Below are 57,671 nucleotides of genomic sequence, written 5' to 3'. Positions count from 1 at the left end.
AAAACATGAGTTTTATGCGCTTCAGGCACAAACGATAGTTCAATCTCTTGAATACCGAACAAGCTACGGCTATTTGGTTTATATTCCAGCTCTTGATAACAACCTGAGACAGAGTTAAACGTACTAGCGCGTAAGAAGCCCTTTTCAACATCCGCTTTTACCAAGCTAAAACCCAGTTTATCCATCGCTTGCATAAAAGTAGTTACGGCATCATTTGGATAAATATGAAGATGATCTTTATCCGTAGGATCAAGTGCTAAATCAATATCTAAACCTGTTTCAAGCCAAACATGTGATTGGTTATAACCGGCGTTGATTTCGGTGATCGGTGTTTCTGAATGTAAGCGCGCTTCAAACGGAATGTGTTTTTGCTGACCCGGTTCAATTGTACCAATATCGGTTATACGCCACTTATCAATAATATGATTGGTAAAATAAGCACCGTCTTCACCTTCCACTTTTACGCGCGTCATTAATGCTAAATCAAGACCTGTTATTGCTTGGCTAACATCCCCTGCGGTGATCACTATTTGGGCATTAAATAATTGCCCAGGTTGTAAATGCTCAGTTTCAAGCACGGTATCTACTGTTGCTGCACCAATACCGACTGATGCAAGAATTTTTTTAAACATCTATTTCTCCTTAAGCTTAATTCACCTAAACCTGAATCACGCTTAAATTCCTTTGTTACTGCATCTTAACCATATTTAAAAGCTGCTGTCAGTGAAAAAATAACTATTTTTTGAGTTTTTAGCAGAATAATTAACTAAACGAGTGTTTTTCATACACAGGTATATCTCTATGCGCGCAATTTATATGCATAATATACACGAATGATTTTCAAAAATGCTGATATTTCGCTACACTAGGTAACCAAATGAAGTGATATTAAGAATTATGGAACTATTATATTTTGCTGTCGCATTTGTGTGTGGCTTTGCCGTGTACCAACTTAAACTTCCTCCGCTAATCGGTTTTTTGATTGCTGGCTTTGTACTGAACTTATCTGGCTTTAAAACCACTGAGCTACTTAATACGATTGCTAATTTAGGGATCACGTTATTACTATTTAGTATTGGTCTGAAACTAAAAGTTAGCCATCTTATTAAGCCACAAGTTTGGGCCCCTGCCTCTTTACATATTATTATTAGTAGCGCTATTTTTTGCAGTTTGATGCTGTTCTTAGGCGCACTTTCGTTGCCATTATTTGCAGACCTAAGTTGGCAAAGTGCGTTGCTTGTTGGTTTTGCTTTTAGCTTTTCTAGCACAGTTTTTGCTGTAAAAGTACTTGAAGAACGTGGCGAAATGGCCAGCCTTCACGGCAAAATAGCCATTGGTATTTTGGTTATGCAAGATATCTTTGCAGTGATATTTTTAGCCATCAGCACAGGTAAAATCCCCAACGGTTGGGCTTTTGCGCTATTAGTTGCCTTGCCATTATTACGCCCAGTCATGTTTTGGGTGTTAAATCGTTCTAAACATGGTGAGCTATTACCTTTGTTTGGCTTTTTCTTTGCACTTGTCGTTGGCTATCATGCATTTGAATTTGCAGGCTTGAAAGGTGATTTAGGCGCGTTGATCATCGGTATGATCTTTGCTCCTCATAAAAAAGCCAGTGAGCTTGCAAAATCACTACTTAATTTAAAAGAAATTTTATTAGTTGGGTTTTTCTTAACAATTGGTTTAGGTGCTGATCTGACGCTCAACTCATTACTTATAGCGCTTATTATTGTATTGGTGCTACCAGTCAAAGTTGCCCTGTATTATGTACTAACGAATGCCTTTAAGTTACGCGCTCGTACTTCTTTATTAAGTGCTTTTAGTCTAGCTAACTACAGCGAATTTGGCTTGATAGTCTGTATGGTTGCTGCCAGTAGCGGGTTAATCACCTCTGAGTGGTTGGCTGTTATGGCTATTGCAGTATCAATGACCTTTATCATTGCATCCCCACTAAATAAACGTTCAAACGAAATTTATGTAAAGATCGAAGCTTGGCTCATGCGTTTTGAAAGCCCTACTCGCTTAGCAGAAGAACTTCCTGTGAACTTAAATGACACCAAGATTGTTATTTTTGGTATGGGTCGTATTGGCACCGGTGCATATGAAACAATTAACATCACCCATCCTGGCGTTGTAGCGGGTATAGATATCAAACCTGAAGTGGTCGAAAAGCATGTTACACGAGGTCGTAAGGCACTCTTGGCAGATGCAACCGATCCAGACTTTTGGCAACGGGTAAATCACTCCCATGTAGAGATGATCATGCTCGCGATGCCGAAACATATGCAGAACATTTTTGCTTTAGAGCAATTGCGTGCTTCGGGTTACCAAGGTCAAGTTACTGCCATTGCTAACTATCCAGATCAGCAAAAAGAATTAGAAGATATGGGCGTTGACTCTACTTATAACTTCTATTTAGAGGCCGGTAGCGGCTTCGCTGAGCATGTAAAACAAAAATTATTTCCATAATATAGAAAGGTTCTCAGTACCACAAAAGGTACTGAGAACTATTTTCATTTAATTTTCATATCCTTATATATAGCCGCCTGAAACAATCCCGCAGAAGTCCCCAAATAAGAGTCAAGCGCATTTACAAAGCTTTACATCCAGATTGGCATTTACCCATGAAAAAAGAGTAAACTGCACTTGTTGAGTAATACGTAAGTATCTATTTTTAGCACAAAAAAAGCCTTCTCATGTTTGTGTATACGTATTTATCGGCATTTTGTCTTTTACTATTAAATAAGGTTTTTAGATGAAAAATAAGTTTGCTACACAGTTTCAGACAGTGGCGGATGATGTAAATAACCCAAAACTGGTTGAACTTCAAAATCGCCTTGATGAAATACAAAGAAATGGAATGACAGCGTTAACAATGCGCGCAGTGCTATTTCAAAAAATGCTCGATATATATCAAGTGCCGGAAAATCATTTCTTGCGTGATAGCGAAACACCAAGCCGCATCGATGATCCGTCAATTATAAACAAACTTAAACAACTTGGATTTACCAAAAAGCATCAATACCAGATCCATTAGTAATTATGAGGGCCCTACTCTCCCTCATTAAATAGGCTGTTTCTTGCCCGTCACAGCCTATTTTCTCTCTCTCTTTTGTAATACACTTCACGCATAACCTAGCAAACTAAGTTAACCATGGATCCAGAGCTTTTAAAAATAGCGATTAATACAAAAATGCCATTTGGTAAATATGCAGGCCGCCCTTTGCTGTTATTACCAGAACCATACTTAGTCTGGTTTAAGCAGCAAGGATTTCCTCACGGCACACTCGGTGCTCAATTAGCAATGATGTATGAAGTTAAACTCAATGGCTTGGAGCAGATGCTCATGCCGCTTTTAAAAACACATAAATAAATTAAAAGTAATAAATAATGGAACTTACTTAGCAAAGTGAAGTCTACTCTTTTGCTACTTGTTGATTTTGGTTTTAACCGCAGAAAAGCGCCTATTAGGCGCTTTTTTTTTGAGTATCAATTTAGCCACAGATATAGCAATAGAAAAGGAGTTACTTACCCTGAACTCTGGTTACTTAGGCAAATAGATTGTAAATTTGGCGCCACCTAATTCTGAATTCGATATCGAACAGCTGCCTTGGTGCCAAGACACTATTTTTGCCACAATGGCTAAACCAAGCCCAAAGCCTCCAGTCTTTTTATCGCGACTTTTATCAAGTCGGGCAAAAGGTTTAAACACTGCATCCCATTGTGATTGTTCAATGCCAGGGCCATCGTCTTCGACCGATAAAATTAACTGCCCAGTATTTTCAACTAAGCTAATTCGCACTTCGTGACGAGCATATTTCAACGCATTGCCTACTAAGTTTTGGATACTGCGGGCGATAAAGTGACTGTCACAAGTGTAACTGCATAAAGCTGGTAATTGCATATTGAGTTTTATTTGCGTAGCAAAATCAAGTTTAGTGACAACACTTTCTACTAGCTGCACTAAGTTACATGTTTGCACCGTAAGATTAGGTTGTTGGCTATCAAGGCGAGCATAATCAAGCATTTCTTTAACTAACGACTCTAACTCCACAATATCTAATTGCATGTTATCGATATATTCAAAGGCTTTTTCGTCAGCTACTTTATCCTCAAGCATTGCCAACGCAAATTTTAAACGTGCCAGTGGCGTTCTAAACTCATGCGATACCGACGATGTAAGTTCTTGTTGAGCGGTTAATAAATGCTGAATACGCTGCTGCATAGCACTTAAGGTGTCGGTAATTGGTAAAAAGAATGATTTCGAGGTGGCGCTCAGCTCAAAGTCTTGTGATCCACCAACGGCTTCACAGGCCAGTCGCAACTTAGCAAAATCACGCCACAGTAAAAAACTCCATAAGCCAACAGGGATCCCAACGACACACAATAATAATAGATAAGGCCAAACGGATGAGAATACTGGCGCAGAAACGGTAATTGGACCCACTTGCAATAATTGCTCATTATCAACAACGATATACCAGATAGCTCGCTGTTGTTGATCAAATAGATAAATATAATTATGTAGGTTAAGTTCTTGTTGTTGTTGTGCGGGCAACATTAGGTCTTGTTTTTGTACTATTTCACTTTGAAAGCGAGTGGCTATTTTAGTAAGTCCTTGCGGGGTTTGCGCTAATAGCCATAGGGATTGACCAAACTCATCATCGAGCGCAATTTGTTGTTGACTGTCTTCATAGGGCCAAAGTTGTTCAATTACCCCACTGACTAAAAACAGGGAAACTATAATATACACATATAAACTTGCAAATAGCTTCCCCATTAATAGTTACATACCCCATGCATCGGAGACAAATAAGTAGCCTTGTCCCCAAACGGTTTTAATACGGTATGGTTTATCGCTGTTATCACCTAATTTTTTACGGATCCGAGATACACGTACATCTACGGTGCGGTCTAATCCATCATATTGGCGACCAATCATGTGTTGATGAACATGTTCACGACTTAGTACTTCACCGGAATTTGAAGCTAATAACCACAGTAATTCAAATTCATGGGAAGTGAGGGTGATTTCGTTATTCTTTAAGCGAACAATACGGCTGGTTTTATCAATACATAAATCGCCAAATTGTAATTCCTCTGGCGCTTTTACTGATGCTTGGCCACGGCGTAATAGCGCATTAATACGGGCAAGCAATACTCTTGGCTCAGCTGGCTTAATAACATAATCATCGGCACCAAGTTCCAAACCAATGACTTGATCAAAGTCTTCACCTTTGGCGGTCAACATTAATATTGGTAAGCTAAATTTATCTCTCACTTGACGACAAACACTAAAGCCATCTTTACCTGGCAGCATTACATCGAGGATCATCAAATCAACCGGATTGTTTTCAAGGTAACTAAACACTTCATCGCCACGGTCTAGCACCGCCACTTCAAGGCCATTATTTTCAAGATAGTCACGGGTTAATTGCTGTAACCCTAAATCATCTTCTACAAGTAAGATCTTTGCCATTTGCAGCTCCAAGATTAAAAAAAGCTCCACGGAGAACGTAATCGGCGCCGAGTTGTTTTAGCGCGAGTGCTCTGTACTTCAATGCGTGTTGTCGCCAGTAATTCATCCGTGTGAGGATTGACTAGGGAGTATATGGTTTCAACCTGAACACGCGCTTTATGATTGAATTCTTCTAAGGTAACCTGTTGCCAACATTGCAGTTGTTGATCTTCGCTGTATAAACAAACGTCCATTTTATGGGGCATATTTAAAGCAAATTTTACATCAACATCGCAAAAGTCTTGTTGTTCGGAAACCACACAGACTTTTGGAGTAACTGTTAATATATCTTTTTTTGCGGCAGCTAACTTTGGCCATACCAACAAAAAAATGACGCACGCACCAAGTTGTAAATACTTCATATTAAAAAATATGATCAAACCCTATAAAGGCAGTCAGAGAATACGTTTGTTCAAACAGCGGACTGTCGTCAGCTAAGGCGGAATAATCATAATAAGCCAGATGAAAACGCAATGAGTTGGCTCCATTTAAGGGCCAGCGGGCATCTATTTTAGCATAAGGCTGCCAACTACTGCCAACCTCAATTGCACGAACTGGAGACTCTTTTTCTGTTACGCCATAAAAATATGTATTCAGTGCTGCCGATTTATACCAGATGCCAATAGTCGGCTTAATCTGTAACTCACCAATGTTCTTGTGCATTTGCCACTGCAGTGCACTTCGCCACCCGTCATACACTCCGGATACATCAGCTAATGCCTGCACGGAAAATACATGCTGCTGATAGCTATAATGGTAACTCAGGCCAGCATCGAGTGCCCATTTACGTTTATTAAGCTCACGGATATCTAGACTAGGTTGTTGGATTTGAAGTTCATTTTCACTGTTCGTAAATGAACTTTCTGATCTTAATGCAAAAATGTTACTTGGATGCCAATCAACAAAAAAACGAGTTTCCGAATTAAACTCAGTGACTAGATTAAAGGTATGTGGGGAGTCTTGTATCAGGCTATAGCCTAAGCGACCATTATCAAAAAAGAACTGTTCACCGTAATAAGCTATATCTGGGATCAACACTAATGGTAAATCACCTCCACCAGCTAATGGATTTGTTATGACTCCTAATCCCGTGTTAAGGCTCAAGTGCCACTGCCCTGTTGTTATATCCTGCACAGGCTCAATTTCTGATGGCTGTGCAAAACAAGGTACTGTAAGCCATACAGAGATGCAAAGCGCAGTAAGAATATTAACTATCGACTTCATTGTTGTTATTTATGCCAAAAGAGACAACCCAATATCGTTATCATAGCAAGGTATTAATAACTAATCCCTAGACGATTACAATCATTCACACTTTTGATACATATGGAACGATTCAAGGTAAATAAACTTTACATCTGCGTATTTAGACTCGGCTAAGGAGCTAAGCTATTAACGTTTTTCAGTGATTGAGCAATCTCCCATAATGCATTTAACGCGGCATCTGGTAACTCTTTACGTAATACTGCCAAACCAATCTCAAACCCGGCAGGGGCCTCTTTTTGATCACTGATCACCTGAACGCGATCTTTTAATGGGCTATTATCTAAAACAATTTTTGGCACCATGGCAATGCCTAGCCCTAAACTCACCATTGACACCATAGCTTCATGCCCCGCTACTTGCGCATAGATCTTTGCATTAATACCGTGCTTACGCCACCACAGCTCTAACCTTTGACGAGTAAAACCTTGCTCTGGCACTATAAACTCAAGCTCAGACCAATCTATCTTATCGCCAAACTGGGCCAGTTTTTCAGTGAGCAACGACGGAATACGTGGCGCGATAAATACCAAGGATGAATAACCAATACTGGCAAATGCAATTTGCGTCGGTAATTTATCAGGCTTTGCGGCAATTGCCATGGCTTCGTGTCCGTCAAGCACACGGTTTATTGCCACTGCGGGATCGCCAGTATTAAGCTTTATTTCTATATGTTGATGTTGCAAACGCAGTTGCTCTAATAGTTGATGCAAAAAACTATAAGAGGCAGTTACTGAACAGTAAATGCTTACTTTACCGTAAATAGTTTGCTCAGGATTTTGTACATTTGCTCGAAAACGCTGCCAATTAGCTAACGTAGCCGTTGCATAGTCGATAAACGATTCTCCTTCAGCTGTTAACTTTACACTGCGATTATCGCGACTGAATAATGCGACTCCAACTTCATCCTCTAACTGTTTGATATTGCGACTTAAGGTGGGAGCACTTATGTGGCATAACTCGCTGGCACGGGCAAAATGTAAGGTTTTGGCAAGTGCCAGAAAGTAATGTAATCGTTTATGGTCCATAGTGATCCCAATAGTTAGCGGTTATTAATTAAAGTATTTCATTTTTTGAAATACTTTAATGCAAATATATCATTTTACGCAAGGGTAAAAATTCCTTATGGTGACTTTAAGCAAAGCAGCAAGCGCTTGCATCTAACAAATACGAAATTTATAGGATACTAACAATGGCGAATTATTTTAATACTCTTCCCTTACGCGAGCAGTTAGCACAACTAGCACAATGTGAATTTATGGATCCGGCTGAATTTGCCGATGGTGTTGAAGCACTTAAAGGCAAAAAACTTGTTATTGTTGGGTGTGGTGCACAAGGTTTAAACCAAGGACTGAACTTACGAGATTCAGGTTTAGATGTTGCCTACACATTGCGTGATTCTGCAATCAGCGAACGTCGTCAATCATTTCTTAATGCGTCAGAAAATGGTTTTACTGTAGGTACTTACGAAGAATTGATCCCTACTGCTGATGTTGTGTTAAACCTAACACCTGATAAACAGCATACTGCGGTTGTAAACGCAATCATGCCGATGATGAAACAAGGCTCTACGCTTGCTTATTCTCATGGCTTCAACATTGTTGAAGAAGGTATGCAAGTACGTGATGATATCACTGTAATCATGGTTGCACCTAAGTGCCCAGGCTCTGAGGTTCGTGAAGAGTATAAACGCGGTTTTGGTGTCCCAACTCTTATTGCTGTTCACCCAGAAAATGATCCTCAGGGACATGGCTTAGCACAAGCAAAAGCGTATGCAGCGGGTACTGGTGGCCACCGTGCAGGTGTATTGAAATCATCATTTATAGCTGAAGTTAAGTCTGACTTAATGGGCGAACAAACGATTCTTTGCGGCATGTTACAAACCGGTTCAATCTTATGTTTTGATAAGATGATCGAAAAAGGTATAGATGCCGGTTACGCATCAAAACTAATTCAATACGGTTGGGAAGTTGTTACTGAAGCACTTAAATACGGCGGCGTTACAAATATGCTTGACCGTTTATCAAACCCAGCGAAAGTAAAAGCGTTTGAATTAAGTGAAGAATTAAAAGTAATCATGCGCCCGCTTTACAATAAACACCAAGACGACATCATCGATGGCACGTTCTCTCGTGTAATGATGGAAGATTGGGCGAATGATGATGCAAACCTTTTGAAATGGCGTGCAGAAACAGCTGAAACAAATTTTGAAAAAACCCCTGCCGGTGATGTTGAAATCACCGAACAAGAGTTTTTTGATAACGGTATATTGATGGTTGCAATGGTGAAAGCCGGTGTAGAATTAGCGTTTGAGACCATGACTGCAGCGGGTATTATAGCTGAGTCAGCATATTATGAATCGCTACATGAAACGCCATTAATTGCCAATACCATTGCACGTAAAAAATTATTCGAAATGAACCGCACAATCTCTGATACAGCAGAGTATGGTTGTTACTTATACAATCACGCATGTTTGCCACTGTTACAAGACTTTATGCAAAACATCGATACTGATGTGATTGGTAGAGGCTTAGGCGAGCGCTGTAATCATGTTGATAACCAAACACTAATTGCAATCAACAAGTCGTTGCGTGAGCACCCTGTTGAAATCATTGGTACCAAATTGCGTGGCTACATGTCAGCAATGAAGAAAATTGTTTAACCCTGGAAAGTAACAATTTCGCTTGTTAGAAACCAAGCCCACATGCTAAACGCAGTGGGCTTTTTCATTTTATTAATTTGTCTAAAGACGCCTTAGCGTAAATTATAAACTGAGTACTTACTCTATTAGATGATGAACTGTATGAAAAAAACATGCTAAAATACCCTCATAATTTGTAAAGTCAGTACCCACAATGCCGTATAAAAGTCTTAGTATCACACGTAAGATCACTATTTTAGGGATCGCTATTGCCTTGTCAGTCGCCAGCTTAATTGGCATTACGGCGCTGTTATCCGCCAAAACCATTATCGAACAACGGATGATACAATCTGAGTTGCCCAGTAAACTACACGCAATAAATAACTATATAAGCTTAGAGATCAATGAATTACTCAGTGCGGCCGAACAAGTATCAAGTAATCATTTTATACTCGCGTGGGCAAATAGTCGTGATAACAATGATGACGTTTTAATCAAAGAATTAAATCGTCTGGTAAAACAATACGGCTTAGCAACCGCATCATGGGCAAATCGCGATACCGCGCAGTACTGGAATCAAGATGGCTTTTTAAGAGTATTAGATCGGCAGCAAGATGGCTGGTTTTTTGATTTTAAAAACGCCAACCAAGCTTACTCTATTAGCTTATATCAAGAGCCTAATGGCGACACAAAAATGTTTGTTAATCATCAACAGATCAATGGCATCGGCTTAACCGGACTGGCAAAAAGTATTGATGATATGCAGGCACTACTGAATAAATTTACTATCGAGCAGACTGGCTTTGTATTTATTACTGACGATAAAGGCGTAATTAAACTCCATCAAGACGTTAATAAAGTAGAAAAAACAAATCTAGATAGCTTGTATGGTCATCAAGTAAGTGGTCAATTATTAACAAGCAATGAATTTAACTTGCAAGAAGTCGAACTCAATGGCGACACTTTTTTCCTTGCGGCGAGTCCAATTAAAAACACTCAACTCTATGTGGTTGCACAAGTACCAAAAGCAGAAGTGTTTGCCGGGATCACCACTTTACAATGGCAAATTTTAAGTTTTGCTATCGCAATTGCGCTGTTGGCATGTATCGTTAGTTTTTTACTGGCTCGTTCGTTAGCTTCACCGCTATCAAAAATGGCAGAGTTATTTACTCGTTTAGGGTCTGGTGATGCCAATCTAGCTTATCGTTTACCTCACAGTGACCAGCCTGAGCTATCAGCATTAACGAATGGTTTTAACCAATTCATTGATAAAATTGAAACCGCTATTGCGCAAGTCTCCCACGAAAGTTTAGAAATTCGTCAAAGCTCAGATCAGGTATTTACTCAAGCCAAGCGTAACTCACAGGCAATGGACAACCAAAAAGAGCAGACTATCTCTGTTGCAGCAGCAATCAACGAAATGGGCGCGACAGTGCAAGAAATTGCCCACAGCGCCGCAACTGCCGCAAAACTGACCGAAGATAGTAAAGCGAATACATTACAGAGCCACCAGCAAGTAGTGCAAAGCCAACAGAGTATTACCGCATTAGCCAGTGATATTGACACAATTGCGGGACAAGTGACTGAGCTTGCCAATAAAACTCAGACTATTGCCAGTATTGTTGACTCTATTCGTGGTATTTCAGAGCAAACCAATTTATTAGCACTAAATGCAGCAATTGAATCAGCACGTGCTGGTGAACATGGCCGCGGCTTTGCCGTAGTTGCGGATGAAGTACGAGCCTTAGCCAACCGTACGTCACAATCAACGACTGAAATTCAATCAATGATTGAAGAGCTCGCGAAAACAGCTACCAATGTGGTTGAACATATTGCCCAGTCCAAAGATAAAGCTCAGTACAGCGTAGCAACAATGCAAAGCTCTGTGCAGTTGCTTGATGCCATTACCAATACCGCTAATGAAATTAATGATATGGCAACCTTGATTGCAACAGCTACTGAAGAGCAAAGTAGTGTGGTTGCTGACGTCGGCCGCAATATTGAACAAATTAGTGAGATCAGCGATATGGCAATGCGAGAACAAATTGATACCGAGCAGGCGATCAAAGGACTTGCAACCAGCGCACAAACCTTAGCAAGTTTAGTCGCCACCTTTGAAAAGCGCTGACACAGTTTGTAACATTTAACATCTACCCCGACTAAAAAACAGACTAAACTTAATAAGTCAGTAATTAGTTGGGGTATGATTATGACAATATTAACGCGGCTTTATAAGCTAGCAGTCATTGTGCTGCTTTTTAGTATCTCTGCCTGTACCAGTGTGAGTAATCAACCAATACTCATCCCGCCACCAGTGACTGAAAACCAATCTTTCACGCTTTACCCAGTAGAAAGTAGTGAACAGATTTTTACCTTAAGCGATACAATAACACAACAACTCGATGCAGCCTTTCCAAGTACTAAACGCAATTTAAACACAACTCGAAAGTTACTAAACTTTTTGTTAGAAAATGGCGATGCATCCTTACTATATCAAGCAGGGGCTACCCTAACCGCCAATCAAGCCTACCGAGATTTAAATGCTAACTGTTTATCATTATCGATTTTGGCCTATAGTATCGCGGAATATTTAGGCATGCAGGGGCAATTTCAAACGGTTCATATTCCTGAGTATTGGGCGCTAAATAAAGGCTATAACTTATTGACTGGGCATATTAATTTGATCGTCACACAGCGTCGTAATAACCACACTAATGTGACTTATGTGTATGACGCAAAAACCTCATTAGTGATTGATTTTGATCCGAACTCGCGAGGTGAGAAATTTCAGACGACCCCCATCAGCAAACAACGAATTACCGCGATGTTTTATAACAATAAAGGGGCAGCGGCAATGCTCAATCAAAATTATGATTTAGCCTATAGCTACTTTTTAGCGGCAACAAAAGCAGATAAATATTACTCTGCTGCATGGGGTAACTTAGCCGTATTACTTCGCCTTGATTCTCAGTATGATAACGCCGAATTAGCCTATAATTATGCTTTGCTGCTTAATAACGACAACAATACAGCACTGGGCAACTTAGCTTTACTGTATCAACTCACCGACCGTCCTGAGCTGGCAGACAAGATTTTATATAAACTTGATTTGAAGCGCCAAAGTAATCCGTATTATCATGTGTCATTAGGAAATAACGCATACCTTGGACAAAACTATCAAGATGCCATCAAGCATTTCAATAAAGCAAAAAGAATTGATGATGATATTCATGATAGCTACTTTGGTCTTGCCCGCACTTATTATCAGTTAGGTGATTTTAAGCAAGCATATCGCCAATTACGTTTGGCTAATAAACATGCCGATTTTGACCATGATAAGCAACGTTATCAAAATAAATTACAGGCACTAAGTGACATGACTGCGCGAGTAATTAATCATTAACTATTTTATTTTGCTATTGAGCCTCAGCTTTTCAACATTGTGCCAAAGTAATAGCAGCGCGCAGCAACAGCTGATCGATGATCTGAGGCATCTAAGCTCTACGGCTCTAAGCGGTAGAAAAACCAATACCGACGGCGCGCATACCAGTGCCCAATACATTAGTACGCGACTGCAAACGCTCGGTTACAATACACAATTACAGCCGTTTAGTTACAGCCATGGCTGGTCTTCAAAAGCAACGGGGCAAAATGTAGTTGCGACTTTAAAACCACCGCACTTAGTCAAGACTCATTTGGTAATTACCGCTCATTATGATCACTTAGGTATGCGTGGTAACACTTTATATGCAGGCGCAAACGATAATGCCAGTGGCGTCAGTGCCTTGTTATTCCTAGCGCAACGCTTCGCACACACAAATCTGCCTTTCCAACTTAGTTTTGTTGCTACTGACGCAGAGGAAAATGGTTTACATGGAGCTGAATATTTTGTTAGTCAATTGCAAATCGACGACAGCGTAAACGTGCTAAATATTAATTTGGATATGTTAGCAGTAAAGCCGCCAAAAAAAATCTTATATGCCTTTGTCTCACATGCACAACGCAGTGCTTTACAAGCACAACTACAGCAGGTGCCTGAGCATAATTTAAAGATAAAAGTAGCTAGTTCATCAACCACAATGAACAGAATGACCCTCGGAGATAGTATTGATTGGCGCCGAGCAAGCGACCATTATGCGTTTGCTAAAGCCGGAATTGCTTATATTTACTTTGGCATGGGTCATGACCCCCACCATCATAAAAGTTCCGACCTACTAAATAATATTGACCAAGCGCTTTATATTGATGCAGTTAATTATATTGCCGCATTTATTAGCCAACTTGATATAAACGATATCAACGATATAAACGATATAAACGATATAAACACTCTTTGAGCTAAATTGTAGATAGTAAATATATTTTAAACTGAATTCAGGTTAGCAAAATCCCAGAGCTAACAAACGCTCGCTTTTGTGCCTTACTTAAGCGTTTAATTTTTATCTCAAGCTTGCTGGCTTCACTGCGAGAACCGACTTCACATTGATATATTAAAGTCAGTGGCCCCTTCCCCTTTAAGTTTTTAGCCCCTTTGCCCGCTTGATGTGCTGCAAATCGTTTTGCCACATCCGTGCTGATCCCAGTGTACCAATGCCCTAAACGTGTTTGTACAATATAAAGTGACCACGTGGAGATCTTAGTTGTCATAGTATTTTCAGTAGTAGTTAAACTTTTTGCGGACTCAGAGGTCAAAATTACGCTCCAAACATCGATAGTAAAAATTAAGTCACAAACAATTACTCAAAAGGGTTTTACCTTAGGTGACTAATCGGTATCATGCAGTTTATAAAAAATAAGGATCCAAACAAACAATGCAGTCGTTAAAAACTTTTTCTCTTTGGTTTATCGTTGCTCTGACCTTAAGCGCAACCGCCGGTTGTTCTAGCTGGGTTTATCGTATCAACATCCCACAAGGTAACTTTTTAGAACAAACCGATGTTGACAAGCTTCGTATCAATATGACCCGTGAGCAAGTTCTTTATGTATTAGGTAAACCTGTTGCAGAAGACGCTTTCGATAAAAACACGTGGCATTACTTATATTCTTTTAATCTTGGCCGTGATAACGAACAACGTAAATCACTGACTATTAATTTTGAAAATGAAAAATTGGTATCGCTCAGTGGTGACTATGAACAACCCGCAGAGTTTAATACACCGCTTGAGCAATAACGCTCCAGTTCAGTAAATTACGAAAAGGTTAGCAACAGCTAACCTTTTTTGTTTGAGCTATTATTTAGCTTTATCAAGCGGTCGCCCACCTGTAATTTTATTAGCACGACCTTCGTCTTTAGCTTTTTCTGCACGTTTTCGTCGTGCGTCTTTAGGATCAGCAATTAAAGGACGGTAAATTTCAATTCTATCGCCATCCTCAAGCACTTGCGTAAGCTTGCAGGTACGGTTCCATATTCCTAAGGTTAATGCTAAGCCATCAATTTCAGGGCACTTAGCGAGGATACCTGATTGCATCACGGCATTTTCTGCCGTTGTACCAACTGGTACTTCAACAAGCAAACACGTTGCCGTGGTAGGTAATGCATACACAACTTCAACTTTTATCATCATCGCAGTCCATATACCTGTTTAGCGCGTTGAGTAAATGCATTCACCATGTTTTTTGCAACATCGTTAAATACGCGCCCAAACGCAAGTTCAATTAATTTACTCGCAAATTCAAACTCAAGCTGTAGCTGAACTTTACATGCATTGTCATCCAACACTTGAAAATGCCAACGCCCTTGCAAGGCTTTAAATGGCCCATCAACTAAGCGCAATGTTACTGTATTATCATCTACAAAGGTGTTTTCAGTAGTAAACCATTTTTTTATACCCGCTTTGGAAATTTCCAAACTTGCCGTCATGGTATTACCTTGCTGTGCAATAATTTTTGCATCCGAACAATGGGGTAAAAATTCAGGATAAGCATCCACATCATTGACTAAATCAAACATTTCTTTGCTGCTATACATTACTAGCGCACTTTTTTCTATTTGTGGCATACTCACTCCCAACTGTGTGGGCGAATTTTAGCAAGCTTTGCGTTTTTCCCCAAACTTTCATGGCGCTTTATTTACAAACACTTTTTTATTAGCAAAAATAAAAAATCGATGTAAAAAGCAGAGCTTTACGTATAATATGGGCCACTATGGCTAAGAAAAATTCATCTAAATCGACAAGTAATACTATCGCGCTAAATAAAAAGGCGCGTCATGAGTATTTTTTACACGACAAGTTTGAGGCTGGTGTTGAACTACAAGGCTGGGAAGTAAAAAGTATCCGAGCTGGTAAAGTAAACATCTCTGAAACATACATTCACCTTAAAAATGGCGAAGCGTTTTTGCTTGGCAGTCAAATACAGCCTCTCAATAGTGCTTCAACCCATGTTATTTGCGATCCATTACGTTATCGCAAGTTATTATTAAGCAGACGCGAGCTAGATCGCTTAGTCGGTGCGACTGAGCGCGATGGCTATTCATTAATCGCCACTGCCATGTATTGGAAAAAATGCTGGGTGAAACTTGAGTTCCACCTTGGTAAAGGTAAAAAAATGCATGACAAACGTGAAGACGGTAAAAACAAAGACTGGTCTCGCGAAAAAGAACGGTTAATGAAGCACAAAGTTTAATCTATCTAAACAACCTCAAAAACGCCTAACCCAGTTAGGCGTTTTTATTTATATCCCTTAAATCCTTCTAACTGTATCAAATATAGTACACCTCTTTACAATTCAATTTGATAACAAACCCGTTACATGGTATTGATGTGTGTGGTTCATTTGACCAGATAAAATTAACATTATAACAAGGATTTAAGGATGAAGAACATACTCCCATTTAAACCTAAGCTAATCGCTTGTGTAACACTTGCACTTTCAACAGCGGGTTATACTTCTCAATCATTTGCTGCGGACGAAGCAAAAAAAGTTGAACGTATTGAAGTGACGGGTTCTAGAATAAAGCGAACAGATATTGAAGGCCCTTCCCCAGTACAATCAATTAGTCGCGCCGATATCGATAATATGGGCTATGACAACTTACAACAATTACTGGAAAGAATGCCTGCTGCTGGTAATGGTACTTTTTCTACTCGCGGTAATAATCAGGATTCGACCGCTAACGGCTCTGCAGCGGTATCGCTACGAGGTTTAGGCGCTGATGCAACACTTGTATTAATTAATGGCCGTCGAGTAGCTATAAGCGCATTTGCGGAGAGTATCACTAACTCATTTGTTGATATTAACAGTATTCCGGTCTCTGCTATCGAACGTATTGATATTCTTAAAGATGGTGCCTCTGCAATTTATGGTTCCGATGCCGTTGCAGGTGTGGTGAATATTATTTTGAAAAAAGACATCGATGGTTTAGAAGTTAATTTAGGTTATGGTGGTACTGACGGCCCTAACTATGAAGAAACCTCAGCAAGCATAGTTTGGGGTACCTCAAACGAAAAAAGCAGTGCGTCTGTGATCATCGATTACTTTAAAAACACCTCTTTATCATCAGATGAAATGGGCCGCTTAGGCACTGCTAATCAAACCGCGAATGGTGGTGAAGATTTCCGTTCATCTCGTGGCTTTCCAGGTACATTTGGCGTGAATGGCGTCCAAACTCCAGATCCAAGTTGTCCTGCAGATCAAATTAGTGGTAGCGATAGTTGTGTGTTTGATTATGGACCCTATGGCTATATTGCCCCAGCTTCTGAACGCGTTGGCGCGATTTCTCAGTTTGAATATAACTTTGATAATGGTATTACTGCCTTTATGGAAATGGCTATTCAACACAACAATTCAATTGCCGCAGGTGCTCCAACACCATTAGATAAAGATGCAGGTTTAACAGTCCCAGGGAATCATCCAAATAATCCTTTCAATCAAGAAGTAATTATCAACTACTATAGAACTGTTGATGCGGGTGCCCGTCAATGGGATATTGAGTCAGACACTTTGCGATTTGTTGCCGGTCTACGTGGTGAAATTAGCGATTGGAGCTGGGAAGCCGCTGTACAAAAAGGCCGTAGTAAATCAATGCAAACCGGTGATCGTACTCAAGGCTGGGTAAGAACTGATTTTTTACAGCAAGAAATAGATGCCGGCAACTACAACCCATTTGGCGGCACTTATAATGATCCTGCAGTCATTGAACGTATTTCAACCAGCCTAGTTCGTCGTGGTGAATCACATATGACCTCTTTTGATGCCAACATCACTGGCGAAGCGTTTAGTTTTGGTGACAATGTCGTGATGATGGCGGCTGGTATTGAGTACCGTGAAGAGGATGTCAGTGATACCCCTGATGATCAATTTCAGCGAGGTTTAATTTTTGGTACTGAGTCCGTTTCTGCTGCCGCTGAGCGGGACCAATACGCTGCCTATGTTGAATTCTCAATCCCATTAGCTGATAGCTTAGAATTACAACTTGCAGGTCGTTACGATGATTACAGTGACTTTGGTACCACAACCAATCCTAAAGTAGCGCTGCGCTGGGCACCTACTGATGAAATTACTGTTCGCGGCTCTTGGGCACAAGGTTTTAGAGCACCTTCACTAGCACAAATAGGTCTAGGTCCATCAGAGAAAAGTCAATTCTTTATTGATAATTACCGCTGTAGTGCTACAGGTCTTGATTGTAAAGCTCTTGATTACAATATCCAATTTGCTGGTAACCCTGATTTACAAGCTGAAGAATCTGAATCATGGAACGTTGGTTTTATTTGGGCTCCTATGGCTGAACTTGGCTTTAGTATTGATGTATGGAGTATTACTCAAGATAACAAAATTGATGAACAAGCATTCGGCCCAATTTATGACGCAGAATGTAACAACCAAAACAGTACGATTTGTGTTCGCCTAGCCCCAGCCGGAAGCGAAACCCTTGGTGTTATCCAAAAAATTCATAGCACTTTTAAAAATGTCTCTTCGCAGGAAGTGTCTGGTGTTGATTTCTCAGCAAATTATAATCACTCCTTGGATGATCTTGGTTTACTTAAGTTCAACTTAGAATGGTCCTATCAAGACAAGTTTGAAAAAGACGGTCGCGATTATACTGGTGAATATGGTTACCCTGAACACCGCTGGATGTTCTCAACTAATTGGGAGCTTGGTGAATTCAATACTAATGTAAATATCAGCTATGTGGGTGAGTTTGAAGATACGCCTGATATTGATTTTGATGGCACCCTCGATTTTGATAGCAACACGTCAAGAATGGTTGATTCACAAGTCTTAGTTGATTTACAAACGGCTTATCGTATTACCGAATCGACCAAGATCTCGATTGGCGTAAATAACCTATTTGATGAAGAGCCACCATTTGCAATTGGTGATGGTGATGGTGATTTATACGGTTATGCTTCCGCGGTTCACAACCCTCGCGGACGTTATATCTACACCAAAGTGTCATTCGCTTTCTAGCGACTACCCTAAATAAAAAACCCGCCAAATTGGCGGGTTTTTCATATTCTAAAACAAAGGCCTAAATTATAGGTCGCTTTCGTTTTCTGAAAGGAACTTAGCAACGCCTGCTGGGCTTGCATCCATACCTTTTTTACCTTCAGTCCAACCAGCTGGACATACTTCACCGTGCTCAGTGTGAAACGCTAGAGCGTCAACCATACGAAGCATTTCGTCGATGTTACGACCTAGTGGTAAGTCATTTACTACTTGATGACGTACATTACCTTCTTCATCAATTAAGAATGAACCACGAAATGCAACGCCCGCTTCTGGATGCTCAACATCGTATGCTTTACAGATTTCGTGCTTAACATCTGCAACTAGTGCGTATTTAACTGCACCGATACCGCCGTCTGCAACAGCAGTGTTACGCCATGCGTTGTGTGAGAATTGTGAATCGATTGAAACACCAATTACTTCTACGCCACGCTTTTGGAATTCTTCATAACGCTTGTCAAAAGCAATTAGTTCAGAAGGACATACGAAAGTGAAATCTAATGGGTAAAAGAAGATGACTGCTTTTTTACCTTTGATTGTTTCGTGAAGATTGTAGCTATCTACGATCTCGCCGTTACCTAGTACTGCTGCAGCGGTAAAGTCTGGTGCCTGGCGGCCTACTAATACACCCATTTTATTCTCCAAATATTTGAGTTTGCTTTTAATTGCTTACGCAATGCTTGCCTTTAATATGGGATCTAAAAAATAAATACCAAGGGCTAGCATGCATAATTATCAGAATATTTTAGAGACTAAAGACTTAAAATAACAATCGTATTTTCCGATGTCACTCATCGAAAAATACGAACGCGGTGTATCACTCGCTGTTTGTCATTAATAACAGCGAAAAAAAACCTGCATATGCAGGCTCCTTATAGATATAACTACACAGTAAATGCAGAGTTAATCCATGATATTTTCCGGCATATCACCACGGATTTTTTGCCAGATCTCACCTGTTTGATGACCATATTTCCGCATCATTGAAATTGCGCCGTCATGTTCGCGTTTCTCAGCAAGTATGGTTAAATCTTTATAGAATTGACGCGCTAACTGACGCGTGCCTGGATCTGAAAAGTAATGACAGCCAATTTTAGAGTAAAAACCCTTAAAACCATTAAGAATAAGTACATAAATACGGTTATTACCTGCAACAGCCAACTCATGATGTACTTTATAATCATAATCAGCGAAAGCTTGTGCACTATCTTCAAGTTCATCACTTTTTGAAAGAATTTCTATCACGCGATCAGGTGCTAGTTTAATGGCAGCGCGAGTATAGATAGCGCTAATATTAGTACGCGCAGAAAGTAACTGGTCGGTTAACTCGGGCATTTTATCTTCATCAAGACGCGCTAAGGTCTCTAAAATATTAAGTCCTGAGGTTTCCCAAAAGTTATTTACTCGAGTCGGTTTACCGTGTTGGATTGTTAACCAACCATCACGCGCTAAACGCTGCAGTACTTCACGTAAGGTTGTACGAGTAACACCGATTAATTCTGATAACTCTCGCTCAGCGGGAAGAATAGAACCTGGTGGAAAATCACCATTCCAAATTGACTCAACAATGTACTCTTCGGCAAACCCTGCTGGGCTTTTCGCTTTAAAAATTCTCATTCAATTCCCACTTGAGTTACCACATAACATTACTTTAAACGATTAACTGACTGATTGTACCAGATGAAGCCAAACTAACAAGTAAAGTCACTTCATTAATTCACCCACGACGACAGGCTTAAGCCTCTACTCTCGCCACGTTTTTAAAATGGATACAGGCTAATTTATCACTCTTTCAGTGTCGCTTTCTTTTATACTAAATTGAAGGGATTGACCACAAAGAGTAATAGACATTTAACTTCATTATGCACACTATACGGACTGAATAAAAATACCCATTTCGCTATTTCAGCTACACTTAATATAGCGCGGCATATTAAATGGATAAAAGGTACGTGATGTTGTTTATAGCTTTTTTGTTTACACCACGGCTAGACTGAATTAACTTAACCAACAACAGTTATACTTAAATGTACAATAATAAGGAACACCTATGCAACAGAGTGTTTTCAATGCAATTTTTAAGAATTTTTTAGGCTCTGCCCCACAGTGGTATAAATACACAATTATTGCTTTTTTAGCTATTAACCCTGTGTTATTTCATATCAATCCCTATATGGCTGGTTGGGCATTAGTTTTAGAGTTTATTTTTACTCTCGCGATGGCGCTGAAATGTTATCCACTGCAACCAGGTGGTTTACTTGCAATTGAAGCACTGTTTATAGGCATGACAACTGCCGGGCAAGTAGAGCATGAAATTGTTCAAAATGTAGATGTAATCTTACTGTTGATCTTTATGGTCGCAGGTATCTACTTTATGAAAGATTTATTACTCTATATTTTCACCCGCTTGGTGGTATCAGTTCGCAGCAAAACTGTACTTTCCTTAGCATTTACTATTTCTGCAGCATTTCTTTCTGCTTTTTTAGACGCACTTACAGTAATGGCGGTGGTCATAGCTGTCGCTATGGGCTTTTACAGTATTTACCATAAAGTCGCCTCAGGGAAAGACTCCACTAGTGAACATGACATTAACGATGATAACCAAGTACGCCCAGTTAATCGTCAGGAACTTGAAGAATTTCGAGCTTTTTTACGTAACTTATTAATGCATGCTTCGATTGGTACCGCGCTTGGTGGAGTCTGTACTATGGTGGGTGAACCACAAAATCTTATTATTGCAGAACGAGCAAGCTGGCAATTTGGGGAGTTTTTCTTGCGTATGTTGCCTGTTACTATGCCTGTATTCATCGCTGGTATTGTTACTACAATATTACTCGAAAAAACAAAAACCTTCGGTTATGGCGCAAAGTTACCAGAACCGATTCATCAAATACTTGCTGATCACGCAAAAGAGCTCGATAACAAACGCACTAAACGCGATAAAGTTAATCTGATGTTTCAGTCATTTATTGCTGTATGGTTGATCATTGCATTAGCTTTACACCTTGCCACGGTTGGCTTAATTGGCTTATCCGTGATTATTTTTGCAACTGCGTCCGCTGGTATAATCGAAGAACACCAACTAGGAAAAGCGTTTGAAGAAGCATTGCCGTTTACTGCACTGTTATGTGTATTTTTCTCAATCGTTGCAGTAATTATTGATCAACACTTATTTACTCCTGTAATAACTTGGGTACTGACATTTGAAGGGCAATTACAGTTAGTTATGTTTTTTGTCGCTAATGGCCTACTCTCGATGGTCAGTGATAATGTGTTTGTTGGCACTGTTTACATCAACGAAGTAGCGGCGGCTTTAAAAGCAGGACAAATTAGTCGCGACCAATTTGATTTATTAGCAGTAGCAATTAATACTGGTACTAACTTACCAAGTGTAGCCACACCGAATGGACAAGCTGCATTTTTATTCTTACTAACATCAACACTTGCTCCCGTATTACGTTTATCTTACGGGCGTATGGTTTATATGGCACTTCCCTATACCATTGTACTTACGGTTGTTGGTTTAAGCTCTACATATCTAGGGCTTAGTGAGGTAACTGATTTACTCTATCAATGGGGTTGGATTGAACACCACAGCGCAAGCTTACAAAGTATAGGAAGTTCAGGGCATTAAATATCCAAACTCTGGACAGTAAATCCCTTAACCCATATTTAGGTTAAAGAGTAAAAAACAAAGCTGCTTCGGCAGCTTTTTTATTGTTACAAATCATATTTATCCTTGCGCCTAGTTTAATGACTAAGTCATAATTCATCTACAAATTATAGATTGGATATTTTATGACTTGGTTAGCAAATTTAGCCCAACAGCGCAGTGCTTGGTTACTGCTCGCTTTTAGTGCTTTTATTTTTGAAGTAATCGCATTGTTTTTTCAATATCAAATGGGCTTAGAGCCATGCATTATGTGTATTTACCAACGTACTGCCATGCTGGGGTTATTAGCCGCAGGGTTACTCGGTGCAATTAAACCCACGAATGTAATATGCCGTCTAACAGCATTTTCTGCATGGGCAGTTGCCAGTATTTGGGGTTATTTAATTGCACGCGAACATATCGATATGCAAACTACCACCGATCCTTTTGCGTTTAGCTGTGAATTCGAACCTAATTTCCCATTACCATTGCACGAATGGATGCCACATTTTTTTGCTGCAACAGGTGACTGTGGCAACATCGATTGGCAATTTGCAGGGCTAAGTATGCCGGCGTGGATGGAGATCATTTTTGCCGCATTTACTCTGATACTAATGGCCGTTGTAGCAAGTCGTTTAATAATTAAAAAGTCGCTGTGATGATGGCATTATTTTCAAGTCAAGTAACGCAATTAAAATCGTTTAAAATACGTCAACGTCAGCAAATAATTGCGATTGCAGTGAGTATGTTAACTCCAATGCAAAAAATCAGTTTGCGTATTATAAAGCTGGTTTTATTGATCCCAGTATTTCTATCATTAGCGTATGTTGAAGGTTGGTTGTTACTTCCAGCTTTACTTCTGGCCGGGTTAAGCTACCCGTTGTTAACCACTCCAGTCGAAATTCAATTCTCTAAACGCTATTTAAGGCACGCTATTAAGCAATTTGAGCAGGGCGAATAATTCGCCCTGCTGATTTTTAGAATGTAACTTTGCCATCCAATTTAGCGACTAATTTTTCGCCAATACCTTTCACCTGCGCTAAATCTGCAACAGACTTAAACTTGCCTTGCTTGGTACGGAAATCAATTATCGCTTGCGCTTTTGATTTACCAATACCCGGCAGCTGAGTAAGCTGTTCGACTGTTGCTTGATTCACATTGACTAACTGAACTTTCTTCATACTTTCAGCAGTCTCTGTTTTAGTTACAGCTGCGCTACTAGGCAATGAAATAGCTAAGCCAAGCACTACCACTATTAAAGTTAAAAACTTCATGTTTCTCCTCCATGATATCCATACGTGGACTCAATTAATAGTTGATTTTAATGCCTTCACTTTTGGACTACCTCCAAATAAAGTCATACTAAAAAAGTGCGACTATTTAAATAAAGTAAAGTTGTACCTCTTTGTCAAATCCTAGTAGTAAAAAATAAAAATGTTCACTTGCAAAAAGACCAATAAACAATTACTGTACATAAAAACAGTAATCAATCAAGGTGAACTTGTTATTCACCAAGCAAATTGGCAGGAGAAATCATGGCTGTTGTTGTTAAATATGTTGTAGAGAGAAACGGAGTCGAGCGTATGACGTTTACTACTAAAAAAGAAGCTGACGCGTATGACAAAATGCTTGATATAGCAGAGTCGCTTGAGGTTATGCTTGAGAAAGTTGATGTGCCACTAAGCGAACAACAAATCGAATCGCTCGCACTTGAGATTGCTAAAAGTAAAGACGACTTTATGAATGTACTTAAAGGCGGCAAAGAGGCAATACAGAAAACACCTACGGCGAAAGTAAAAAAAGAAAATGTAGCGTCGATTAAAGCCAGCGCAGATAAAGAAGCAAGCTAAAAAATTACAAGTTAACTTACTAAAAAAGGGCAATTAATTGCCCTTTTTTAGTTATAAAAATTACTACCCGTTATAGCCCTCGTTCAACTTCATCAAATAATTCGGTGATCTCTTTATTTGGTGGCGCTGTTGATAAGCTCACTGTAATGATTGCAATTGTTGCAAGTATAAAGCCCGGTATAATTTCATAAATGATACTGCTGAGGCTCTCACCATTTATAGTGATTGGCGCGTATATCCAGATCAACACTGTCCCTGCACCCACAACCATGCCACTGATCGCACCTTGTAGATTCATTCGCTTCCAATACAAGCTAAGTAATACTAACGGGCCAAACGCAGCCCCAAAACCAGCCCATGCATTACTTACTAAATCTAAAATAGAACTATCGCGATCATAAGCCAAATAAATAGCAAATAATGCAACGAGTAGTACACTAATTCGCCCAACTAAAACCAGCTCGGTTTGTGATGCATCACGGTTTAAATAAATTTTATAGAAGTCTTCAGTCAAAGAGCTTGAACAAACCAATAACTGAGATGAAATAGTACTCATAATCGCAGCTAAAATAGCAGCAAGTAAAAAGCCGGCAATAAGTGGATGGAAAACCAATTCAGATAATACTAAGAATATAGTTTCTTTATCGTCAATCAGCATTTGATTTTCGATCATGTAAGCGGCACCAAATAGTCCAGTTAACACTGCACCAATCGCTGATAAAGTCATCCACGACATACCAATACGACGCATAGTTGGCATATCTTTCACTGACCGTACTGACATAAAACGTACTATGATATGCGGTTGACCAAAATAACCTAAGCCCCATGCCATTGCAGAAATAATAGCGATAGTTGAACCACCAGCAAACCAATCTAACATATTAAGCGAGTGGACTTCGCTCTCTTTCGGAGCGCTTAACAGCAAGTCATAGCTGGCATTAGCAAGTGTGTCTAACACTGGCTGGTCTAGCATCGTATAAGTAACAATAGGTACAGCAAGTAGCGAGACAAACATAATGCAACCTTGCACAAAGTCAGTCAAACTAACAGCTAAGAAACCACCAAACAATGTATAGAGTACGACGACTCCGGTTGTCACATAAAGCCCTGTTTCGTAACTCATCTGAAATGAGTTTTCGAATAATTTACCGCCAGCGACAACGCCTGAAGAAGTATAAAGTGTAAAGAAAACGATGATCACGATTGCCGAGATGACTCGTAATATATTTTTATTATCAGCAAAACGATTAGCAAAGTAATCTGGGATGGTAATCGAGTCATTCGCTTTTTCAGTATAGACACGTAGCCTTGGCGCGACTAAAAAGTAGTTTGCCCAAGCACCAAGTACTAAACCTATCGCAATCCAAACTTTACTTAAGCCAAATAGATACATAGCACCGGGTAAACCCATAAGTAGCCAACCACTCATGTCCGATGCACCTGCAGATAGTGCAGCTACAGCTGGTGATAAACTTCTGCCACCCAACATATAACCCGACACATCGGCGGTAGACTGCTTATAAGCGTACAAGCCAATACCTAGCATTACGATAAAATACGCAGCTAAAGAAATAATCATTCCAGTTTCCAAACTCGCCTCCAACTCTGAAGTTAAAACCTGGCTTTCAATCCTAATAATGACTCATAAATCAATACTATATAAAGTCATTATTGGTGTAAAAACCAACCTAGAACTTGACTATATCACGCAAAGGGTGAATAACTCCACTTACTGAGGTAGCCAAGTAATGATATAAGGTGGAGTTGTTTTTATCTGATGGTTAATTATTTAACTACAGAACATGGTAATTAATACTTAATTACCTTAGGATTAGATCGATGATGTATCAATTAATTAATACTATAGCATTGATATTCTAAATATAATTAATGCTATTTATGCTGTTTTATCTTATATTGCCCAAGTAATCGCTTAACTGATGTGGACCCGCTGTTTATGTATTTTTATGCTGCACGCCAACCAATTTTAGATCGAAACAAACAACTTGTAGGGTATGAGCTACTCTTTCGTGATGGCGTTGATAATGTATTCCCTGATATTGATGGTGACGAGGCAACCACTCGGCTAATTGAAGGTAGTCAATTCAATTTTGGTTTAGAAGATCTCACCGATAATAAACCAGCGTATATCAACTTTACGCTTGAAACATTACAAAAAGGCTACCCAACTCTGCTTGGTAAAGATCAGATTGTTGTAGAAATACTCGAAACAATTCAACCAGGGAAACGCTTGCTCGCGATCGTCAAAGACTTAAAACAAAAAGGTTATACGCTCGCGCTGGATGATTATATTCACCAGCCTGTATGGCGTCATTTTTATCCTTTTATTGATATTATTAAAATAGATTTTATCAATTGTGACGTTGACACTATCCACACCATAATCGAAGAAATTAAACCTTATCCGCATATAAAATTATTAGCAGAAAAGGTAGAAACCTACGAAAAGTATCAATTAGCATTAGATCTTGGCTTTACTTACTTTCAGGGGTTTTTCTTTTCCAAACCAGAAATGGTGCAAAGTAAAACCTTGCCGCCATCAGAGATAGCTCTTGCCGAGCTGCTTTATGAGACATCCACTGTTGAAGTCAATTTAAAGAAAATTACCGACGTATTTGAGCGAGATGTAAACCTCTCTTATAAATTATTACGTTATAGTAATTCAGCGGCATTTAAGCGCAGAGCTGAGATCAGCACCATCAAACAAGCACTAATTGTGCTAGGTGCAGCAGAAATTAAAAAGTTTTTATCCTTGTTGTTTGCAGCTCAAGTTGCTGGTGATAAACCCGCAGAGTTAATACGCTTATCGTTAACCAGAGCACGCTTTACTGAGTTGCTAGCTATAAACCATAATAAACTCAAAGATACGGGCATGGCTTTTTTAACCGGTATGATGTCATTAATGGATGCCATATTAGATGAAGATATGCAAAGCGTGATGAAAAAGCTACCATTATCCAACGACATAAAGTTAGCATTATTAGAGGATCAAGGTTTACTGGCACAATATCTGCGCTTAGTAAAATTATACGAACAAGCCAATTGGCAAGGTGCAAACGCGATTAAAGATGAGCTTGGTCTTGGCGCTGGTAAAGTGCCAGATGCGTATCATGATGCCGTTAACTGGGCTAATGAACAAATGAAAGTGCTGGCAGGATAATAAATAATACCGTAAATAACAATGCCAGCTTAGACGCTGGCATTTTTATTTAACCTGAAAATACACATTAAAGGCTTTCTAAAAAGTCTTCATCAAAATCGTCGGGCTCTTTTTCAACCGGTGGATTACCATCATACAACTCATATAACTGACGTTGAAAGTAAATGTCTTTCATAAAAATATACGGATCGAGTGACTCATTCAATAAGCTTTCTTGTGGTATTAAAGAAGCCCGAGCTTCTACAGCCTTTAACGCAAACACCAATACAGTTTGTGGCGTGGTTAAGGCAATTTTTGGTAACACATAGCCATCAACCACTGCACCCGTTAGGTTACGCGCTGTTGACGGTCCCATTCCCGGTAGCATTAAATAAGTACCGTCGCCTATTCCCCATACCCCCAGAGTTTGACCAAAGTCTTCATCGACAATATTCAAACCAAGCGATGTCGCAACATCAAATAAGCCAAAAATACCCACAGTTGAATTAACTAAAAACCGCGCTAAGCTCACGCCTGCGTTACCCGCTTTACCTTGTAGCGTGGCATTAACTACATCAGTTGGTGCACTAATGTTGCCAGTAAAATTGACGATACTACGGCGCACCGGTGTTGGTGTTACGGCCACATACCCTACCGCAACAGGGCGCAGAACATAAGCATCAAGTACATCCATATTAAAATCATACATTGGACGGTTAAATGATTGTAGTGGATCTCGCTCATCTATTTTTTCGTCAGGCACTTGCGCGCATCCTGCTAGCACCAATAGCCCAAACAAAACTAAACTCTGTCTTAACATCTTTTATCCTTAAGGTATTAATTCATTGATAAGTAAATCGTAAGCCTTGGTTTGGCTACGTTCTAACACATCTGAACGCCCTTCCAACTCACCCGTTGAAGGCATTACTGATGCATCCTTTGAAATGCGTGCAGTTAAAATAATTTTATCAACGCTTGAAAGCGTTAACCCTGCGACCATAGCATTACTATCACTTAACTGTACTTCAATTGGAAAACTATAATCTGTTAATTTTACCACTGCGAGCGGCATTGGCGGACCATTGGCAGCTTTTGCAAATACGAATAAGGTACCTTGGATTGGAAGCTTGTCCGCAAGCTGTGGCGCAAGATTAACGGTAACTTTGATAGCACTCATTTTAGCTGCGTTATTATCCTCGCCACTGCCCTGCTCAGCTTGTGGTTGCAACGCAGGTGCTAGTTGTGTGTTTTCAGCTGTAATATTTTGTTCAATTTCAGTAATTCGCTGAGCAATCATGTCATAGCGAGTATCTTGCTCATCCATACTCTTTAAAAGCACTTCGAATGCTGCTTTTGCTTGCAACCAATCATGACGCTCATAAGCAATTAACGCTAACAATGAAATAGCATCAAGGTTAGTTGGATCGTCTTTGAGCACTTTAGAGAGCATACCCGCAGCGCGCGTCATATTTACATCACTGCCTTCAAGTAATAGTACTTGGCTGTAACTGATCAGCACAGGCATGTTGTCAGGATCCATGCGTAGCACTTTATCAAATGACTGTTGCGCCATGTCGTATTCATTCAATGACATTGCAACACGACCGAGTAGCATCCAAGCCACTTGATCATCACCACTTTGCGCAAGTTTAGTGCGTAGCCCTAACGCAAACGCTTGTAATTCATTTTGGGTTAAAGGTTCGCCTTGTTGCATCACGGCTCGTTCACCATAAGCTGCTAAATTATCCATGGCGCTGTGCCAGTTCTGCAACTGTTGTTGTGAACCAGTTGCGGTATAAAATACAGCGGTAAAAGCGATTAAAAATGCACTGCCTGTTAATGCAAAAATACGGTTATTGCCTCTGCTCATCAGTGATTTTTCAGGCGATAACTCATTTAGTAAACGACGTTTGAGCTCAATCACAGACTCATCATGGTTAACTTGATCAATACGTTGATTTGCTAAATCATTCGCCAGCTCGCCAAGGCGCTGATGGTAGATGGCAATAAGCTCTGAATTAGCATTGTAAGTGAGACTTTGTACCCGCTCTTTACTCAAAAACGGTAATGCCACAAACGCCACAGCTAATAAGGTTAATAATGCAAAAGAAACCCACATTAGTATCATTTAAATCTGCTCCTGACGTTCATTTTTCGCAATGAGCTTGGCTAATAACGCCTCATCTTGCTCACTCCATGTTTGCTTAACCGCAGCCTTACGTTGACGAAAAATAATAAAGCCAAAGCCAAATACCACAATCAAAATAGGTAATACCCATAACACTAATGTTGCTGGCGTTACTGGCGGATCGTAGTGAACAAAATAGCCATAGCGGTCAATCATATATTCAATCACATCATCTTTCGATTTGCCTTCTTTGACTAACGCCAATACTTTTTCGCGCAAATCTTTCGCAACCACAGCATCTGAATCTGCGATATTTTGATTTTGACATTTAGGGCAACGTAATTCTTTAGTTAACTCAGTAAAGCGTTGCGCTTGTTCGTTGTTATCAAATTGGTAACGATCTTGCTCTGCCATAGCTATGCCACTGGCTAGTATCATTAAAGCAATTAAAAAATATTTCATGGCTGTAATTCCTGCATCAAGGGAGCAAATTTAGCACGCCAAACTCGTGGGTTTATATCGCCAGTATGGTGCAATAAAATGGTGCCTTTGCTATCCACTAAAAATGTTTCAGGTGCACCTGACACACCTAAATCAAGCGAAAGAGTACGGTGTAAGTCAAGAATATTAAACTGATACGGATCACCGGCACGACTTAACATTGACGTCACTTCTTCACGTAGCGCTGGCATATCAAATTCACCATCAAAGTCAGCATCATAACTTTGTACATAGTAAAGCCCGATAATTTTAACGCCTTGCTCTCGCAATTGGGTTAAATAATCTAATTCAGCTAAACAGGTAGGACACCAAGTGCCCCATACATTGAGTAGATATACATCGCCTTTTAATTGGCTATCTTGCCAACGCTTTGAATCCTGCATTAAATCAGGTAAATCAAAGGCTGGCATTGGCTGACCTAACCGACCGGTTTGAATTTCTCTTGGGTTTGAAAACAAACCTTGAAATAAAAACACGCACACTAAAACAAATGCCAGCAGAGGTATCAGCGCTAACAACTTGCGGTTCATACCAGTTTCTCCTGTGACTTATCGGTTTTTTTCTTGCTAGTACGGTAACGTTTGTCACCTAAAATCATAAAACCGGCAAGTGAGATCAATACACCACCAATCCACATCCAACGTACAAATGGCTTGTGATAGATGCGCAATGACCAACCGCCGTTATTTAATTGCTCACCCAGAGCAAGGTATAAATCACGGGTAAAGCCAGCATCAATTGCAGCCTCAGTCATAAATTGCATACCAATATCGTAACGGCGCTTTTCAGCATGCAGTACAGTGACTAGTTTATCATTTTTCAGGACGCTCACTTCTCCAGCATGACCACTGTAGTTTGCACCACGAATAGTGTATACCCCTTCAAAACGATACTGATATTGATTTAACTGTACGATTTCGCCCGGCTTCATCGAAACATCACGTTCAACCGAATACGCCGAAGTTAAAGTGACACCTGCGATAACAAAGGCAATACCAACATGCCCTAGTACCATAGCCCAATAACTAAGTCCTAACCTTTTAAGACCTTGGCTAAAGTTAGTTTGCACAGTAGCTTTAACATATAAATCAACACCGGTGGTGATCACAATCCATATCGCAAGCGTGGTCGCCAATAAAGTTAAAGGCGCTACGCTGGCATAACTTGAATATAACCAAGCAGCACTGATCACTATGCTCATTAACGCTGACACAAGGAGTTTATTTTGTAAAAAAGACCACTTATTTTGCTTCCAACGTAACAGAGGGCCAATGCCCATTAAGATGGCAAACGGCACTAAAATAATGGCAAACATTTTATTAAAGAATGGTTCGCCAATTGAAATACTGCCTAAGCCCATTTCTTTATGAACCATAGGTAGTAAAGTACCCAGTAACACAATAAATGTAGCAACCACTAAAAATATATTATTGAGCCATAACGCCACTTCACGTGATACCAGTTTGTAACGACCTTCGCTGCGTACTTGCGATACCCTAAATGCATATAACGTTAACGCACCACCAACCACTATCGCTAAAAACGCTAAGATAAATAAGCCACGATCAGGATCGGTAGCAAACGCATGCACTGACACAATAATGCCAGAGCGAACAATAAAGGTGCCCAGTAAACTCAATGAAAATGCAGCAATCGCAAGTAATACGGTCCATGATTTAAATACACCGCGTTTTTCGGTTGCCGATAATGAGTGCAATAATGCAGTAGCTACTAACCAAGGCATAAGCGATGCGTTTTCAACGGGATCCCAAAACCACCAGCCACCCCAGCCAAGCTCGGAATATGCCCACCAGCTTCCAATAGTAATACCTAGTGTTAAAAATCCCCACGCAGTCATTGTCCAAGGACGTGACCACTTAGCCCACGTATTATCAAGTTTACCTGTTAATAACGCTGCAATTGCGAATGCAAAAGAAACCGATAGACCAACATAACCCATATATAATAAAGGTGGATGGATGATCATCCCTGGATCTTGTAATAGCGGATTAAGGTCGCGCCCTTCGACAGGAAAATACGGCAGTAATAATTCAAATGGATTTGACATCCACAGGGTGTAAAGCATAAAGCCAACACCTAAAAAGCCTAACACACCTAATACACGAGCACGCAGTATCCAAGGCAGTGAATTAGAGCGCAGTGCTACTACTGCTGTCCAACCGGCTTGCATTACTAGCCACAATAAAATAGCACCTTCGTGCCCACCCCAGGTTGAAGTGATTTTATAATACCAAGGCAAGGTACTGCTAGAATGATAAGCCACGTACGCGACGGTAAAATCATCGGTTAAACTGGCATAAATTAAGGCAGCGAATGACACTAATACAAATACAAATTGGCCAACAGCTAATGAAGGAGCTGCACGCATTAACCGTAAATTACCAGTATGTGCGCCCCATAGAGGAAAAATACACAATAAAACACTCAGCACCATGGCCAGTGTTAGGGAAAAATAACCGAGTTCTGGGATCATCTTAATTGCCACTTTCTAAGTTATATTTAGGTTTTTCGTGTTTGATCCCCTTCACCGCTTCCGCAACTTCAGCAGGCATGTATTCTTCATCATGCTTAGCCAATACTTCAAACGCTTCTATTACATTAGGTTCAATCAACACACCTTGAGCAACAATCCCTTGCCCCTCGCGAAATAAGTCAGGCAAAATACCTTGGTATTTGATCGTTACTAAAGGGCCTGTATCAATCAAGGTAAAGCTTACTTGTAGGCTGGTTTCATCTCGAATCACTGATCCTGGGACCACCATACCGCCAATACGCAACTTTTGACCAATGTGCGGCTTTTCTTTATTCGGGCCTTTACCTTCAATTAACTCACTTGGAGTATAAAATAAGTTAATATTTTCTTGCAGCGCATACAATACTAAACCGATGGCGGCACCAATACCGAATACAATAGCGACGACGCCAAGCAAACGTTTCTTACGTCTTGGGTTCATGCTTGATTCTCCTGTTGAGCGTGTTTAATGCGAGCCTCTCGTTCAGCTTGTTGCTGCACAGAAGCCATAATGCGCTTAGTATCATTAAAAGAGCTTACTAAAATACCTAATAAAATCAGTGCACATGAACCAAAAGAAAGCCACACATAAAAGCCGTAACCGCCCATGGCAATAAAATCAGAAAAAGAATCAAACTGCATAACTAGCCCCTATTTAACAACTGACGCACCCAAGGGCGATGCTTTTCACGTTGTAAAATTTCATTTTTAAGACGCATCAAAGTCACCATGCCAACAAAACCAGCAAATGCGACTATATTTACCATTAATGGCCAAAACATACTTGAATCAATGGCTTTCGTATCAAACTTGGTAATAGTGGCACCTTGATGCAAGGTGTTCCACCACTCAACCGAAAAGTGGATAATGGGTAGGTTAATTACCCCCACAATAGCTAAAATAGATGCAGCTCGACCTGCTGCTTTTTTATCTTCAAAGGCATGATATAAAGACAATACCCCCAAATATAGAAATAATAGAATGAGCTCAGACGTAAGTCGTGCATCCCATACCCACCACGCACCCCACATAGGTTTACCCCAAGCGGCACCAGTAATAAGTGCAATTGCAGTTACACATGCGCCAACAGGTGCGATGGCAATCACCGCCAACTCGGCATTACGAAGTTGCCATACCAAAGCGATCACTGCCGCAATAGCCATTGATGAATAAGCCCCCATCGACAAAATAGCTGACGGTACATGAATGAAAATAATGCGATAACTGTCTTTTTGTTGATAGTCAGCTGGTGCATAGGCTAACCCCCAGACCCAACCAATAATCATAAAGACAACCGTTATCACGGCAAAATAGGGCAGTAACGTATTGCATAATTGATATGCACGATCTGCTTTAGCGTAGGGATGTAACCACTTCCACATATTAACTTACACTCACTTTCAATGCTGACGATATGGCAATTGGTGCGCTGATAATTGCAATGACAAGCATCGCACCAAGGATGGCAAGCTGACCACTATAATCCAGCGACATTGTGCTGGTATCGATAGCAGACGTTGCAAAAATTAATACGGGGATATATAAAGGCAAGACCAATAAACTCATCAAAATGCCGCCTTTTTGTAATCCCACTGTAAGCCCAGCGCCAATAGCGCCGATAAAACTAAGTAATGGCGTACCCAATAGCAAGGTAAGCACAGTTGCAATCAATGCTTGATTGTCTAAATTTAATAACAAGGCGAACAGCGGCGTCATCAACACCAACGGCAAGCCTGTAATAATCCAATGGGCAACGACTTTGCCAAGCACCGTTAACGGTAACGGGTACGATGAAGCAATCAATTGCTCTAAACTACCATCATGATAGTCATCACGAAATAGTTTATCTAAGCCTAACATGGTTGAAAGTAGCGCAGCGACCCAAATAATACCGGGTGCCATACGGCTAAGTAGACCGGGCTCAGGACCAATTGCTAACGGAAATAATGTAATAACAATTAAGAAGAACAAAATGGGGTTTACGATTTCAGCACGCTGGCGAAATGCCAGCTGTAAATCTTTTTTACAAACGGCACTAAATAGCTGCCAATATGAATGCTGGCGTAACATCAGTGTCGGTACTCCAGAGTAACGGTTTGCAACTCATTAAAGTGGGTCGTTAAGTCTTGGTGGGTGGTTAATAAAATCGCCCCACCTTGTGCTAGGTGAGCTAAAAAGCGTTGCTGCAAAAATGCGATACCGGCTTTATCTAAGGCTGTAAATGGCTCATCCAGCACCCATAACTTCGCATCATTAAGCCAAAGTCTGATCAACGCAACACGACGTTGTTGACCAGCAGATAGAGTACGCACAGGTACATCTTCAAGACCAACTAAGCCAATTTTAGCTAATAATGAGTAAAGATCTTGCTCAGTGTCGTAACCTTGAATCTGTAACCAAAATCGCAGATTTTCAATCGCACTAAGTTGGCTATTCACCCCTGTTTTATGGCCGATAAATAACAATTGCCGGGCAAATTCATCATAATTTTTAGCAATTGATGCACCTTGCCACATAACTTGTCCTTCATCGGGCGCAGAAAAACCCGCAATTATACGCAGCAAGGATGTTTTACCAGCCCCATTTGGGCCTGCTAATTGCATGATTTGGCCTGATTTCAAGCTGAAATTAAGATCCGCAAACAAACAACGTTCTTGCTTGATGCAGGTGACGGACTTAATGTGTAACAAGATGATGATTCTCTATACCCAAAATTAGGCGTTAGTCTAGCATAATGATAGGGTAATACGAATAATGCTTTGCACCGATTAACAAAAACTTGATTTAAAATAATGAACAAACCTACACAGATAACATTAGCGAATTCGCTTCCTGTCAGTCATTCGTCGCACAATGGCGTTGCACAGCAATTACCTGTTTTCAGCGAGCAAACACTCAGCGCTAAAAACATCGTGTTCGCCAAAGGCTCTGTGCAGATGGAAGTCTATGTTGATAAGCATTGGCAAACATTACGTTTAGCTGCAACTGGCACTGAAACAAACACTCAAAAAATTGCCAGTGCCGATATTCAACTCAGTAATGATGGTAAACAACTCACTATTTTACCAAAGCAAGCTGAGATCAGCTTGCGTCAAACAAACCAACTGCAAAGTGTTTTAAATTTAATTAACAGTGGTGTTCAGGTCGAGAATAAACCTTTGTCGTTGCAAATTATTTTACAGCCTGCTGCAAAATTACTGTTAAATCAGTTACACGCCAGTATTCCTATCAATAAAGAAGTCGCCCAACTACTGCACAGTGAGCAAGATCTAAAAGCAATAATTACCCCGAACCGCAATAATTTTACCTTAAGTGTTGTTAATCGCTTTGCTGATACACTCCACCAGCAGCCAATCAGCCAAGCAAAACTTGCTCTTTGGCTCAGTAAACTGGTACCGAATGGGCAGCTACAGCTAGATAAAAATACCGCAGTACTGAGCTTTAATAATTATAATGGCAATATTAAGCTCGCACTGCAGCAACCGTTAAATAATCACAGCACACACTCAACTCAGCCTGGTGGGGTAATTCAAAAAGTACAATTAAATGCGCTTAATGAACAATTAATAATAAAAACGCAGCTACCAAAAATAGCTCTGCAGTTAAAAAATTCATTAGCCCATACTTTTAATTCATTGCTACAAAAAAGCCATGTAGCTGGTCAGTTTAATACGCAAACAAGTGTCGCACCTAGCAGCCTCTTATTGGTCAGCAGCAGCCCAATAAGCTCGTGGTTGCAAGACAGTTTTGCTGACTTAAAAACCCGGATCAGTGACGCTGTACGCTATTTTGAAAGCAAACCATTTAGTCAAGTCAGCAATAAATCAGCTGTAGCACAACAATCACTAACACCAACAGATCAAACTGCACAAACCTTACTACCCAAATCACTCAGGCAAATAAACCTTGTGGCAATGGCGACAAGCAACACCCAACCATTACTGACAGATATTAGCCAAGGTACCGCGCTGCCAAAGCATTATCATCAATCGCCTCCCCTGGTACAGTTATTTCAGCGATTAAAAGCCGGTTTAGCAAGTATTACAGAGCCTAATGCGGTTAAAAATAACAGTACTACTGCGGCGCCACTGAGCAAAGATACCGATAACTACAAACAATTAAATAAACTAGCTGCCGCGATTCAATCCAGCGAGCAAACTACAGTAGCGCAAAATAAAACACCGCAGGTTACTGTTAATCCAAAACAAGCAGCATCTGATATTAATGCTCAACCTGCTCAGCTAAACAAAGAACCTATCGCTAAAGCGCTAGCACACAGTCCCGAACAAGTTCTACCCAGCAAAACCAATAGTACAACTGTCAATGTCAGTGATAATAGCGCTGTCGCCAAAACAGTTATAGCCGATGCTCAGCAAAAATTAAAAACAACTCCACCTTTTGCTGCAGGAGTAGATACCAAAGTAGCATCTCTAACAGCACAGCTAAACAACGACAATCTAAAAGCAAGTACTCACTTACATATAGAAGCACTATTAAAAGGACCGATAACCAGCGCTTTGCCAGCCAGCCAGATTAGCTTGCCACTTGAAGCCAAATTATTGGCACCACTTTTAAAAACGCCTATCGAAAAGCCGCTACCTAATTTTAAATCAGCAGCAAACTACGATAAACAGCATATCGCTTCACAAATTAATAAACTAGCAGCGACCAAAGTAAGTAATAATGTCGATTTAAATCGGCTAGTTAATCAAGCTTTTAGCCGCATGATTGACAGCCAATCGTTGCAACCGTTAACCATTCAACGAGAAATACTCAGTGTTTTGCGTCCAGAAAGCTTAACCACTAGTGCCCTGCAAAATAGTTTTAGCCAATCTATTGAGCATTTGGCAGTGGCGATTTTAGCGGCTCCAAGCTTAGCAAATATCAGTGCGTTGAATTTTAACAGTCAAAGCTCACTTGATGCTTTATTACAAATATTAGTGCCTAACTTTAAAGCAACTAACCCACAGAAACTGCAAGAACAATTACTACAGCCACAATCACAAGCCTTAGCGGCTGAGCTGAGCCAAATAAAAACTGCAATTAGCCAAATTAACAGCACCCCCATCAATCAGCAGCCTGATAATAATCCGTTAGTACAATTTTTACTGCCGATGCGACTGCCACCGGAAACCGCACAAACAGAAATTTCATTAGGACAATATAAAAAACCAAGCCAAAATAAACTCGAAGCTAAAAATGTTTGGTTTGTGCGACTTAATTTTGATTACGCTGAGCTTGGCCAATTACAGATCACCGCTGAATTAATGGATAAAGCACTCGATTGTCAATTACTTGCCTCAAGCCAAGATATCACCGCAATGGCTCATCCGCACCTTGAGAGTTTGCGTCATAAATTAACAGCTCATGGCCTACAAGTTGGTGAAATGAAGCTAAGCCAAGGTGCGCCGCAACACCAAGCTTTTTATCAATCCCATGCCATTATTAATATTAAGGTTTAAGCCATGAGTGAGATACCAAAACATAAGTCTGCAATTGGTTTAGTTTACGAAGCCGGTCGTACTCCTACAGTCAGTAGTAAAGGGTTTGGTGAGCTCGCAGAAGAGATCATTAAAGCTGCAGAAGAAAAAGGAATTTTGATCCACAAAGATGAAGCATTGGCTAAAACGTTATCGCATTTAGAGCTTGGCGAAGAGATCCCAAGAGAACTGTATTATGTGATTGCCGAACTGATTGCTTTTTCATATGTACTGCGGGGTAAATTCCCACCAGGCTGGCAAGACTTTCAAGGCAAGTTAAATATTCAGGCGTAAAAAGTAAAAGGCGCTAATTAGCGCCCTTTTGATGATGTAACGACATTAATAGTTCTGCTTCGGCACGCGGAAGTTCACACTCTCGTATGATCTCTTCAATATCGGCACCTAGTTCAACCATTTTCACTGCTCGAGAATAAATTTTCGCATCAGGATCGTCATATTTTTGCGCATCTTGTAATTGCGCTAACTCTTGATTTCGCTGCTCTACAGCGACTAATCGCTTACCAATACTTAGCATACCGGTGCGCATTTCTGCGACTTCACTGCGTAAAATACTGAGCTGTTGTTGAGTTTCTTGCAGTTGCAGTATTTTGCTTTTTAATGCTGCAGCGTACTTATTATTATTAATAAAAATTAGTCCCAAGCATACTAACACCAGTACAATTGAGACTCCAAGCAACGAGTATAACAACATAGTTTTTCCGTAAGCGTTATAAATCGCTCAACTCATCCCACTCTTCGTCATTTAGTAATTTATTTAAATCAACTAAAATCAATAATTCACCATCACGATTACTGACACCTTGAATAAACTTGGCACTTTCTTCAGTACCAATGTTTGGTGCACTATCAATTTCTGAGCTACGCAAATAAACCACTTCTGCTACACTGTCGGCTAAGATACCAATGACTTGCTCTTCAGCTTCAATAATTAATACTCGTGAATTGTCTGTTGCTTCTGCAGACATCAAACCAAATCGTGCACGCGTATCGATTACTGTTACAACATTGCCACGTAAATTAATAATCCCTAAAACATAGCTTGGAGCACCTGGTACTGGAGCAATTTCTGTATAACGCAAAATCTCTTGCACTTGCATCACATTCACACCATAGGTTTCTGATTCAAGCTTAAAAGTTACCCACTGCAATACTTCATCATTGCCATCGGTATTTTTACTGCTTGATAATAATCTTTGTTCACTCATGTTATTACTCCGAATATCGTTACTGGTCGCGGCTATCTAAACCTTGCTCTAATAATTGACCTAAGCTTTGCACATCAATTAAGGCACACATTTTTTCTTTAATTACACCTGCAAGCCAAGGCCGCTTGCCACTTTTAGCTCGCCATTTCACATCTTCACTGCGTAGTGTAATGTTATTAACCAGCTTTTCAGCCAACAATCCCCATTGGCTATTACCTAAAGTAATTAAGTATTGGTAGTTTAATTTGTCTTCTAACTCTTGGGTATACTTTTCTGGCATCACCCAAAGCGCTGTATCAACTACATTAAGATTCTCATCACGATTTAGCATCACTCCTTTAAACCACTTGGGTTTACCAAAAAGCTGATTAACTTCACCTAATTGATGAATACCACCTAATGCTTTTAATGGTACTGCGAGGGTAAGCCCAGCCACTTCAAAGAATAACGCCTGAAACTCACCATCAAAATAATCTTCTTGACGCTGTACAGGAGTTTTAGCTTCAGCAACATTTAGCTGTTCACTCACTTTAGCTATATCTTTGATATTAGCTTGGATCTGTGGTTTCTCAAGGGGCGCGGGTATTTCTTCCTCAATACTAGTCTTTGGCTCATCAAGTGCGTTTGGCTGCACAATGGTTTGCTGCGACGCCTTGAGTGGCATTTTATTGCTACTTTCTGTGGATGGAACTTGTTCGAGTAATTTTGCAACCGGGTGTAAGTCTGTTGACTCATCGTCTTCGCACAGTAAAGCCCCCAAGTACTGGGTCATTACTTTTTCATTAGCAAATAATTGCTTACTCATTCATTAACCTTGTTCAATCAAATAATCGAGTAATGCGCGATAAGCATAAACACCTCTTGAGCGTGGACAATACTGAATCGGTACTTGTTGAGCTAAACTTGCATCACGGAACTTAGTATCTACGGGTATTACCCCTGGCCATACTTTTTCTTGGTACGTTTGCTGTAATGTCTTATATGCTTCAAGGGATGCATTAGTGCGCTTATCATACATTGTAGGGATAATGGTATATTGATACTGCTTTGATTGCGAGCTTTGCATTAATTCCATGGTCCGCATCATTCGGTCTAGTCCTTTGAGTGCTAAAAACTCAGTTTGTACTGGCACTAAAATGCGCTCACTTGCAGCCAATGCGTTAACCATTAATACACCTAACACTGGCGGACAGTCTAAAATAGCGTAATCATAATGCTCACTAATTTTTGCTAAAGCTTTTTTTAAGATAAGCCCCATTCCGGTCTTATTACCCATACTGCGGTCAAGTGTCGCGATTGCCATCGTTGCAGGAAGAATATCTAAGTTATCTATGTTCGATGGACACAAAGCTTGCAATATTTCTTCACTTGCCATGCTGTTTCCACGGGCAAATATATCATATACACTGACTTCTAAATCTTCTGAATCAATGCCAAAGTAATACGTTAAAGATGCATGAGGATCGGTATCAATCAGTAATACTCGCTTTCCTTGCAGCGCTAATATACCAGCTAAGCTCACAGCCGTGGTCGTCTTCCCTACTCCACCTTTTTGATTTGCTACCGTCCAAATTTTCACATCACACCTTATTTTTGTTCGTTGCGCGTTGTAATTCTTATACCACCGTGTGGGAGTTGGATCACTTTAATAGTGTTGTCATCACTTGGCAACTCAATTGGTTGCTCTGCTTCAGTTTCTGTTGCTGGTTGCTCGGTTGTAACAATGGGCTTGGGTGGCAAACCATATTTTGATAATGCAACGACTACTTTACGATTTTCAGCACGTCCTTGCTCTGTATCATTATCAGCAAAAGGTGAATACTGTCCATATCCTTCAATGGCCATGCGCGCAGGGTTGATACCTAATGCATCAAGTTCGACTAAAATCGAGGTCGCTCTTGCAACAGATAGCTCCCAATTAGAACGAAACATTTCATTATGAATGGTTTCATTATCGGTATAACCACGCACTCTAACGTAGTTATCTACTGGGGCAATAATATCGTTTACTAATTTTATCACTGCTTTCGCGCGTTGATGCGCCACAGCACTGCCACTGGAAAATAACATTCCTGAGCTTAATTCAATGATCAACCAGTCTTGGTGCAACTCTAAACTTGCTTCGCCATCGCGTATTTCATCGATCAAGGCTGATTGTAATTTAGTTAATAAGCTATCTAAAGGTTTGCCTAAGTGTTTTTGTTTTATATTACTGGTATCGCTTTGTCCATCCAGTAACTCTGGGCCAGCTTCTTGCTTTTGAATACTTTCACCAAACAGTAGTTCGTTTTCAGGAGTCACTCTATCGGTTAATAAACCGGTCCCCGTCACGCCTTGACCCTCTTGACTATACTGACGAGCTGACTTGTCAAAAACCTGCTCCAGCGAATCAGATAAAATTTGGAAGCTTTCTTCTTTATTAATCGCAATCGCATACATCACTACAAAGAATGCAAACATAATAGTCATGTAATCAGCGTACGACACTAGCCAACGTTCTGTATGCTGACTTTTGGTCGATGAGTGACGAAGTCGACGGCGCATCATAATAATTATTCTTGAAGCTGACTTGGACGCTCTACACGATACGCTTCAAGTTTCAGCTCAATATTGACAGGGCTATCACCTTGGCTCATGGCAATAATTCCTTCAGCTAATAACTCATGAAACAGCATCTTTTGTTCTACTTGTTGTTTGAGCTTGTTAGCCATAGGTAAAAACAATAAATTTGCTAAGCCAACCCCATAAATGGTGGCAAGAAAAGCAGTCGCAACCCCTGCACCTAACTTTTCAGGTTCAGTGATAAATGACATCGCTTGGATCAGACCAAGCACTGCGCCTAATATACCGATGGTAGGACTGTAACCGCCCAACGCCTCATAAACTCGACTGGCTTCAAGCAGCCGTTCTCTTTCTAGCAACAAATCAATTTCTAGTGTGTCTCTGAGTTTTTGCTCACTGTTGCCATCAATCAGTAAACTCAAGCCTTTGGCAACATATGGATCCGGATGGGTTAACGCTATTTCTTCAAGTGCTAAATACCCTTCTTGGCGGGCTTTTTGTGACCAACTTTTAACTTGCTCAATTGCTCTGTTGATATCGTAACTTGGTGGGAAAAATACCCAGTGGCTTATTCTTAATGCTTTATTAAACGTACTTGCTGGTGTTTGTAGCATTACAGCACCTAACGTACCGCCCAACACAATGATTAATGCCGGGCCATTAAATAAAGCACTCACAACACCGCCTTCTAGTGAGTAGCCATAACCAATCGCCAAAAGTGCAACGAACAGGCCTAGAAACGACAACTTATCCACAACCAATCTCTCGAACTAACCGATTAGCAACGTCTTCAAGCGCAATGCTTGCCGATGATAACCCTGCGTTAGCAACCGCTTGTGGCATACCATATACCACACTGGTTTTTTCATCTTGTGCCCAAATAGTAGCGCCGGCTTGTTTAAGCATTCTTGCACCGTCTCTTCCATCTGCGCCCATGCCTGTAAGTACCACAGCTAATACATCACCTTGGAACGATTTGGCTGTACTTGCAAAAGTAACATCAACACTTGGTTTATAGGTGATCCGGGCACTATCGTCTTCAAAAACACGTAAAGTGCGATTGCCAGCCCGTCCCTCAATCAACATTTGTTGACCGCCCGGCGCTAGATACGCGACGCCTGGCATTAATCGGTCGCCTTGTTGTGCTTCTTTTACTTTTATTTTGCACAAGCCGTTTAAACGTGCGGCAAATGCTGGCGTAAACGCAGCTGGCATATGCTGTATTAACAAAATAGGGTGCGGAAAATTAGCGGGCAACTGAGTCAGAATTGTTTGCAGTGCAACAGGTCCTCCCGTTGAAGTACCTATTGCAACTATTTGATATTTCTTTCCTGAAGCGCGAGTGTTAGCTGCAATATTAGTCGCAGGTGCAGCGCTCCGGTTAAAGCTTCGATCTGGTTGAGTTATCGCAGGGCGACTTGTTGTACCTGCAGAAACGGGAGGTATTGGTGCCGATGCAGGAGGCGTTGTCGGCCGACTAAAGCGCGAAAGACGCTTGCGTCCAATTTCTTTTACTTTATTTTGTAATAACTTAATCGCATCTTCATTATTACGAGCAATATCTTCAAATTTTTTCGGTAAAAAATCTAGAGCACCCGCATCAAGTGCGTCTAAGGTTGCTGTTGCGCCATCACGAGTCAGTGAGGAGAACATCAGAATAGGGGTTGGATTTGCTGCCATGATTTCTTTTACAGCACTAATGCCATCAAGCACGGGCATTTCAACATCCATGGTGATTACATCTGGACGAAGTTGATTTGTTTTATCGACCGCTTCTCGGCCATTTACCGCAAAACCAATTACTTCGATATCCTTATCTTGCTCGAGTATTTCGCTCACTCTGCGGCGAAAGAAACTTGAATCATCAACAACTAAAACTTTAACTGCCATTGGCATACTCTTGTTAAATTTTATCTGTGAGAGCCATATTTAGCCCTCACAATAAGATAAGAATTGGCCTAACCTGCGTAGTGTTTTAACAGGTTTGGAACATCTAAGATCAGCGCTATACCACCGTCAGACGTGATCGTTGCACCTGCCATACCAGGTGTTCCTTGTAGTAAAGCATCAAGCGGTTTAATAACAACTTCTTCTTGACCAATCAATGAATCCACTACAAAACCAACTTGTTGCGTACCAATTTGTACAATTACAACATGGCCTTGAGCTTTGCGTAATGATCTGTCAGCACCTTTAACTAACCAATGTTCTAAATAAAACAACGGTCGTGCTTTCTTACGAACAATAATGGTTAATTGACCATCAACTACATTCGTTTTAGTTAGATCTAGGTGGAATATTTCATTAACACCAGCCAGTGGTAATGCAAATGTTTGCTCACCGACAACCACCATCAATGTCGGCAAAATAGCCAACGTTAACGGTACTTTAATTTCTAGGATTGTGCCTACACCTAGCTCAGATTGAATACTCACAGAACCATTTAGTTGGGTAATTTTGGTTTTCACCACATCCATACCCACACCACGACCCGAAATATCAGAGATCTGTTCTTTGGTGGAAAAGCCTGGTGCAAAAATAAGGTTATAGGCTTCTGTATCAGATAATCGAGCTGCTTGCTCGTGATCAAGCACCCCTTTATTGATTGCTATTTTTTTCAGTTTTTCAGGGTCCATACCTGCACCATCATCACGAATGGTGAGCAAAATATGATCACCCTCTTGCGATGCTGATAAAGTAACAGTCCCAGTTCTTGACTTACCTGCCGCTTCACGCACATCAGGCATTTCAATACCATGGTCAACCGAGTTGCGCACCAAGTGGACTAAAGGATCTGCCAGTGCCTCAACTAAGTTTTTATCTAAATCGGTTTCTTCACCCACGAGCAGTAAGTTAATGTCTTTTCTCAAACTGCGGGCTAAATCACGGACTACGCGAGGAAAACGACCAAACACTTTCTTGATCGGTTGCATCCGCGTTTTCATTACCGCACCTTGCAAGTCTGCGGTTACTACATCAAGATTCGAAATGGCTTTACCCATCGCTTCACTTTCAGTATTGGTTGCTAAACTGACTAAACGATTGCGAACCAATACCAGTTCACCAACCATGTTCATTATTTGATCTAGGCGTTTTGTATCAACACGCACCGTCGTATCAGCTTGTGGAGGAGCTGGTTTTTTAGCAACAGCTGTCGCTGGAGCTGGTGCGGATTTTTCAGCTGCTTTCACAGGCTCAGACACTGCTGGTTTGGGCACTGGCTTAGCTGCGGCAACAGGTGCAGGTGTTGGTGCTTTTTTAGCGGGTGCTGGCTCAGTCTCAGCGACCGCTTGTGGCGCGCTGCCTTTACCATGTAATTCATCAAGTAAAGCTTCAAATTCATCATCGCTGATTTCATCTGGACCATTACTTTTCGTCGATGCTGAAGGTGCTTGGGTCGGTTTAGGCGCAGCACTTTCGGTGCCTGCAGTATCTTTATTACTTACTAGACCGAAGCTACCAATACCGTGCAATTCATCCAATAAATTATCAAATTCATCATCAGTAATATCACTATTTGATGATTCATTGCTGACAGTGGTTGTTGGCGTTATAGGACTTTTCCCTTGTCCGTGGAGCTCATCAAGCAGACTCTCAAATTCATCTTCTGTTATCTCATCGATTTGAACATCTTTTTGATCGCTATCAACTTGACCATCAAATAATGAGTCTAGCGCAAATGGATCGTCAGAATCATCTAAAATATCATCAGCATCAACAACAGGGATATCGCCTGCAGGTTCAGCACTGCCAGTTAATTCTTCAGCCGTTGGCGGCAGCCCCAATTTATGTAAAACAGCGAGTAATTCTGGATTTGCTGGTTCTGGTTTTTCTCTACTTTGGATAGTCGCAAACATTTCGTTGATAGTATCGAGTGCTTGCAAGATCACGTCCATCAGTTCGGAATTAACCTTACGAACACCTTGACGCAATAAATCGAAAACGTTCTCTGCACCATGGCAAGCATCGACTAGTTCAGTCATGCTTAAAAAGCCTGCGCCGCCTTTTACCGTATGAAAACCACGGAAAATTGCATTGAGTAATTCGGTATCATCTGGGTTATTTTCAAGCTCCACCAGCTGTTCTGACAAAAGCTCAAGAATTTCTCCAGCCTCTACTAGAAAATCTTGTAAAATATCTTCATCGACTTCAAAGCTCATGCAGTTTTCTCCTCTTAGAAGCCCAAGCTTGATAATAAATCATCAACATCATCTTGTCCTGAGACAACATCATCACGAGATTCTTTATCAATAATTGGCCCTTCAGGGCCTGCAAGTGTATTTTCAGCAGGCGGTTTTTCAATGACTGGTGCTATTGTTTTTGTTTCGCTATCATCTTGGCTGCCAAATGCTGTCAACAAGTGGATCAAGCTGTCTTCTACTTCTCTAACAAGCTCGATAACCCGACGGATCACTTGACCGGTTAAATCTTGAAAATCTTGTGCCATTAACACATTGGTCATGAGTCCTTGCAACTCATCCGTTTTAGTTTGCGAGCTATTCATGAACTTATCTAAGCTATGGCAAAGTGTTTTAAATTCACCTAGCTCAATTTCACGGTTCATTAAACGATCCCAAGTGGGTTTAATGTCTGAAATGTCATCAGCAAGCTGTTGGGCAATGGGTAAACTTGCTTCTACAGCATCCATGGTTTTATTAGCAGCGTTTTCGGTCATTTCCATAACATAGTTCAGACGCTGCTTCGCGTCGGGTAGTGCATCTTTGGTCAAATCAGCTAAACGTGTATCAAGCTCAAAATTTTTCAACGCATCATGAAGCTGACGCGTAAGTTTGCCTACTTCGGCAAATAATTCTGATTGCTCTTTTGACGCCGCATCAATAATTAACTGATCAGCTTTATCTTGTTCACCGTTTTCAAGGTAAACCACAAGCTGACGGGCTTGTTCTAAACTGATCTGAGGCGCAGCAGGTGCTGACATAAGCCTCTCCTATTTATTTAACCTAAACGCTCAAACACTTTTTCCAATTTGGTTTTCAGTGTTGCAGCTGTAAATGGTTTAACGATATAACCGTTAACACCAGCTTGTGCAGCAGCAACAATTTGTTCTTTTTTAGCTTCTGCTGTTACCATTAAAACAGGAATGTGTTTCAGGCTGTCATCGGCCCTAATAGCGCGCAAGAGATCGATTCCTTGCATGCCAGGCATGTTCCAATCTGTAACTACAAAATCAAATTCTTGATTCTGCAACATCGGTAAAGCTGTTGAGCCATCGTCAGCTTCTTGTACATTTGTAAAACCCAAATCTCTTAACAGATTTTTGATAATACGTCTCATCGTCGAAAAATCATCAACAACAAGAATTTTCATGTTTTTATCCAAAACATCCTCCGGTGAGGTCTGAACCTATATTTACTTACTACTAATTAATCCAGTCATTGATTTTTGCTTTGAGCTTAATCATCGCCTGACCATGTATCTGACTCACACGCGATTCACTTACATCGAGTATATGTCCAATCTCTTTTAAATTCATTTCATCGTTATAATACAGCGACAATACTAACCCATCTCGTTCAGGTAAAGATTGTATAGCTGTTAATAATGATTGATTAAAGCGTTCATTTTTAACGTTATTAAAGGGCTTGTCCAGTGCTAAATCATGTCCCACTGGTGTGATAACATCTTCATCTACCCCTAAGTCTTCTATACCTAACACTTTACTTGAATTTACATCACTAAGAATATGATGGTACTCATCTAGCGTAATATCAAGTTTTTCAGCAACTTCACTGTCTTTAGGTTCTCGATTCAGGCTGCTTTCTAGCTCACTAATCGCTTCAGCGACTCTGCGGCTATTACGGTGCACTGAGCGTGGAGCCCAATCACCTCGGCGCATTTCATCCAGCATCGCACCACGGATACGAATGCCTGCAAAGGTTTCAAAGCTTGCACCTTTAGTCGCATCAAAGTTCTTTGATGCTTCAATTAACCCTATCATCCCCGATTGAATCAAATCATCGAGTTGCACACTCGCGGGTAAACGAGCGATTAAATGACAAGCCACTTTTTTGACTAAGGAAGCATGTCGCTCAACAATCACATTTAAATTTTGTGTCGATTGATATCCCATCGCTTTATTCACCGATGCCGTCATAGTTAGCCGTTTACTAATTTTTCTATGAAAAATTCTAAATGACCAGATGGTTGATTAGGTATAGGCCATTTAACTGCTTTTGTCGCTAATGTTTTAAATGCTATTGCTGCTGGGGAACTTGGAAATAAATCAACAATCACTTTCTGACGACGAGTTGCTTTACGCATATTTTCATCATACGGGACTGTTGCCACCAATTCCATTGAGACATCCAAAAAGCGATCCGTTACTTTTGAGAGCTTAGCAAATAGTTCCTGGCCTTCACGCATGCTGCGCACCATATTAGCAACGATTTTAAATTTATACACACCGTGCTCACGACTCAATACTTTGATTAATGCATAAGCATCAGTTATTGAGCTCGGTTCATCACATACTACTACCATGACATCTTGCGCTGCGCGCGAAAAACTTAATACCATGTCAGAGATACCAGCAGCAGTATCAACAATTAATATATCAAATTCGGTATTTAATTCACTAAAAGCGCGAATTAAACCAGCATGTTCTGATGGTGAAAGTTCCACCATACTTTGTGAGCCTGACGTCGCTGGTACTATTTTAATTCCTGCAGGCCCTTCAACTAAAATTTCATCGAGCTCGCATTCACCTGATAGTACATGAGATAGATTACGCTCTACCCTAAGTCCTAACATCACATCACAATTTGCTAAACCCAAATCGGCATCCAGTACTAACACTCGGTTTCCGAGCTGACCCAACGCAATCGCAGTGTTAAGTGAGACGTTAGTTTTCCCTACGCCACCTTTGCCACCTGTTACAGCGATAACTTTAACGCCGTTATTATTGTTTTGACTCATTTTACGCAGGCCACTTGCTTGATCTAATACTGTGTTAATCATACATCCCTACTGTGCTTGACGCTACTGCTTGGCGTCGTGAATGTTGTGCTTTTGTTCTTTTTAAATACAATTGTTCTGCTTTTTTTACTAATTTCTCTGCATTGGCGACCCGAATGTCCTCTGGAACGCGCTGACCGTTAGTAAGATACCCTATTGGAAGGCGATTTTGAATCGCTATACTAATAATCTCACCTAAACTTAATGATTCGTCTAATTTAGTGAAAATACAGCCACTTAATTGTACCTTCTTAAAGTGTCTTACGGTTTCTTGTAAAACATTAATTTGTGCGGTCGCACTGAGCACTAAATAATTGCGAATATCGACACGTTGATTACGCATTAGTGTATTTAACTGCTCAGTTAAACGTAAATCACGTTGGCTCATTCCCGCTGTATCTATTAATACTAGACGCTTATTTCGTAAATGATATAAAACTTCTGCTAATTCATTGGCATCTTTAACTTGTTTTACACCACAACCGATGATTCGGCCATAAGTAGCAAGCTGTTCATAAGCGCCAATACGGTAAGTATCAGTGGTAATAAGCGCAACTTTATCTGCGCCATATTTTTGTGCGCCAAGGGCTGCAAGTTTTGCCACGGTTGTAGTTTTACCAACCCCAGTAGGGCCAACAAGTGCATATACGCCGCCTTGGCGTAGTATTTCATTATTTGTAGTATGCATTTGGTTTTCAACCATTTGCAATAGCGCTTGCCATGCTTGCTGACGTGACACATCATCGGGAATAAAACAGGCCATTTGCTCTGCAACTTCACTGTCAATACCCATTCCGACTAAACGATCGATCATGCATGCGCGAGTAGGGTCGCGACGCGCTAAATCTTGTTGCATCAAGCCAGATACTTGATACTCAAGTAATTGACGCATCGCTGCCATTTCATCACGCATAGCGGTGATTTCATCTGTTTTGGCTGCACTTTTTGTTGGCATCGGAGTATCTAAATCATCAAAACCACTTTCTAGATCATCATCAAAACCTAAGCTATGTGCTTGCGTTTGTGGACGCGGCGCAGTATCGCGACGAGCAAAATCATTATGTGCTTGTGGTTCATGGCGAGTTTGCTGTGCTTGATGTTGTTGCTGTGGTTGATACTGAGTTGATGTATCAATCCCTGACTGGCTAAACATCGACGCAAGCTCAGGTGAGCGTGGACGCGGTGATTGGCGCTCTAATAATGCTTGTAAGCTATCAGCTACCGCAGCTTGCGGCTCAGGCTGTGTACGTTGTGGCGCAGGTTTAACAAAGTTAGCATTTGTTTGTGCTTGTGCCGTAGCAACATGTGCTTGTGCAGGTGCTTTCGGGGCTGCTTTTTCATAATCAACGGCGGCAACAATCTCTACCCCATTGGCTAATTTTTTATTTGACATGATTACAGCATCTACACCGAGTTCATCTTTAACTTCTTTCAGTGCGGTGCGCATATCTTTAGCAAAAAAACGTTTTATTTTCATGGTTCAACCCCTTTAAAATCCGATTATTGGCCTACTGAGCTGACAATCTTGATCTGTCTTTCGTCTGGTACCTCTTGATAAGACATCACTCGCAATCCTGGAATGGTGTACTTAACAAAACGAGATAACACAGTGCGTAACATTCCTGACGTTAGCAATATCGAAGGTTCACCGGCCATTTCTTGATTTTGATGCGCTTCATTTAATGATTGTTGAAGTCGCTCTGCAAGTCCTGGCTCTATTCCGGCACCTTCGTCGCCTGCATTTTGTAGTGACTGATGCAACATCTGTTCCAACTCAGGCGCCAAGGTTATGACAGGGATTTCTGATGACATTCCAACCGCGTCTTGAACAATTAATCTGCGCAGTGAAATTCGCACTGCTGCGGTTAATACATCAGGATCTTGGCTTCGAGGGCCATACTCAACAAGGGTTTGTACAATTGAACGCATATCGCGAATAGCAACGCCTTCATTTAATAAATTTTGTAATACTTTAACAATTGCTGTTAGTGGTAAAATATCTGGCACTAGCCCTTCAACTAAACGAGGATGACTTTTTGCCAGCATATCTAATAGATTTTGCACTTCCTCGTGGCCGAGTAACAAGGCCGCGCTGTTAGTTAGTAACTGACTAATATGCGTTGCTACCACTGTTGCTGCATCAACCACGGTATAACCGAGTGATTGTGCTTCATCTTTTTGATCTGGTTTGATCCAAATAGCGTCTAGACCAAAGGCCGGATCTTTAGTAGCAATGCCTTTTATTGGACCAAATACTTGGCCAGGATTAATAGCCAACTCATCACCGTGCTTAAGCTCCCCCTCACCACTTGAAACACCCATCATGGTAATTCTGTATGCATTTGGGTCTAACTCTAAGTTATCGCGAATATGCACCGGTGGAATTAAAAAACCAAGTTCTTGAGATAACTTTTTACGTACCCCTTTGATCCGGTTTAATAGTTCGCCACCTTGTGATTGATCAACTAATGGAATTAAGCGATAGCCAACTTCAAGGCCAATTACATCAACTTGTTGTACATCATCCCAACCTAGCTCTTTTTGCTCTTGCTTGTTAGCAACACCAGTGCCTGTTGCACCACCATTGGTAGCTTCTGCTTCTTTTGCTGCTGCTTCTTTTAGCTTATTTTGCTGGGTGTAATACGCTAAGTAACCAAGTAATGCACCAAGACTTAAAAAGGCAAAATGTGGCATACCCGGTACTAAACCCATCACGATTAAAATACCCGAGGCGATAAATAATGATTTCTCGTTACCGAGTTGTTTCTTAAATTGATCGCCCATGTTGAGCGATTCATTTTGACGAGTAACAACAATTGCAGTGCCAATTGATAACAGTAATGATGGTAATTGTGCAACTAAGCCATCACCAATGGTCAGCAAGGTATACACTTCCATGGCGTTGCCAAAGCTTAAATCATGCTGGATCATACCAACAAACAAGCCGCCAACAATATTGATGATCAGTATTACAATACCAGCAATCGCATCACCTTTTACAAACTTGCTCGCACCATCCATAGAGCCATAAAAGTCCGCTTCACGGGTGACTTCTTCACGGCGATCTCGTGCTTGCTCTGCACTAATAAAACCCGCATTCAAGTCAGCATCAATGGCCATTTGTTTGCCTGGCATCGCATCTAAGGTAAAGCGTGCCGATACTTCAGAGATCCTGCCTGCACCTTTGGTGATTACCACAAAGTTGATGATAATCAAAATCAAAAACACCACTAAACCAACCGCGTAGTTGCCACCAATTACCACTGAACCAAAAGCTTCAATTACTTTACCTGCGGCATCACCACCGTTATGACCTTCAAGCAGCACCACCCGGGTACTGGCAACATTTAGTGCCAAACGCATAATCGTTGCGATCAATAGCACTGCTGGAAACATACCAAATTCAACAGGCTTCATGGTGTAAACTGTCACTAACAACACCACTAATGCTAAAGCTATATTAAACGAGAAAAGAATGTCGAGTAAAAATGGCGGTAACGGTAAAATCACCATACCCAACGCAGCGAGCACCAGCAAAGGTGTACCAACACCTTTTAAATACTCTTTTTTATCTTTATTAAGTTGTTGTAATACAGCTTTAAATTCCATAATTCTACAATTTCAAAAAATTGACACTAAACGGAATTTGCAATAACTATTCCAAGTTATTAATTACTAGCTTAAAAGAATACTGATTATTCAAATCAATACTTATAGGCATCTGGAATTGGGAGTGTTTTATTCAATTTTGTAGGGCGTTTACCACGGCCTTTTTGAAAGCGTTTAAGCTGAAATACATAAGCTAAAACTTGTGCGACTGCAGTAAATAGTTGGTCAGGGATTTGCTCTCCTACTTCGGCAGTATGATACAGTGCTCGAGTTAGCATGGGGGATTCAAGGATGGGTACCTCGTTACCAATGGCTATTTTCCTAATTTGCATCGCCATCTCATCAACACCTTTGGCAACGACTATCGGCGCGCCAGCGCGCTCTGTGTCGTACTTTAATGCCACAGAGTAATGGGTAGGGTTGGTAACAACTACATCGGCATCTGGCACATCCTGCATCATGCGTCGCTGCGACATTTGTCTTTGCGTTTGTCTTATACGCGCTTTAATTTGCGGATCTCCTTCAGAATTTTTATATTCATCTTTGACTTCTTGTAGAGTCATTTTTAATTCTTTGTGATGTTTATGACTTTGATATGGCGCATCAATCGCAGCAATAATGGTTAAGGTGCAGGTCAGTCCTAAAAACATCCATGCGAGTATCTCTAAGGCATGAATGATATTGCCCGGCGCACTTTCAATACTCAGATGAAGAATTTCATCAAAGAAGGTGTTGATCAAAAAGATAGCAAAGCCAGCTACTACCACAAACTTTAAAATCGATTTCACCAACTCGACGCCCGCTTGTGGACCTAACATCCGCTTTATACCTTTTGCTGGTGACATTTTACTGGCTTTAGGTGCTGCCGCCTCCCAACTAAAGTTAAAACCACCTAACAAGGTATTACCTATGATACCCGCCAGCACAATAATAAACACAAACATCGCCATCGGAAACACTAGCGCATCGGCCACCGCTCCCCACACAGAAAACATTTTAGTGGTATCGTACGTTTCATTACGGTTCAAGCTGAGCATGCGACCCATTATATTATACAGTCCCTTGCCAATCTCAGGTCCGTACATAAGTAATGAAATGGCTGAAAAAATAAGTACAAACATGGTGCCAAGCTCTTTTGAGCGCGCAACTTGACCTTTCTTTTTCGCGTCGCTTACTTTTTTCCCCGTGGGTTCTTCGGTTTTTTCTTGACCTGAATCTTCAGCCATCACTCTCTCCTATGGGGAACAACCAACTAAAGTACACATTAACTCAATCATTTTTAACCATTGAAATTCAAATTGAGTAACAAAGTTACCTAAGGTTGCCCAAATAATGACTAAACCTGCAACCAAGGTAAACGGAAAACCGATTGAAAAAATGTTTAACTGCGGTGCTGCACGGGTCATCACACCAAACGACATATTAATCACCAGCATAGCTGTTAAAGGCGCCAAAGATAGCACCAAGGCGGTAGTAAACATCCAGCCGCCCCACGTCACTATGTCCCAATAATGATCAACCGCCCACCAATTACCGTCGATTGGCAGCACTTCAAAGCTATGCACTACCATTTGGATCATCATTAAATGGCCATTAAATACAAAGAATAATAGCGTTGCTAGAATCAAATAAAACTGCCCAACAGCAGGCACACTCATACCATTAGAAGGATCAACAACTGAGGCGAAACCAAGACCAGTTTGCATTGCTAATATTTGCCCTGCTAACACAAAAGTATTCAACATCAATACAGAAGCAAAACCTATCGCAACACCGATTAACATTTGTTGAATAACTACCAAGATCATCTCAAAAGAGAATAAGTTATTAAATGTCGCAGGCGGAAGTACTGGTACAACTAAAAAGGTAATCATTACCGCTAGACCCATCTTGATCCGCGTAGGCACATTTTTAGCACCCAGCCCCGCCATGATCATAATCATCGAGCTGATCCGTACTAGTGGTAACAAAAAGTCACTCAGCCACTGAATAATGACTGAAAAAGGAAACTCCATACTAGCCTGCTATCTCTGGGATGATAAGCACTAAACGAGTGAAAAAATCCATTAACTCTTGCGTTAACCAATGCCCTCCAGCAATTAACGCACTGATGGTAATTAATAAGCGCGGCAAAAAGCTTAATGTTTGTTCATTGATTGATGTAGCAGCTTGAAAAACGGCAACCACTAAACCCACTAATAAACCTGGTACCACAATTGCGGAGACTAACTTAATAACTAAAAACAAAGAATCGCTGAGTATGTCAACAAAAATTTCCGGTTCCATGGTCCCCTCCTAACCTTTGTAGGCAAAGTATTGTATTGCCATATCAAGTACCTAAGCCAAAACTCTTCGCTAAAGTGCCCATTACTAAACTCCAGCCATCGACAAGTACAAACAACATAATTTTAAACGGCATAGACACAATCATCGGCGAGAGCATCATCATACCCATGGCCATTAAAACTGACGCAACTACTAAATCGACTATCAAAAATGGAATAAAAAACATAAAACCAATAATAAATGCAGTTTGTAATTCACTGGTTATAAATGCGGGGATCAATACAATTAATGGCGTCGCTTCAGGTGAGTCTAACTTGTCATACCCAGCAATTTTAGCGAAGGTTTCTAAATCTTTTATGCGCACCTGTGAGAGCATGAATTCCTTCATCGGCTCTTTGGCAAGTTCAAGCGCTTGAATCGAGGTCACCTGCTCATTTAAATATGGCTCAATGGCTTGCTGATTCACTTTTTGATAAACCGGCGTCATTATAAAAATACTTAGAAATAGCGACATACCTAACAGTATTTGATTTGATGGTGTTTGTTGCAAACCAATTGCTTGGCGCAAAATAGCCAGTACTACAATAATGCGAGTAAATGAGGTCATCATGATCACCGCAGCGGGTATAAAGCTCAGCGCGGTCATAATAGCCAGAACTTGCAAGGTTACAGAATAATCTTGCGAGCCATCTGGATTAGTCGTAATACTTAACGCTTCAATGCCTTCGGCGTTAACTGAGGGAATAAAAACGAATGCAAAAAGTATAAGCAGCCACTTAGTCATATTATTAATTCTTTTTAATGTGGTTAGTTTGTGGGTTTAATAGCTTGCCAAAACGTTGTGCTAGGGCTGGCAACTCTTTTTCTGTTAACGGGGTTTCTAATTTATGCAGGTAGTTAATACTATGCGGCGTTACACCTAATAAATGCTGACAATTATCAATTTCGACGACCATTAATCGCTCTCGCGCACTTAATGGTAAACTACGCACCACTTTAAATTCGTCGGTATTTGCTAAATTGGGGTTTAGTTTTTTAACCAAAAATGCCAGTACCACAATCAGTACTAGCACCATGATTAAAGACATTACCATTGAGAGTAAGTCGCCCATAGGTGTCGCTGCGGGCAGTGCTGAGCTTGCTGCAGTCGATAAAAAAAGCCAACTGCTCATCGCAGCTTTTTGATCCGTTCAACTTGGCTGATCACGTCAGTGAGGCGGATACCAAATTTATCATTAACTACGACGACTTCACCGTGCGCTATCAATGTACCATTAACTAATACATCCAGTGGTTCACCGGCAACACGATCAAGTTCAACAACTGAACCTTGGTTAAGCTGAAGTAAGTTACGAATATTGATTTTTGAACGCCCAACTTCCATCGAAATAGTTACCGGGATATCTAAAATTGTATCGAGTTTGCGTTTTTCTTCGCCACTCATTTCATGTCTAGTATCACTTAACTCGTCAAGTTCAGTTACTTTGGCACCGTCAGAACTGTCGGTTCCTTCGGCTTCGGCTAAAGCAGCCGCCCATTCGTCCATTGTATCTTGGTCATCACTCATACTATTAAACCTTTTAATTCTCTTACCAGTCTAAATCTACGCCTTCTGAAAGGTGTAGATCATCTTCTAGTTCTGCTAATTCCGCATCTGAATCAAGCTTTTTGCCACCTTTTGTAAAGACATGCAACTCTGATTTGACTGATTCAGGACGTCTAATTTTTTCACTAATTTGCAGCGCAACGTTATCACGAGAACGACCCATTTTCGCCCTAAAGGTCGGCAGCTCTTCGACAAACACCGTTATGTGCTCTGGCATTTCAACAGGAATAATATCCCCAGCCTTAAGCTCCATAATTTGCGCTAAGGTTAAATCAACTTCAAGCAGTTGTGTTGATATTTCAACTTCAACATCCATAATTTCATCACGTAAGGCTTTGCTCCAACGTAAATCGGTATCTTCAGTATCTGATTGCACACCAGCATCGAGTAATTCACGAATAGGTTCAAGCATTGAATACGGCAATGCGATATGGAAATCTCCGCCACCGCCATCCAGCTCAATATGGAATGAACTGATCACTACTACTTCGGTGGGGCTGACGATATTCGCCATTGCTGGATTAACTTCTGAATCAAGATATTCAAAAGACACGTCCATTACCGGCGCCCATGCTTCTTTGTAATCTTCAAAGATTATTTTTAATAGCATTTGTACAATACGGCGCTCAGTAGGCGTAAATTCACGACCTTCTATTTTCGCATGATAGCGACCATCGCCACCAAAAAAGTTATCAACCAAGATAAACACTAACCGTGCTTCCATGGTGATTAATCCAGTACCTTTAAGAGGACGAAAGCGCACCATGTTAAGACTGGTAGGAACAAATAAAGTGTGGATATATTCACCAAACTTTATCATTTGTACGCCATTGATAGAAACCTCAGCAGTGCGGCGCATCATATTAAACAAGCTAATTCGCATGTGTCGAGCAAATCGTTCGTTCACAATCTCCAGAGTCGGCATGCGACCACGAACAATACGATCTTGTGAAGAAAAATCGTATTGTAGCGTATTACCGCTGCCATCATCACCGTCCTGTAGATCCTCCTCTTCGACTTCATCGACACCATGCAACAGGGCATCGATTTCATCTTGGGATAATAAATCGCTCACGCTGACCCCTTATTGCATTACAAAGCCGGTAAACAACACCCGCTCGATTACTTTACTTCCCTCTACGTCCATTAACGCCGCTTGTACTTTATCAAGCGCTGCTACTCGCAGGGTTTCTTTTCCTTCGCTAGTGCCCAGTTCATCTGCGGTGGT

General features: G+C 40.7%; 62 protein-coding genes (2 of these 62 cut by a window edge). 17 read left to right on the top strand and 45 right to left on the bottom strand.

Features of this window, described 5'->3' with window-relative positions; genetic code table 11:
- On the bottom strand, positions 1-632 hold the 5' portion of the coding sequence (locus tag H5158_RS06195; protein ID WP_145239228.1) for a sporulation protein. Its footprint begins 112 nt before the window's first position; 632 of the gene's 744 nt are visible here — the first part of the coding sequence; the start codon lies at positions 630-632; the stop codon falls past the left edge of the window.
- A 265-nt stretch (positions 633-897) separates the two neighbouring features.
- Here H5158_RS06195 and H5158_RS06190 point away from each other — a divergent pair, with 265 nt between their 5' ends.
- The 3 genes from H5158_RS06190 to H5158_RS06180 all read left to right on the top strand — a co-directional run bounded on the left by H5158_RS06190 (position 898) and on the right by H5158_RS06180 (position 3,373).
- The gene (locus H5158_RS06190) at positions 898-2,469 is read left to right on the top strand and encodes a cation:proton antiporter family protein (RefSeq protein WP_182719330.1); all 1,572 of its coding nucleotides are present in this window, start codon (positions 898-900) and stop codon (positions 2,467-2,469) included.
- 286 nt (positions 2,470-2,755) lie between these two features.
- The gene (locus tag H5158_RS06185; RefSeq protein WP_145239233.1) at positions 2,756-3,037 is read left to right on the top strand and encodes a hypothetical protein; all 282 of its coding nucleotides are present in this window, start codon (positions 2,756-2,758) and stop codon (positions 3,035-3,037) included.
- 117 nt (positions 3,038-3,154) lie between these two features.
- Positions 3,155-3,373: a DUF3820 family protein gene (locus tag H5158_RS06180; RefSeq protein ID WP_182719329.1), complete on the top strand. Its 219-nt coding sequence runs from the start codon at positions 3,155-3,157 to the stop codon at positions 3,371-3,373.
- A 171-nt stretch (positions 3,374-3,544) separates the two neighbouring features.
- Here the strand turns inward: H5158_RS06180 and H5158_RS06175 are convergent, their stop codons facing one another.
- From H5158_RS06175 to ilvY, 5 genes are all read right to left on the bottom strand, one after another.
- Entirely contained in the window at positions 3,545-4,780 is a 1,236-nt protein-coding gene (locus tag H5158_RS06175; RefSeq protein WP_182739676.1) for an ATP-binding protein, read from the bottom strand.
- Positions 4,781-4,786: 6 nt separating this feature from the next.
- Positions 4,787-5,479, bottom strand: a complete 693-nt coding sequence (locus H5158_RS06170; protein WP_145239242.1) for a response regulator — start codon at positions 5,477-5,479, stop codon at positions 4,787-4,789.
- 14 nt (positions 5,480-5,493) lie between these two features.
- Positions 5,494-5,880: a DUF3019 domain-containing protein gene (locus tag H5158_RS06165; RefSeq protein WP_182719327.1), complete on the bottom strand. Its 387-nt coding sequence runs from the start codon at positions 5,878-5,880 to the stop codon at positions 5,494-5,496.
- Between the two features lies 1 nt (position 5,881).
- Entirely contained in the window at positions 5,882-6,742 is an 861-nt protein-coding gene (locus H5158_RS06160; protein WP_182731025.1) for a MipA/OmpV family protein, read from the bottom strand.
- A 152-nt stretch (positions 6,743-6,894) separates the two neighbouring features.
- Positions 6,895-7,809, bottom strand: coding sequence for an HTH-type transcriptional activator IlvY (gene ilvY, locus H5158_RS06155; RefSeq protein WP_145239251.1), 915 nt, complete (start codon positions 7,807-7,809; stop codon positions 6,895-6,897).
- A 164-nt stretch (positions 7,810-7,973) separates the two neighbouring features.
- On the opposite strand from ilvY, the gene ilvC reads away from it, so the two are divergent.
- From ilvC to H5158_RS06135, 4 genes are all read left to right on the top strand, one after another.
- The gene (gene ilvC / locus H5158_RS06150) at positions 7,974-9,446 is read left to right on the top strand and encodes a ketol-acid reductoisomerase (RefSeq protein ID WP_182731024.1); all 1,473 of its coding nucleotides are present in this window, start codon (positions 7,974-7,976) and stop codon (positions 9,444-9,446) included.
- A 193-nt stretch (positions 9,447-9,639) separates the two neighbouring features.
- Positions 9,640-11,553, top strand: a complete 1,914-nt coding sequence (locus H5158_RS06145) for a methyl-accepting chemotaxis protein (RefSeq protein ID WP_182739675.1) — start codon at positions 9,640-9,642, stop codon at positions 11,551-11,553.
- An 81-nt stretch (positions 11,554-11,634) separates the two neighbouring features.
- Positions 11,635-12,828: a tetratricopeptide repeat protein gene (locus H5158_RS06140; RefSeq protein ID WP_182719323.1), complete on the top strand. Its 1,194-nt coding sequence runs from the start codon at positions 11,635-11,637 to the stop codon at positions 12,826-12,828.
- A 37-nt stretch (positions 12,829-12,865) separates the two neighbouring features.
- Positions 12,866-13,762: a M28 family peptidase gene (locus tag H5158_RS06135; RefSeq protein WP_259398768.1), complete on the top strand. Its 897-nt coding sequence runs from the start codon at positions 12,866-12,868 to the stop codon at positions 13,760-13,762.
- 37 nt (positions 13,763-13,799) lie between these two features.
- Here H5158_RS06135 and H5158_RS06130 read toward each other — a convergent pair whose 3' ends face one another.
- Positions 13,800-14,117 carry a GIY-YIG nuclease family protein gene (locus tag H5158_RS06130; RefSeq protein WP_182719322.1) on the bottom strand — a complete coding sequence of 106 codons (318 nt, stop codon included), beginning with the start codon at positions 14,115-14,117 and terminating at the stop codon, positions 13,800-13,802.
- A 119-nt stretch (positions 14,118-14,236) separates the two neighbouring features.
- Between H5158_RS06130 and H5158_RS06125 the strand changes: the two genes are divergently transcribed.
- Complete coding sequence (locus H5158_RS06125) at positions 14,237-14,596, top strand: outer membrane protein assembly factor BamE (protein WP_145239264.1); 360 nt, start codon at positions 14,237-14,239, stop codon at positions 14,594-14,596.
- 60 nt (positions 14,597-14,656) lie between these two features.
- Here the strand turns inward: H5158_RS06125 and H5158_RS06120 are convergent, their stop codons facing one another.
- Positions 14,657-14,986 carry an RnfH family protein gene (locus H5158_RS06120; protein ID WP_145239596.1) on the bottom strand — a complete coding sequence of 110 codons (330 nt, stop codon included), beginning with the start codon at positions 14,984-14,986 and terminating at the stop codon, positions 14,657-14,659.
- Positions 14,986-15,423: a type II toxin-antitoxin system RatA family toxin gene (locus tag H5158_RS06115; protein WP_149981450.1), complete on the bottom strand. Its 438-nt coding sequence runs from the start codon at positions 15,421-15,423 to the stop codon at positions 14,986-14,988. Before H5158_RS06115 ends, H5158_RS06120 begins: the two co-directional genes overlap by 1 nt.
- Before the next feature lie 146 nt (positions 15,424-15,569).
- Here H5158_RS06115 and smpB point away from each other — a divergent pair, with 146 nt between their 5' ends.
- Positions 15,570-16,049, top strand: coding sequence for an SsrA-binding protein SmpB (smpB, locus tag H5158_RS06110; protein ID WP_064666579.1), 480 nt, complete (start codon positions 15,570-15,572; stop codon positions 16,047-16,049).
- A gap of 189 nt (positions 16,050-16,238) precedes the next feature.
- Entirely contained in the window at positions 16,239-18,833 is a 2,595-nt protein-coding gene (locus H5158_RS06105; protein ID WP_182739674.1) for a TonB-dependent receptor, read from the top strand.
- Between the two features lie 66 nt (positions 18,834-18,899).
- On the opposite strand, the gene H5158_RS06100 is transcribed toward H5158_RS06105, so the two are convergent.
- Both H5158_RS06100 and fadR read right to left on the bottom strand, forming a co-directional pair.
- Positions 18,900-19,505 (bottom strand): peroxiredoxin C, encoded by a 606-nt coding sequence (locus H5158_RS06100; protein WP_145239274.1) that lies wholly within the window; start codon positions 19,503-19,505, stop codon positions 18,900-18,902.
- Between the two features lie 270 nt (positions 19,506-19,775).
- Positions 19,776-20,489, bottom strand: a complete 714-nt coding sequence (fadR, locus tag H5158_RS06095; protein WP_149981452.1) for a fatty acid metabolism transcriptional regulator FadR — start codon at positions 20,487-20,489, stop codon at positions 19,776-19,778.
- A gap of 433 nt (positions 20,490-20,922) precedes the next feature.
- On the opposite strand from fadR, the gene nhaB reads away from it, so the two are divergent.
- The 3 genes from nhaB (at position 20,923) to H5158_RS06080 (ending at position 23,485) form a co-directional block, all read left to right on the top strand.
- Entirely contained in the window at positions 20,923-22,506 is a 1,584-nt protein-coding gene (gene nhaB, locus H5158_RS06090) for a sodium/proton antiporter NhaB (RefSeq protein ID WP_182718161.1), read from the top strand.
- Positions 22,507-22,670: 164 nt separating this feature from the next.
- Positions 22,671-23,183, top strand: coding sequence for a disulfide bond formation protein DsbB (gene dsbB / locus H5158_RS06085; RefSeq protein ID WP_182739673.1), 513 nt, complete (start codon positions 22,671-22,673; stop codon positions 23,181-23,183).
- Positions 23,183-23,485 carry a DUF6170 family protein gene (locus H5158_RS06080; protein ID WP_182718163.1) on the top strand — a complete coding sequence of 101 codons (303 nt, stop codon included), beginning with the start codon at positions 23,183-23,185 and terminating at the stop codon, positions 23,483-23,485. The genes dsbB and H5158_RS06080 overlap by 1 nt, the downstream gene beginning before the upstream one ends.
- Before the next feature lie 16 nt (positions 23,486-23,501).
- Here the strand turns inward: H5158_RS06080 and H5158_RS06075 are convergent, their stop codons facing one another.
- Entirely contained in the window at positions 23,502-23,798 is a 297-nt protein-coding gene (locus tag H5158_RS06075) for a ComEA family DNA-binding protein (RefSeq protein WP_182718164.1), read from the bottom strand.
- Between the two features lie 261 nt (positions 23,799-24,059).
- On the opposite strand from H5158_RS06075, the gene H5158_RS06070 reads away from it, so the two are divergent.
- A complete protein-coding gene (locus tag H5158_RS06070; RefSeq protein ID WP_182718165.1) occupies positions 24,060-24,374 on the top strand; it encodes a YebG family protein in 315 nt (104 codons plus the stop codon).
- 70 nt (positions 24,375-24,444) lie between these two features.
- Here the strand turns inward: H5158_RS06070 and putP are convergent, their stop codons facing one another.
- Positions 24,445-25,956: a sodium/proline symporter PutP gene (gene putP / locus H5158_RS06065; protein ID WP_149981458.1), complete on the bottom strand. Its 1,512-nt coding sequence runs from the start codon at positions 25,954-25,956 to the stop codon at positions 24,445-24,447.
- Between the two features lie 378 nt (positions 25,957-26,334).
- Between putP and H5158_RS06060 the strand changes: the two genes are divergently transcribed.
- Positions 26,335-27,558, top strand: coding sequence for an EAL and HDOD domain-containing protein (locus H5158_RS06060; protein WP_182718219.1), 1,224 nt, complete (start codon positions 26,335-26,337; stop codon positions 27,556-27,558).
- A gap of 67 nt (positions 27,559-27,625) precedes the next feature.
- Here H5158_RS06060 and H5158_RS06055 read toward each other — a convergent pair whose 3' ends face one another.
- From H5158_RS06055 to ccmA, 10 genes are read right to left on the bottom strand one after another with little or no spacing between them, the layout of a single operon-like run.
- Complete coding sequence (locus H5158_RS06055) at positions 27,626-28,357, bottom strand: VacJ family lipoprotein (RefSeq protein WP_182739672.1); 732 nt, start codon at positions 28,355-28,357, stop codon at positions 27,626-27,628.
- Positions 28,358-28,366: 9 nt separating this feature from the next.
- Positions 28,367-29,665, bottom strand: a complete 1,299-nt coding sequence (gene ccmI / locus H5158_RS06050; RefSeq protein ID WP_182718167.1) for a c-type cytochrome biogenesis protein CcmI — start codon at positions 29,663-29,665, stop codon at positions 28,367-28,369.
- Positions 29,666-30,127 (bottom strand): cytochrome c-type biogenesis protein, encoded by a 462-nt coding sequence (locus tag H5158_RS06045; protein ID WP_182739671.1) that lies wholly within the window; start codon positions 30,125-30,127, stop codon positions 29,666-29,668.
- Positions 30,124-30,696: a DsbE family thiol:disulfide interchange protein gene (locus H5158_RS06040; protein ID WP_182718169.1), complete on the bottom strand. Its 573-nt coding sequence runs from the start codon at positions 30,694-30,696 to the stop codon at positions 30,124-30,126. The genes H5158_RS06045 and H5158_RS06040 overlap by 4 nt, the downstream gene beginning before the upstream one ends.
- Entirely contained in the window at positions 30,693-32,660 is a 1,968-nt protein-coding gene (locus H5158_RS06035) for a heme lyase CcmF/NrfE family subunit (RefSeq protein ID WP_182718170.1), read from the bottom strand. The genes H5158_RS06040 and H5158_RS06035 overlap by 4 nt, the downstream gene beginning before the upstream one ends.
- Before the next feature lies 1 nt (position 32,661).
- A complete protein-coding gene (gene ccmE, locus H5158_RS06030) occupies positions 32,662-33,141 on the bottom strand; it encodes a cytochrome c maturation protein CcmE (protein WP_149981464.1) in 480 nt (159 codons plus the stop codon).
- On the bottom strand, positions 33,138-33,341 hold the full coding sequence (gene ccmD, locus H5158_RS06025) for a heme exporter protein CcmD (RefSeq protein ID WP_182739670.1): 204 nt from the start codon (positions 33,339-33,341) through the stop codon (positions 33,138-33,140). Before ccmD ends, ccmE begins: the two co-directional genes overlap by 4 nt.
- 2 nt (positions 33,342-33,343) lie before the next feature.
- Complete coding sequence (locus H5158_RS06020) at positions 33,344-34,081, bottom strand: heme ABC transporter permease (protein ID WP_149981466.1); 738 nt, start codon at positions 34,079-34,081, stop codon at positions 33,344-33,346.
- A gap of 1 nt (position 34,082) precedes the next feature.
- On the bottom strand, positions 34,083-34,769 hold the full coding sequence (gene ccmB / locus H5158_RS06015; protein ID WP_145239323.1) for a heme exporter protein CcmB: 687 nt from the start codon (positions 34,767-34,769) through the stop codon (positions 34,083-34,085).
- Positions 34,769-35,389 carry a cytochrome c biogenesis heme-transporting ATPase CcmA gene (gene ccmA, locus H5158_RS06010; RefSeq protein WP_182739669.1) on the bottom strand — a complete coding sequence of 207 codons (621 nt, stop codon included), beginning with the start codon at positions 35,387-35,389 and terminating at the stop codon, positions 34,769-34,771. The genes ccmB and ccmA overlap by 1 nt, the downstream gene beginning before the upstream one ends.
- A 102-nt stretch (positions 35,390-35,491) precedes the next feature.
- Between ccmA and H5158_RS23295 the strand changes: the two genes are divergently transcribed.
- Positions 35,492-38,161, top strand: coding sequence for a flagellar hook-length control protein FliK (locus tag H5158_RS23295; RefSeq protein WP_259399424.1), 2,670 nt, complete (start codon positions 35,492-35,494; stop codon positions 38,159-38,161).
- A 3-nt stretch (positions 38,162-38,164) separates the two neighbouring features.
- Complete coding sequence (locus H5158_RS06000; protein WP_145239329.1) at positions 38,165-38,473, top strand: EscU/YscU/HrcU family type III secretion system export apparatus switch protein; 309 nt, start codon at positions 38,165-38,167, stop codon at positions 38,471-38,473.
- 13 nt (positions 38,474-38,486) lie between these two features.
- On the opposite strand, the gene H5158_RS05995 is transcribed toward H5158_RS06000, so the two are convergent.
- The 22 genes from H5158_RS05995 to fliL all read right to left on the bottom strand — a co-directional run.
- On the bottom strand, positions 38,487-38,891 hold the full coding sequence (locus H5158_RS05995) for a DUF2802 domain-containing protein (protein ID WP_145239332.1): 405 nt from the start codon (positions 38,889-38,891) through the stop codon (positions 38,487-38,489).
- Between the two features lie 16 nt (positions 38,892-38,907).
- Positions 38,908-39,405 (bottom strand): chemotaxis protein CheW, encoded by a 498-nt coding sequence (locus H5158_RS05990; RefSeq protein ID WP_145239335.1) that lies wholly within the window; start codon positions 39,403-39,405, stop codon positions 38,908-38,910.
- A 19-nt stretch (positions 39,406-39,424) separates the two neighbouring features.
- A complete protein-coding gene (locus tag H5158_RS05985; protein ID WP_149981468.1) occupies positions 39,425-40,210 on the bottom strand; it encodes a chemotaxis protein CheW in 786 nt (261 codons plus the stop codon).
- Between the two features lie 3 nt (positions 40,211-40,213).
- Entirely contained in the window at positions 40,214-40,984 is a 771-nt protein-coding gene (locus H5158_RS05980; protein WP_149981469.1) for a ParA family protein, read from the bottom strand.
- An 8-nt stretch (positions 40,985-40,992) separates the two neighbouring features.
- Positions 40,993-41,952 (bottom strand): flagellar motor protein MotB, encoded by a 960-nt coding sequence (locus tag H5158_RS05975; protein WP_149981470.1) that lies wholly within the window; start codon positions 41,950-41,952, stop codon positions 40,993-40,995.
- A gap of 5 nt (positions 41,953-41,957) precedes the next feature.
- The gene (locus H5158_RS05970; protein ID WP_149981471.1) at positions 41,958-42,722 is read right to left on the bottom strand and encodes a flagellar motor protein; all 765 of its coding nucleotides are present in this window, start codon (positions 42,720-42,722) and stop codon (positions 41,958-41,960) included.
- Entirely contained in the window at positions 42,715-43,857 is a 1,143-nt protein-coding gene (locus tag H5158_RS05965; RefSeq protein ID WP_182739668.1) for a chemotaxis response regulator protein-glutamate methylesterase, read from the bottom strand. The genes H5158_RS05970 and H5158_RS05965 overlap by 8 nt, the downstream gene beginning before the upstream one ends.
- A 68-nt stretch (positions 43,858-43,925) precedes the next feature.
- Positions 43,926-46,127, bottom strand: a complete 2,202-nt coding sequence (locus H5158_RS05960) for a chemotaxis protein CheA (protein WP_182739667.1) — start codon at positions 46,125-46,127, stop codon at positions 43,926-43,928.
- Positions 46,128-46,141: 14 nt separating this feature from the next.
- Positions 46,142-46,906, bottom strand: a complete 765-nt coding sequence (locus tag H5158_RS05955) for a protein phosphatase CheZ (protein ID WP_145239357.1) — start codon at positions 46,904-46,906, stop codon at positions 46,142-46,144.
- Between the two features lie 17 nt (positions 46,907-46,923).
- The gene (cheY, locus tag H5158_RS05950) at positions 46,924-47,307 is read right to left on the bottom strand and encodes a chemotaxis response regulator CheY (RefSeq protein WP_016708035.1); all 384 of its coding nucleotides are present in this window, start codon (positions 47,305-47,307) and stop codon (positions 46,924-46,926) included.
- A 40-nt stretch (positions 47,308-47,347) separates the two neighbouring features.
- A complete protein-coding gene (locus H5158_RS05945; RefSeq protein WP_149981786.1) occupies positions 47,348-48,058 on the bottom strand; it encodes an RNA polymerase sigma factor FliA in 711 nt (236 codons plus the stop codon).
- 26 nt (positions 48,059-48,084) lie between these two features.
- Entirely contained in the window at positions 48,085-48,945 is an 861-nt protein-coding gene (locus H5158_RS05940; RefSeq protein WP_149981477.1) for a MinD/ParA family protein, read from the bottom strand.
- Positions 48,938-50,419, bottom strand: coding sequence for a flagellar biosynthesis protein FlhF (flhF, locus tag H5158_RS05935; protein ID WP_182739666.1), 1,482 nt, complete (start codon positions 50,417-50,419; stop codon positions 48,938-48,940). The genes H5158_RS05940 and flhF overlap by 8 nt, the downstream gene beginning before the upstream one ends.
- Before the next feature lie 23 nt (positions 50,420-50,442).
- Complete coding sequence (flhA, locus tag H5158_RS05930) at positions 50,443-52,551, bottom strand: flagellar biosynthesis protein FlhA (RefSeq protein WP_149981479.1); 2,109 nt, start codon at positions 52,549-52,551, stop codon at positions 50,443-50,445.
- A gap of 95 nt (positions 52,552-52,646) precedes the next feature.
- Positions 52,647-53,777, bottom strand: a complete 1,131-nt coding sequence (gene flhB, locus H5158_RS05925; protein ID WP_149981481.1) for a flagellar biosynthesis protein FlhB — start codon at positions 53,775-53,777, stop codon at positions 52,647-52,649.
- Positions 53,778-53,786: 9 nt separating this feature from the next.
- Positions 53,787-54,566, bottom strand: coding sequence for a flagellar biosynthetic protein FliR (fliR, locus tag H5158_RS05920; RefSeq protein WP_145239372.1), 780 nt, complete (start codon positions 54,564-54,566; stop codon positions 53,787-53,789).
- Position 54,567: 1 nt separating this feature from the next.
- Complete coding sequence (locus H5158_RS05915; RefSeq protein WP_182718179.1) at positions 54,568-54,837, bottom strand: flagellar biosynthetic protein FliQ; 270 nt, start codon at positions 54,835-54,837, stop codon at positions 54,568-54,570.
- Positions 54,838-54,880: 43 nt separating this feature from the next.
- Positions 54,881-55,621 carry a flagellar type III secretion system pore protein FliP gene (gene fliP / locus H5158_RS05910; protein ID WP_182718180.1) on the bottom strand — a complete coding sequence of 247 codons (741 nt, stop codon included), beginning with the start codon at positions 55,619-55,621 and terminating at the stop codon, positions 54,881-54,883.
- A 4-nt stretch (positions 55,622-55,625) separates the two neighbouring features.
- A complete protein-coding gene (gene fliO, locus H5158_RS05905) occupies positions 55,626-56,009 on the bottom strand; it encodes a flagellar biosynthetic protein FliO (RefSeq protein WP_145239382.1) in 384 nt (127 codons plus the stop codon).
- Positions 56,006-56,404, bottom strand: a complete 399-nt coding sequence (gene fliN, locus H5158_RS05900; RefSeq protein WP_149981486.1) for a flagellar motor switch protein FliN — start codon at positions 56,402-56,404, stop codon at positions 56,006-56,008. The genes fliO and fliN overlap by 4 nt, the downstream gene beginning before the upstream one ends.
- 22 nt (positions 56,405-56,426) lie before the next feature.
- Positions 56,427-57,518, bottom strand: coding sequence for a flagellar motor switch protein FliM (fliM, locus tag H5158_RS05895; RefSeq protein ID WP_149981487.1), 1,092 nt, complete (start codon positions 57,516-57,518; stop codon positions 56,427-56,429).
- Between the two features lie 9 nt (positions 57,519-57,527).
- Positions 57,528-57,671: the final stretch of a flagellar basal body-associated protein FliL gene (gene fliL / locus H5158_RS05890; RefSeq protein ID WP_149981489.1), read on the bottom strand. Its footprint extends 387 nt past the window's final position; only the last 144 of its 531 coding nucleotides appear in the window; its start codon lies off the right edge, out of view; it ends in the stop codon at positions 57,528-57,530.

The organism is Pseudoalteromonas sp. SR45-6 (genome assembly GCF_014163545.1).
GTDB lineage: Bacteria > Pseudomonadota > Gammaproteobacteria > Enterobacterales > Alteromonadaceae > Pseudoalteromonas > Pseudoalteromonas rhizosphaerae.
The sequence above is the reverse complement of the archived record's forward strand: the minus strand, read 5'-3'. Positions and strand labels throughout refer to the sequence as shown.

Bases quoted from the DNA above. Each gene is read 5' to 3' on its own strand.
- H5158_RS06190 (WP_182719330.1), top strand. From the start codon at position 898: ATGGAACTATTATATTTTGCTGTCGCATTTGTGTGTGGCTTTGCCGTG.
- H5158_RS06185 (WP_145239233.1), top strand. From the start codon at position 2,756: ATGAAAAATAAGTTTGCTACACAGTTTCAGACAGTGGCGGATGATGTA.
- H5158_RS06180 (WP_182719329.1), top strand. From the start codon at position 3,155: ATGGATCCAGAGCTTTTAAAAATAGCGATTAATACAAAAATGCCATTT.
- H5158_RS06175 (WP_182739676.1), bottom strand. From the start codon at position 4,780: ATGGGGAAGCTATTTGCAAGTTTATATGTGTATATTATAGTTTCCCTG.
- H5158_RS06170 (WP_145239242.1), bottom strand. From the start codon at position 5,479: ATGGCAAAGATCTTACTTGTAGAAGATGATTTAGGGTTACAGCAATTA.
- H5158_RS06165 (WP_182719327.1), bottom strand. From the start codon at position 5,880: ATGAAGTATTTACAACTTGGTGCGTGCGTCATTTTTTTGTTGGTATGG.
- H5158_RS06160 (WP_182731025.1), bottom strand. From the start codon at position 6,742: ATGAAGTCGATAGTTAATATTCTTACTGCGCTTTGCATCTCTGTATGG.
- ilvY (WP_145239251.1), bottom strand. From the start codon at position 7,809: ATGGACCATAAACGATTACATTACTTTCTGGCACTTGCCAAAACCTTA.
- ilvC (WP_182731024.1), top strand. From the start codon at position 7,974: ATGGCGAATTATTTTAATACTCTTCCCTTACGCGAGCAGTTAGCACAA.
- H5158_RS06145 (WP_182739675.1), top strand. From the start codon at position 9,640: ATGCCGTATAAAAGTCTTAGTATCACACGTAAGATCACTATTTTAGGG.
- H5158_RS06140 (WP_182719323.1), top strand. From the start codon at position 11,635: ATGACAATATTAACGCGGCTTTATAAGCTAGCAGTCATTGTGCTGCTT.
- H5158_RS06125 (WP_145239264.1), top strand. From the start codon at position 14,237: ATGCAGTCGTTAAAAACTTTTTCTCTTTGGTTTATCGTTGCTCTGACC.
- H5158_RS06120 (WP_145239596.1), bottom strand. From the start codon at position 14,986: ATGATAAAAGTTGAAGTTGTGTATGCATTACCTACCACGGCAACGTGT.
- H5158_RS06115 (WP_149981450.1), bottom strand. From the start codon at position 15,423: ATGCCACAAATAGAAAAAAGTGCGCTAGTAATGTATAGCAGCAAAGAA.
- smpB (WP_064666579.1), top strand. From the start codon at position 15,570: ATGGCTAAGAAAAATTCATCTAAATCGACAAGTAATACTATCGCGCTA.
- H5158_RS06105 (WP_182739674.1), top strand. From the start codon at position 16,239: ATGAAGAACATACTCCCATTTAAACCTAAGCTAATCGCTTGTGTAACA.
- H5158_RS06100 (WP_145239274.1), bottom strand. From the start codon at position 19,505: ATGGGTGTATTAGTAGGCCGCCAGGCACCAGACTTTACCGCTGCAGCA.
- fadR (WP_149981452.1), bottom strand. From the start codon at position 20,489: ATGAGAATTTTTAAAGCGAAAAGCCCAGCAGGGTTTGCCGAAGAGTAC.
- nhaB (WP_182718161.1), top strand. From the start codon at position 20,923: ATGCAACAGAGTGTTTTCAATGCAATTTTTAAGAATTTTTTAGGCTCT.
- dsbB (WP_182739673.1), top strand. From the start codon at position 22,671: ATGACTTGGTTAGCAAATTTAGCCCAACAGCGCAGTGCTTGGTTACTG.
- H5158_RS06080 (WP_182718163.1), top strand. From the start codon at position 23,183: ATGATGGCATTATTTTCAAGTCAAGTAACGCAATTAAAATCGTTTAAA.
- H5158_RS06075 (WP_182718164.1), bottom strand. From the start codon at position 23,798: ATGAAGTTTTTAACTTTAATAGTGGTAGTGCTTGGCTTAGCTATTTCA.
- H5158_RS06070 (WP_182718165.1), top strand. From the start codon at position 24,060: ATGGCTGTTGTTGTTAAATATGTTGTAGAGAGAAACGGAGTCGAGCGT.
- putP (WP_149981458.1), bottom strand. From the start codon at position 25,956: ATGATTATTTCTTTAGCTGCGTATTTTATCGTAATGCTAGGTATTGGC.
- H5158_RS06060 (WP_182718219.1), top strand. From the start codon at position 26,335: ATGTATTTTTATGCTGCACGCCAACCAATTTTAGATCGAAACAAACAA.
- H5158_RS06055 (WP_182739672.1), bottom strand. From the start codon at position 28,357: ATGTTAAGACAGAGTTTAGTTTTGTTTGGGCTATTGGTGCTAGCAGGA.
- ccmI (WP_182718167.1), bottom strand. From the start codon at position 29,665: ATGATACTAATGTGGGTTTCTTTTGCATTATTAACCTTATTAGCTGTG.
- H5158_RS06045 (WP_182739671.1), bottom strand. From the start codon at position 30,127: ATGAAATATTTTTTAATTGCTTTAATGATACTAGCCAGTGGCATAGCT.
- H5158_RS06040 (WP_182718169.1), bottom strand. From the start codon at position 30,696: ATGAACCGCAAGTTGTTAGCGCTGATACCTCTGCTGGCATTTGTTTTA.
- H5158_RS06035 (WP_182718170.1), bottom strand. From the start codon at position 32,660: ATGATCCCAGAACTCGGTTATTTTTCCCTAACACTGGCCATGGTGCTG.
- ccmE (WP_149981464.1), bottom strand. From the start codon at position 33,141: ATGAACCCAAGACGTAAGAAACGTTTGCTTGGCGTCGTCGCTATTGTA.
- ccmD (WP_182739670.1), bottom strand. From the start codon at position 33,341: ATGCAGTTTGATTCTTTTTCTGATTTTATTGCCATGGGCGGTTACGGC.
- H5158_RS06020 (WP_149981466.1), bottom strand. From the start codon at position 34,081: ATGTGGAAGTGGTTACATCCCTACGCTAAAGCAGATCGTGCATATCAA.
- ccmB (WP_145239323.1), bottom strand. From the start codon at position 34,769: ATGTTACGCCAGCATTCATATTGGCAGCTATTTAGTGCCGTTTGTAAA.
- H5158_RS23295 (WP_259399424.1), top strand. From the start codon at position 35,492: ATGAACAAACCTACACAGATAACATTAGCGAATTCGCTTCCTGTCAGT.
- H5158_RS06000 (WP_145239329.1), top strand. From the start codon at position 38,165: ATGAGTGAGATACCAAAACATAAGTCTGCAATTGGTTTAGTTTACGAA.
- H5158_RS05995 (WP_145239332.1), bottom strand. From the start codon at position 38,891: ATGTTGTTATACTCGTTGCTTGGAGTCTCAATTGTACTGGTGTTAGTA.
- H5158_RS05990 (WP_145239335.1), bottom strand. From the start codon at position 39,405: ATGAGTGAACAAAGATTATTATCAAGCAGTAAAAATACCGATGGCAAT.
- H5158_RS05985 (WP_149981468.1), bottom strand. From the start codon at position 40,210: ATGAGTAAGCAATTATTTGCTAATGAAAAAGTAATGACCCAGTACTTG.
- H5158_RS05975 (WP_149981470.1), bottom strand. From the start codon at position 41,952: ATGATGCGCCGTCGACTTCGTCACTCATCGACCAAAAGTCAGCATACA.
- H5158_RS05965 (WP_182739668.1), bottom strand. From the start codon at position 43,857: ATGGCAGTTAAAGTTTTAGTTGTTGATGATTCAAGTTTCTTTCGCCGC.
- H5158_RS05960 (WP_182739667.1), bottom strand. From the start codon at position 46,127: ATGAGCTTTGAAGTCGATGAAGATATTTTACAAGATTTTCTAGTAGAG.
- H5158_RS05955 (WP_145239357.1), bottom strand. From the start codon at position 46,906: ATGTCAGCACCTGCTGCGCCTCAGATCAGTTTAGAACAAGCCCGTCAG.
- H5158_RS05945 (WP_149981786.1), bottom strand. From the start codon at position 48,058: ATGGGATATCAATCGACACAAAATTTAAATGTGATTGTTGAGCGACAT.
- H5158_RS05940 (WP_149981477.1), bottom strand. From the start codon at position 48,945: ATGATTAACACAGTATTAGATCAAGCAAGTGGCCTGCGTAAAATGAGT.
- flhF (WP_182739666.1), bottom strand. From the start codon at position 50,419: ATGAAAATAAAACGTTTTTTTGCTAAAGATATGCGCACCGCACTGAAA.
- flhA (WP_149981479.1), bottom strand. From the start codon at position 52,551: ATGGAATTTAAAGCTGTATTACAACAACTTAATAAAGATAAAAAAGAG.
- flhB (WP_149981481.1), bottom strand. From the start codon at position 53,777: ATGGCTGAAGATTCAGGTCAAGAAAAAACCGAAGAACCCACGGGGAAA.
- fliR (WP_145239372.1), bottom strand. From the start codon at position 54,566: ATGGAGTTTCCTTTTTCAGTCATTATTCAGTGGCTGAGTGACTTTTTG.
- H5158_RS05915 (WP_182718179.1), bottom strand. From the start codon at position 54,837: ATGGAACCGGAAATTTTTGTTGACATACTCAGCGATTCTTTGTTTTTA.
- fliP (WP_182718180.1), bottom strand. From the start codon at position 55,621: ATGACTAAGTGGCTGCTTATACTTTTTGCATTCGTTTTTATTCCCTCA.
- fliO (WP_145239382.1), bottom strand. From the start codon at position 56,009: ATGAGCAGTTGGCTTTTTTTATCGACTGCAGCAAGCTCAGCACTGCCC.
- fliN (WP_149981486.1), bottom strand. From the start codon at position 56,404: ATGAGTGATGACCAAGATACAATGGACGAATGGGCGGCTGCTTTAGCC.